This window comes from Pseudomonas sp. AIG (genome assembly GCF_977020205.1).
Map to the genome: position 1 here is coordinate 1 of NZ_CDROCK010000050.1, position 54,751 is coordinate 54,751.

Consider the following 54,751-nt stretch of genomic DNA (forward strand, 5'->3'; position numbering starts at 1 on the left):
TTTCGACTGCGCCGGAAGTGGGGCGAATTATAGACATCTGAAATCTGCCGTCAACACCTATTTTCATAATTCTGTCACATCGGTCAAAAACCCCCGAAAACACGAAGGCCGACCCCGAGGGGTCGGCCTTCGTTACATCGCCCTTCTACTTACAAGCTAGGGAACGCGAACTGCGAAGCCTCATGGCTCGCACGTTGCGGCCAGCGCTGGGTGATTGCCTTGCGACGGGTATAGAAGCGCACACCATCTGGACCGTAAGCGTGCAGGTCGCCGAACAGCGAACGCTTCCAGCCACCAAAGCTGTGGTAAGCCACCGGCACCGGCAGCGGCACGTTGACGCCAACCATGCCGACTTCAATCTCGTCGCAGAACAGACGCGCCGCTTCACCGTCACGGGTGAAGATGCAGGTGCCGTTGCCGTATTCGTGATCGTTGATCAGTTGCATGGCCTCTTCCAGGCTGTTCACGCGAACAATGCACAGTACCGGGCCGAATATCTCTTCTTTATAGATGCGCATCTCCGGGGTGACGTTGTCGAACAGGCAGCCACCGAGGAAGAAGCCTTCTTCGTGACCGGCCACGCTGAAACCACGACCGTCGACCACCAGGGTCGCCCCCGCTGCCACGCCGTCATCCACGTAACCGCTGACCTTGTCGCGCGCCTGACCGGTTACCAGTGGACCCATGTCCAGACCACACGAAGTGCCGGCACCGATTTTCAGCGCTTTGATCTGTGGAACCAGTTTCGCCACCAGCGCATCCGCCACCTGGTCGCCAACACACACGGCAACCGAGATCGCCATGCAGCGCTCACCGCACGAACCGTAGGCCGCGCCCATCAGTGCGCTGACCGCGTTATCCAGATCAGCATCCGGCATCAGCACTGCGTGGTTCTTCGCGCCACCCAGTGCCTGAACGCGTTTGCCGCGCTTGGTGCCTTCGGCGTAGATGTACTCGGCAATCGGCGTCGAACCAACGAAACTCAGCGCTTTGACTTCCGGCGCTTCAATCAGCGCATCCACCGCTATCTTGTCACCGTGCACCACGCTCATCACGCCTTTCGGCAAGCCGGCTTCCAGCAACAGTTGAGCAATCAGCAGTGTCGAGCTTGGATCGCGCTCGGACGGTTTGAGGATGAAGCAGTTGCCGCAGACGATCGCCAACGGGTACATCCACAGCGGCACCATGGCCGGGAAGTTGAACGGGGTGATCCCGGCAACGATGCCCAGCGGCTGGAAGTCCGACCATGCGTCGATGTTCGGGCCGACGTTGCGGCTGTACTCGCCCTTGAGGATTTCCGGGGCCGCGCAGGCGAACTCGACGTTCTCGATGCCGCGCTTCAGTTCACCGGCAGCGTCTTCCAGAGTCTTGCCGTGCTCTTCGCTGATCAGTTGCGAGATGCGTGCTTCGTTCTGCTCCAGCAGTTGCTTGAAGCGGAACATCACCTGCGCACGTTTGGCCGGTGGCGTGTTGCGCCAGGCCGGGAACGCAGCCTTGGCGGCATCGATGGCTTTCTGGATGGTTGCCTGGCTGGCCAGTGGCAGCTTGTGGATAGCCTGACCGGTGGACGGGTTGAACACATCAACTGCGCGACCGTTCTCGGTCACCAGTTCGCCATTGATCAAATGCGGGATAACGCTCATCGAAAACTCCTGAATTCTTGTGCGCAGACGCCCGCAAGAGGCGCCTGCTATTTGCATAGCTATATAGAAGGAAAAATCAGTCGAGCTTGTTCAGCACTTCGCCGACCGCGTCGAACAGACGATCGAGGTCTTGCGGCTTGCTGTTGAAGGTTGGGCCGAACTGCAGGGTGTCGCCGCCGAAGCGTACATAGAACCCGGCTTTCCACAGGGCCATGCCCGCTTCGAACGGACGCACGATGGCGTCACCGTCACGCGGGGCAATCTGAATGGCGCCGGCCAGGCCGAAGTTACGGATGTCGATAACGTTCTTCGAACCCTTCAGCCCGTGCAGTGCGTTCTCGAAATGCGGCGCGACTTCCGCGACGCTCTGCACCAGATTCTCTTTTTGCAGCAGGTCGAGTGCTGCCAGGCCAGCGGCGCACGCCACCGGGTGTGCCGAGTAGGTGTAACCGTGCGGGAATTCCACGGCGTATTCCGGAGTCGGCTGATTCATGAAGGTCTGGTAAATCTCGGAACTGGCAATCACCGCACCCATCGGGATCGCGCCGTTGGTGACTTGCTTGGCGATGCACATCAGGTCCGGGGTGACGCCAAAGGTGTCGGCGCCGAACATGTTGCCGGTACGGCCGAAACCGGTGATCACTTCGTCGAACACCAGCAGGATGCTGTGCTGATCGCAGATCTCGCGCAGACGCTTCAGGTAACCCTGCGGCGGCACCAGTACGCCAGCGGAACCGGCCATAGGCTCAACGAATACGGCGGCAATGTTCGAAGCATCGTGCAATTCGATCAGCTTCAGCAGTTCATCGGCCAAAGCGATACCGCCCTGCTCCGGCATGCCACGGGAGAACGCATTGCTCGCCAGCAGCGTGTGCGGCAGGTGATCGACGTCCATCATCGCCTGACCGAACAGCTTGCGGTTGCCGTTGACGCCGCCGAGGCTAGTGCCGGCGATGTTCACGCCGTGGTAACCACGGGCACGGCCGATCATTTTGGTTTTGGTCGCCTGACCTTTCAGGCGCCAGTAGGCACGCACCATTTTCACCGCGGTGTCGGCGCACTCGGAACCCGAGTCAGTGAAGAACACGTGATTGAGGTTGCCCGGGGTCAGCTCGGTGATTTTCTCGGCCAGTTGGAAAGACAGCGGGTGGCCGTACTGGAAGCCCGGCGAGTAATCGAGGGTGCCCAACTGTTTGGAGACCGCTTCCTGAATTTCCTTGCGGGTGTGGCCAGCGCCGCAGGTCCACAGACCGGACAGCGAGTCGTATACCCGGCGGCCCTTGTCGTCGATCAGCCAGCTGCCTTCGGCGCCAACGATCAGACGCGGGTCGCGCTGGAAGTTACGGTTGGCGGTGTACGGCATCCAGTGCGCGTCCAGCTTCAGTTGGCTGGCCAGTGGCGACTGAGCGTTTTCAGGCATGTTCATCGGGCAAAACCTCGCAGGGCATAAGCGTCAGGGAGATAAAAAGCGTTGTTGCAGCTAAATTGCCACGGCGATAAAGTCGGTGAAATTCAACTCTTCTAACCTTCAGTTAGAACTTTGCTAAACAATGAGAACAATAAGATGAGCAGCCGTCGCCCCGATCCGCTGGCCCAGGTCAGTGACTTTGATATTCGCCTGCTGCGGATTTTTCGCAGCGTGGTGGAGTGCGGTGGCTTCTCGGCAGCGGAAACCGTGCTCGGCATCGGTCGCTCGGCGATCAGTCAACAGATGAGCGATCTGGAGCAGCGTCTCGGTTTGCGTTTGTGTCAACGCGGTCGCGCAGGGTTTTCGCTGACCGAAGAAGGTCGCGAGGTGTATCAGTCGGCGCTACAACTGTTAAGTGCGCTGGAAAGTTTTCGCACTGAGGTCAACGGTCTGCACCAGCATTTGCGCGGTGAGCTGATCATCGGCCTGACCGACAACCTCGTCACCCTGCCCCACATGCGCATCACCCACGCCCTCGCTCAGTTGAAGGAACGCGGGCCGGATGTGCAGATCCAGATCCGCATGATTGCGCCGAATGAAGTCGAGCAAGGCGTGCTCGATGGGCGTCTGCATGTCGGCGTGGTGCCGCAGGCCAGTGCGTTGTCGGGACTGGAATATCAGCCGCTGTACAGCGAGCGTTCGCTGCTTTATTGCGCGGTGGGCCATCCGTTGTTTTATGTCGATGACAAGCAACTGGATGACGAACGCCTGAACAGTCAGGACGCGATTGCGCCGACGTTTCGTCTGCCGGCGGATATTCAGGCGCATTACCAGGCGCTCAATTGCACCGCCAGTGCCTCGGACCGTGAGGGCATGGCGTTTCTGATTTTGACCGGGCGTTACATTGGATATCTGCCGGATCACTACGCCAGTCTCTGGGTGCAGCAAGGTCGCTTGCGTGCTTTAAAAGCAGGAACGCGGTTTTACGACTTGAGTCTGGCATCGGTCACGCGCAAGGGGCGGCGCCCTCATTTGGTGCTGGAGAGCTTTCTGGAGAGTTTGGCGGCGACGCGTTGAAGGCAAGATCAAAAGATCGCAGCCTGCGGCAGCTCCTACATTTGCGGGTTATTTGCCGATAAAGCTGAGCAAGTGGACAGGTTTTTGCAGAGGGGGAATTACTTCGTTCCTTTGATAAGAAGCCCTAAGCCATGCAGCCAGATTCCGCACCGTCCAGCGACCTGATCTACGGCCTCAACGACCGCCCCAAACCACTCGCCGCGACACTCGCGGCACTACAACACGTGCTCGCCAGTTTCGTCGGCATCATCACCCCGCCGCTGGTGATCGGCTCGGCACTCGGGCTGACTGCGCATCTGCCCTATCTGATCAGCATGGCACTGATGGTTTCCGGTGTCGGCACCTTCATTCAGGCCCGACGGCCGTTCGGCATCGGCGCGGGGATGATCTGTTTGCAAGGCACCAGTTTCGCCTTTCTCGGTGCGGTGCTGTCGGCCGGATTTCTGGTCAAGCAACGCGGCGGCAGCCCGGAAGACATTCTGGCGATGATCTTTGGTGTGTGTTTTTTCGGCGCGATCGTGCAGATCGTCCTCAGCCGTTTCATCGGTCAACTGCGTCGCGTGGTCACGCCGCTGGTGACCGGGATCGTTATCACCCTGATCGGCATCAGCCTGATCAAAGTCGGCATTACTGATCTGGGTGGCGGTTTCAATGCGCCGGACTTCGGTGCGCCAGGCAATCTGGCGTTGGGCGTGTTCGTGCTGCTGACGATCATTTTGCTCAACCGCTCGAATACACCGTGGGTACGTTTGTCGGCGATCATCATCGGACTGGTGCTGGGCAGTCTGGCCGCATGGTTCAGTGGGAAACTGGTGCCGCAGCCGCTGCCCGACTTGCCGCTGGTGAGTTTTCCTACGCCGTTCAAGTTTGGCTTCAGCTTCGACTGGACGGCTTTCCTGCCGGTCGCGCTGATTTATCTGATCAGCACCATCGAAACTGTCGGTGACCTCACCGCCAACTGCATGCTCGCTCGTCAACCGATCAGCGGCCCTTCTTATATAAGCCGCCTGCGCGGTGGCGTGCTCGGTGATGGCGTGAGCTGCATGATCGCCGCGACCTTCAGCGCTTTCCCCAACACCACATTTGCGCAGAACAACGGTGTGATCCAGTTGACCGGCGTCGCCAGCCGCTACGTCGGCCTGTACATCGGCGCGATCCTGTTTTGCCTCGGCCTGTTCCCGATGATTGGCGCGGTGCTGCAACAGATTCCGAAACCGGTACTCGGTGGCGCGACCCTGGTGATGTTCGGTGCGGTGGCCGCTGCCGGCGTGCGCATCCTCGCGCAGTCACCACTGGATCGGCGCAGCATGTTGATCATCGCCACTTCGTTCGGCGTCGGCCTGGGCATTGCCGCGCAGCCGAACCTGCTGCACTTGTTGCCGAAACTGGTGCAGAACCTGTTCGATTCGGCGATCACCAGCGGCGGCCTGACCGCAATCGTCCTGTGCCTGCTGCTGCCGGAGTCGAAAACCGAGGCCGCTGAAGCGCACGCATCGCTGAACAAGATCGAACAGGCATAACGGTTTTATCGCGCAAAGACTTGTCGGATGCCTGTGGGTGCGCTATCAACGCAACTGGTTGCACCCACAGACAAACCCGGAAGTGCCTATGACCTTTGAAGTCCCAGCCCATGGCGGCAAACCCGCCAGCCGCATTCGTCAGAAAAACGAAGAGACCATCCTCAAAGCCGCCGAAGACGAGTTCGCCCGTCACGGGTACAAAGGCACCAGCATGAACACCATCGCGCAGAATGCCGGGTTGCCCAAGGCGAACCTGCATTACTACTTCACCAACAAGCTTGGGTTGTACGTGGCGGTGCTGAGCAACATCATCGAGTTGTGGGACAGCACCTTCAACACCCTCACCGCCGAAGACGATCCGGCCGAAGCGCTGACCCGTTACATCCGCGCCAAGATGGAATTCTCCCGTCGCCAGCCACAGGCCTCGCGGATCTTTGCGATGGAAGTGATCAGCGGCGGCGAATGCCTCAGCGAATATTTCAATCAGGATTATCGCGCCTGGTTCACTGGCCGCGCGGCAGTGTTTCAGGCGTGGATCGATGCGGGCAAAATGGACCCGGTAGACCCGGTGCACTTGATCTTCCTGCTGTGGGGCAGCACTCAGCATTACGCCGATTTCGCCACGCAGATCTGTCGCGTCAGCGGTCGCAGCAAGCTGACCAAGCAAGACATGGAAGACGCCGGCAACAACCTGATCCGCATCATTCTCAAAGGCTGCGGCCTCACTCCTTCTCTATAAGACGCTTATGCCTTTCACCCTCAGCGGTTTTTGCGAGTACCGCGAAGAGATTCGCAAAAGCCGCTTTATCACCTTCGCCACGCCAATCGGCAGCCCTGCCGAGGCGCAGGCGTTTTTAGAACAGCACAGCGACTTCAATGCCTCGCACAATTGCTGGGCGTGGAAGCTCGGCGATCAATACCGCAGCAATGACGATGGCGAACCGGGCGGCACGGCGGGTCGGCCGATTCTGGCGGCGATTGAGGCGCAGGATTGCGATCAGGTCGCCGTATTGGTGATCCGTTGGTACGGCGGCATTCAACTCGGCACCGGCGGTTTGGCCCGGGCGTATGGCGGTGGGGCGAACAAGTGTTTGCAGACGGCGGCGAAGGTTGAATTGATCAGCCGGGTGCCGTTGAGTTGCGCTTGCGGATTTGCCGAGTTGGCGTTGGTGAAGTTACGGGTGGCCGATCTGGGTGGATTGGTTATGGAGGAAAACTTCACCGCTAACGGCGTCGAATTGCAGCTGGCGGTGGGCGAAGCGCAAATCGATGTCTTGCAAACTCAACTAGCCGATTTGAGCCGTGGGCGGATTTTGCTTCAACGATAAAAGATCAAAAGATCGCAGCGTTCCGCAGCTCTTACAGGGGAATGCATTTCAAATGTAGGCGCTGCCGAAGGCTGCGATCTTTTGGGGCGAAACCGAATTTCCTTATTCCAAGGAGTTGCCCACATCTGCTGTGCACCCGACTGTGGATAACCTGAGCACATAACGCTGTAACCCTTCTGTCACGTGGCTTTGCGCGGTTTGTTCACTTTTCGTTCAATTCACCCGACGAAATGTAAATTTCAAACAGAAACAATCAGTTAGCTTCGTTTATCACCTTTAGAAGAAAGCATCACAGTGCTTATGCCCGGCTATCTGGCTTGCACACAATAACTGTGGAGCAACCTGTGGATAACCCGTTCATGACCGCCGCAGTCGCAGGATCTGCCTAGCTCCCACCGGTTTGCTCGTTTTTTGATCAGTTGCTAACGGGCAAAACTGGAGCCCGATCAACGGCTTTGCGCTGAATTGGTGCTGTGCCCGCGCTCGATTTGCGGCGGGATGCTCTGGGCCAGGCACCCGCAACCGCAGCCCGCTCGGGTTCCTGACTCAATGGCCAGGAAATTGCTTTATCCACAGGCACAACTCCAAGCCAGTCGAGCCTGTCATGCCAATCGCTCCTCCCCTCCCGCGCCTGCAATTGCGCCATATCAGCAAACGCTACCCCGGCTGTCTGGCCAATGACACCATTGACCTGAGCATCGCGCCGGGGGAAATCCATGCCCTGCTCGGAGAGAACGGCGCGGGCAAAAGCACACTGATGAAGATCATCTACGGCGTCACCCAGGCCGATTCGGGCGAGATGCTCTGGCAGGGGCAACGGGTCAATATCCGCAACCCGGCACAGGCGCGGCAGTTGGGCATCGGCATGGTGTTCCAGCATTTCTCCCTGTTCGAAACCCTCAGCGTGGCGCAGAACATTGCGCTGGCGATGGGCGCTGCGGCCGGCACACCGAAACAACTGGAGCCAAAAATTCGCGAAGTGTCGTGCCGCTACGGCATGGCGCTGGAGCCAGAGCGACTTGTCCACAGCCTGTCGATCGGCGAGCGACAACGGGTGGAAATCATTCGCTGCCTGATGCAGGACATTCGTCTGCTGATCCTCGATGAGCCAACTTCGGTACTGACGCCGCAGGAGGCCGATGAATTGTTCATCACCCTGCGCCGTCTCGCCGCCGAGGGTTGCAGCATTCTGTTTATCAGCCACAAACTCGGCGAGGTTCGGGCGTTGTGTCACAGCGCGACAGTTCTGCGCGGCGGGCGAGTCGCCGGTCATTGCCGGCCGGCTGAATGTTCGGATCAGCAGTTGGCGCAGTTGATGGTCGGCGAAGCGGCGGCATTGATTGGCGATTATCCGAAAGTCAGCGGCGGCGCCGCGTTTTTGCAGGTGAAGGGTTTGAGCTGGCACAACCCGGATCCGTTTGGTTGCTCGCTGACTGACATCGATGTACAGGTGCGCAGCGGTGAAATCGTCGGCATCGCCGGAGTTGCCGGCAATGGCCAGGACGAGTTGCTCGCCTTACTCAGTGGCGAACAAACCTTGCCTCGGGCGGAAGCTGCAACCATTCGATTCGCTGAGCAACACGTCGCCGATTTACGCCCGGACGCGCGACGCAAATTGGGCTTGGCGTTCGTGCCCGCTGAGCGTCTCGGTCATGGCGCGGTGCCGGAACTGAGTCTGTCGGACAACGCGCTGCTGACTGCTTTCCAACAAGGCTTGGTCAGCCATGGTTTGATCGACCGCGGCAAAGTCGAAGCCCTTGCCCAACAGATCATTCAGCGCTTCGGCGTGAAAACCCCGGGCACGCAAACCGCCGCGCGTAGTTTGTCCGGCGGTAACCTGCAGAAATTCATCCTCGGCCGGGAGATCCTCCAGCAACCGAAACTGCTGATCGCTGCGCACCCGACCTGGGGTGTCGACGTCGGCGCCGCCGCGACCATCCACCGTGCGTTGATCGCGTTGCGCGATGCCGGCGCGGCGATTCTGGTGATTTCCGAAGACCTCGACGAACTGTTCCAGATCAGCGACCGCCTCGGCGCCTTGTGTGGCGGACGCCTGTCGGCGCTGCACAACACCACCGATACGCAACTCAGCGACGTCGGTGGCTGGATGGCCGGCCAGTTCGACAACCCACCTTCCGCCGCCACGGTTTAACGGAGTTTTCCACATGCTGCTTTCCCTCGAACCCCGTGGCCAGCAATCGCGTTTGATGCTGTGGTGCTCGCCGTTATTGGCGGCGGCGCTGACGCTCGGCTGCGGCTCGCTGCTGTTTATCGCCCTCGGTCACGACCCGCTACAAACCTTGCACACGCTCCTGATTTCACCGGTCAGCGATTTGTATGGCGTCTCTGAATTGCTGGTCAAGGCACTGCCGATTCTGCTTTGCGCGCTGGGCCTGGCAGTGGCGTATCAGGCGCGAATCTGGAACATCGGCGCTGAAGGGCAATTGCTCCTCGGCGCGCTCGCCGGCAGTGCCCTGGCGGTGAATATCATCGACCTGCAAAGCCGTTGGGCGCTGGTGTTGATTCTGCTCACCGGCACCCTCGCCGGCGCCGCGTGGGCCGGACTCACCGCGTGGCTGCGCACGCGCTTCAATGCCAACGAAATCCTTACCAGCATCATGCTCAACTACATCGCCCTGAACCTGCTGTTGTTCTGTGTGCATGGTCCGCTGAAGGATCCCGCCGGGTTCAACTTTCCCGAATCGGCGATGTTCGGCGACGCCAGTCGTTTACCGCTGTTGATGGAAGATGGCCGCGTGCACGCCGGGGTGTATTTCGCCCTGCTCGCGCTGGTCGCGGTGTGGGTGTTTTTGCAGAAAAGCTTCGTCGGTTTCCAGATCAAAGTGCTTGGGCTGGACAAGCGTGCGGCGGGGTTTGTCGGCTTTCGCGAGAAGCGTTTGATCTGGTTGGCGCTGTTGATCAGCGGCGGTTTGGCCGGGCTTGCCGGTGTCTGCGAAGTCACCGGGCCGATTGGCCAATTGGTGCCGCAGGTGTCGCCGGGGTATGGCTATGCAGCGATTACCGTGGCGTTTCTTGGGCGTCTGAATCCGATCGGGATTCTGTTTTCAAGTCTGTTGATGGCGCTGCTGTACATCGGCGGCGAGAGCGCACAAATGACGATGAATCTGCCGCAGGCGATCACCCAGTTGTTCCAGGGAATGATGCTGTTTTTCCTGCTCGCCTGTGACGTGCTGATCCTCTATCGGCCACGCCTGAACCTGCGCTGGGTGAAGCGCACCTCGACCACCGCCGTAACTGCCGGAGCGCTGTGATGGATATCGATCTGTTGAGCAATATTTTCTACGCCATGGTGCGTTGCGGCACGCCGCTGTTGCTGGTGGCGCTGGGTGAGCTGATCTGCGAGAAGAGCGGTGTGCTCAATCTTGGGCAGGAAGGAATGATGCTGTTTGGCGCGGTGATCGGTTTTATCGTCGCGCTGAACAGCGGCAACCTGTGGTTGGGCGTGCTGCTGGCGATGCTGGCCGGGATGTTGCTGTCATCGCTGTTTGCCTTGGTGGCGCTGGTGTTCAATGCCAATCAGGTGGCGACCGGGTTGGCCCTGACGATTTTTGGTGTCGGGCTGTCGACGTTTGTCGGTGCGGCTTGGGTGGGTAAACCGCTGGCCGGTTTTGAGCCGTTGGCGATTCCTTACCTGAGTGAGATTCCGCTGATCGGGCGGATGTTATTCGCGCAGGATTTGCTGGTGTATCTGTCGTTCGCGCTGTTTGCGCTGGTGGCGTGGGTGATCATCAAAAGTCGTGTCGGGTTGATCATTCAGGCGGTCGGCGAGAACCCGGATGCGGCCAGTGCGATGGGCTTACCAGTGTTGACCGTGCGTACGTTGGCGGTGCTGTTTGGCGGGGCGATGGCCGGGTTGGCCGGGGCTTATCTGTCGTTGGCGTACACGCCGATGTGGGCGGAAAACATGACCGCCGGGCGTGGCTGGATTGCGCTGGCGCTGGTGGTGTTTGCCAGTTGGCGGGTGTGGCGGTTGTTGCTTGGGGCTTATTTGTTTGGGCTCGCCAGCATTCTGCATTTGGTGGCTCAGGGGTTGGGGCTGGCGATTCCGTCGAGTTTGCTGGCGATGCTGCCGTATGTGGCGACGATTGTGGTGTTGGTGTTGTTGTCGCGGGATGCGTTGCGTACAAGATTGTATGCACCGGTTTCGTTGGGGCAGCCTTGGCAAGCGGGGCATTAGTTATTGTTTGGGCGGGCCTCTTCGCGAGCAGGCTCGCTCCCACATTTTCCGTGCCCGACCCAGGGGTGTGAGGTGACACCCATCCCCTGTGGGAGCGAGCCTGCTCGCGAAGACTTACTCACAGGCAACACCTGAGCAACGCCCCACGCCAGTTCAAAAACCAGGAAAACAACCAGAATCGAACTGGCGCCATGCAGCAAGGCATACCCCTGCCAAGCCGCAAACAAAAATCTGGCCACCGCGTCATACCGACCATAAAGCGCCTGCGGATCACGAATCCGCAGCACCGCCCACACGCACACCACCGAACCCAACAAATTCGCCATCAACAGATGCACAGGCTGAAACGCCGGCAGTTCGCCGGGTAAACTCAGCGCGGTCAAAAAACCATGCAAAGCGGCAAAACTCCAAGGCGTGGCAAACGCTGCCGTGACGATCAAGTCATACCAGGCACTGCCGCGCACCACGTTGCGATACTGCGTTGAAGTCCACATCGTCCTTGCTCCAGAAATTCAGGGAGCAAGCACGGTAAAGCCTGGAGTATGCTCCAGGGTCAATACCTCTTTTGAGAGCCAGCATGCGCATCGGTGAATTAGCCCAGGCCAGCGCCGTCAGCCGTGACACCCTGCGTTTCTATGAGCAACGCGGGCTAATTGCGGCGCAACGCAGTGCCAACGGTTATCGCGACTATCCGCCGGAAATGCTGCAACTGGTGCTCTACATCAAAACCGCGCAGCGCCTGGGATTTACCCTCGGCGAGATCGGCGACAGCGTTGCCGCATTGTGGAATGCGCCAGACCCGGACAACGCCGTGGCGCAGTTGCTGCGCGACAAACTGCAACTGATCGAAACCCGCATGCGCGAACTCGACGCGCTGCGACAGGAGTTGCAACTTCGGCTCGGTCAGGCCTGTCCATTGAATCCATGATCCTCATTCATCAAGGAAGCCCATCATGTCTGCAAAAAACGCACTGATCATCGGCGCCTCCCGGGGCCTTGGCCTCGGTCTGGTGAAAACCCTGCTGGCCGACGGCTGGCAAGTCACCGCCACCGTGCGCAATCCGCAAAACGCCGAGGCGCTGCAAGCGCTGGGCAAGGTGCGAATCGAAAAGCTCGACATGGATGACCAGCAAGCGGTCATCGCTCTGAGCCAACAGCTCAAGGGCGAAACGTTTGACCTGCTGTTCGTCAACGCCGGGGTCAAAGGTCCGACGGATCAGACCCCGGGCGGCGCGACTCTGGCTGAAGTCGGTCAGCTGTTTTTCACCAACGCGGTGGCGCCGATCAATCTGGCACAGCGCTTTGTCGGGCAGATTCGTGACGGCAGCGGCGTATTGGCGTTCATGAGTTCCGGGCTGGGCAGTGTGACCGTGCCGGATGCGCCGGAGTTGGCGTTGTACAAAGCGAGTAAAGCAGCGCTGAACTCGATGACCAACAGTTTTGTCACGCAATTGGGTGAGCAGAAGATGACGGTGTTGTCGCTGCATCCGGGCTGGGTGAAGACCGACATGGGCGGCGAAGGGGCTGACCTTGACGTTGAAACCAGCACCCGTGGGCTGGTTGATCAAGTGAATGCTTACACCGGCAAGGGCGGGCATCACTTCATCAACTACAAGGGTGAAACGATTCCCTGGTAAGTACACAAATCCCCTGTAGGAGTGAGCCTGCTCGCGATAGCGGTGTGTCAGTCGAAACATTTTTACCTGACCGACCGCTATCGCGAGCAGGCTCACTCCTACAAGGGACGGTGTTGTCCTGTCGGGTTGGGCTTGCCCGATGTGGCAATTTGTTTGAAACTGCGCACCTCGTCCCCGCGGCGACCCTGGATCAGCAGACAGGGCATCACTGAGCTGGCAACCCTGAACCCATTTTCAGAGGAGCCGGCAACATGCCCGCGACCCGTACCTGGTTAAAAAACCCCCTCGCCATTTTCACCTCCAACGCGCTCGATGCCCGTGGCGGTCTTGTCGTGCAAGACGGTGTCATCGTCGAAGTGCTTGCCGCTGGCCAGCAGCCGTCGGCGCCGTGCAATGCAGTGTTCGATGCCCGCGAGCATGTGATCCTGCCGGGCCTGATCAACACCCACCACCACTTCTATCAAACCCTGACTCGTGCCTGGGCGCCGGTAGTCAATCAGCCGTTGTTCCCGTGGCTGAAAACCCTGTACCCGGTGTGGGCGCGTCTGACACCTGAGAAACTCGCGCTCGCGACCAAAGTTGCCTTGGCCGAGCTGCTGCTGTCGGGTTGCACCACCGCGGCTGACCATCACTACCTGTTCCCGGACGGCCTGGAAAACGCCATCGACGTGCAAGTCGAAACCGTTCGCGAACTGGGCATGCGCGCCATGCTCACCCGCGGTTCGATGAGTCTCGGCGAGAAGGACGGCGGTCTGCCGCCGCAGCAGACCGTGCAGGAAGGTCAGGTGATTCTCGATGACAGTCAGCGCCTGATTCACGAGTACCACGAGCGCGGCGATGGCGCGCAGATCCAGATCGCCCTGGCACCGTGCTCGCCGTTCTCGGTGACCCCGGAAATCATGTCCGCGAGTGCTGATCTGGCGAACAAGCTCGACGTGCGCCTGCACACGCATCTGGCCGAAACCCTCGACGAAGAAGATTTCTGCCTGCAGCGTTTCGGCCTGCGCACCGTCGATTATCTCGACAGCGTCGGCTGGCTCGGCCCGCGCACCTGGCTGGCGCACGGCATTCATTTCAACCCGGATGAAATCGCTCGTCTCGGCGAAGCGGGGACCGGCATCTGCCATTGCCCGAGTTCGAACATGCGTCTGGCCTCTGGCATCTGCCCGAGTATCGATCTGACCGATGCCGGAGCGTTGTTTGGTCTGGGCGTGGATGGTTCGGCGTCCAACGATGCCTCGAACATGATTCTCGAAGCGCGTCAGGCGCTGTACATCCAGCGTCTGCGTTACGGCGCCGAGAAGATCACCCCGGAGCGCGTGCTGGGCTGGGCGACCAAGGGCTCGGCGAGCTTGCTGGGCCGTACCGACATTGGTGAGATTGCGGTGGGCAAGCAGGCGGACCTGGCGTTGTTCAAGCTCGATGAACTGCGTTTCTCGGGCAGCCACGATCCGATTTCGGCGCTGCTGTTGTGCGGCGCGGATCGTGCGGATCGGGTGATGATTGGTGGCAAGTGGCGTGTGGTGGATGGCCAGGTTGAAGGGCTCGACTTGAAAGGCCTGATCGCCGATCACAGCCAGGCGGCTCGCCAACTGATCGCCGGTACCTGATCCCCCTCCCCATATGATCGTTCCCACGCTCTGCGTGGGAACGCATCTCGGGACGCTCCGCGTCCCAGCAGCGGACGCAGAGCGTCCATGGCGGCGTTCCCACGCGGAGCGTGGGAACGATCAATCATCAGAGACCGAGCAGGGACAACATGATGAACGTCGCGAACAGCACGAAGTGAGTCATGCCTTCGATGGCATTGGTCTCGCCGTCATTGAGGTTGATCGCACTAACGATCAACGTCAGGAAAATCATCACCGTCTGCACCGGCGTCATCGCCATCTGAAACGGTTGGCCGGTGTACAGCGCCATCGCCTCCATCACTGGCACCGTCAAGATCACCGTCGACAGTGACGCACCCATCGCAATGTTCACCACCGACTGCATACGGTTGGCCAACGCCGCACGCAACGCCGTCAAAATCTCCGGCGCCGCCGAGATCGCCGCCACCAGAATCGCCGTGATCACCGGCGGTGCACCCGTGCCTTCCAGGCCCAGATCGAGGGTCTTCGACATCACCTCTGCCAATGCGCCGATCACCACAATGCCAAACACCAGAATGCCGATCGACAGGCCGATGCTCGGCGCTTTCGCCTGCGCGTCCTGCGGTTCTTTCTTGCGGCGTTTGTCCGGGTAGCTGTAGCTGAAAAAATAACTGTGCGGGCCGACCTGCATGCGCAGAAACAGCGCGTAAAGCACCACCATTGCACCGATGGTGAACGCTGAATAAATCTTCCAGTTGGCCTCGGGAATAAACTCCGGCACCACCATCGACACGCCCATGGCGGTGAGGATCATCACACTGTAGCTGCGCGCCGAATCGTCGTTGTACGACTGCTCGCCGTGCTTGATCCCGCCCATCAGCGCGGCGAGGCCGAGGATGCCGTTGATGTCGAGCATCACGGCCGAATAGATCGTGTCGCGCACCAACGTGGGCGACGCTTCGTTGCTCATCATGATCGCAAGGATCACCACTTCGACCAGCACGGCCGCGAGCGTAAGGATCATCGTGCCGTAAGGGTCGCCAACCTTTTCGGCGAGCAATTCGGCGTGATGGGCGACGCGCATCGAGGCGGCGACGATGAAAGCGATCAGCACCAGGCCGGCAGTCAGCGCGACGATCTGGCCGCTGTGCAGCATCCAGTGTTCGAGCGGATAGGCGACGCACGCGGCGATGACGGCCAGGAGCAGAAAGCTTTCTTGCTTGAGGATTGTGAACATGGCGGGCCTTTTTGCCGAAGAGTGCGAATGAGCTACTGACTGCGGGGCGGCGCTAACGTTTCGTTACACCTTAGCGCACCAAGCGATGGCGGGACTTTTGCCTGATGCACTTTTATCGGCCTTGCCGGCCCCTTCGCGAGCAAGCTCGCTCCCACATGGGAATGCGTCCACCTGTGGGAGCGAGCTTGCTCGCGAAGGCCGCACCGCGGTTTCGAATGAGTTTGTTGTCCTGTTGGTCAGCAATTTGCATTGGCCCTGACCACACACAACAAAATGGAGCTCCAATTCATGCAAATACGTCCGCTGCACAAACTGCTGTGCGCCGCCCTCGGTTTCGGGATCAGTCTGAGCGCCAGCGCTGCCGATCCGCTGAAGGTCGGTTTCGTCTACATCGGCCCGATCGGTGACCACGGCTGGACGTATCAGCATGAGCAGGGGCGCAAGGCACTCGCAGAAAAACTAGGTACGCAGATCACCACCAACTACGTCGAGAACGTTGCTGAAGGCGCCGACGCCGAGCGGGTGATTCGCAACATGGCCAAGGACAACTACGACCTGATTTTCACCACCTCCTTCGGCTACATGAACCCGACACTGAAGGTCGCCAAGCAATTTCCCAAGGTGACCTTCGAACACGCCACCGGCTACAAGCAAGACAAGAACCTCGGCACCTATCTGGCGCGCACTTACGAGGGTCGCTACGTCGGCGGTTTCCTCGCGGCGAAGATGACCAAGACCAAGAAGATCGGCTATGTCGCCTCGTTTCCGATCCCCGAAGTGATCCGTGACATCAACGCGATTCAACTGGCCCTGAACAAATACAACCCCGGCACCGAGATCAAAGTGGTGTGGGTCAACTCGTGGTTCGATCCGGGCAAGGAAGCCGATGCCGCCAACGCGCTGATCGATCAGGGCGTCGACGTGGTGTTCCAGCACACCGACAGCCCGGCGCCGATTCAGGCGGCTGAACGCCGTGGCGTGTATGCGGTGGGTTACGCCTCGGACATGGCGCACTTCGGGCCGAAAGCGGTGCTGACTTCGATCGTCAACGACTGGGCGCCGCACTATATTCAGGCGACGCAAAGCGTGATCGACCACACATGGAAACCTCAGGATTACTGGGGCGGGCTGAAGGAAGGCACAGTTGAACTGCCGATCAGCGACCTGGTGCCGGCGCCGGTGAAAGCCGAGGCCGAGCAGATCATCGCCGACATCAAGAGCGGCGCGTTGCAGCCGTTTACCGGGCCGATCAAGGATCAGGCCGGCGTCGAAAAAATCCCGGCGGGCGTGAGTGCGACCAATGCGGAACTGGCGTCGATGAACTATTACGTGGAAGGCATGAAGGCCGAGATGCCGAAGTAATCCCCCTGACCCCGATCGTTCCCACGCTCTGCGTGGGAATGCCGCCCGGGACGCTCCGCGTCCCTGCCAGAAGCGGACGCAGAGCGTCCATTGAGGCATTCCCACGCGGAGCGTGGGAACGATCTCCCGTACTTTTCAAGGATTGTGTATGGATCAGCTTCCGATCATCGACATCAGCCCGCTCTATTCCGACGACGAAAACGCCTGGCCTGCGGTGGCCGAGCAGATCGATCTGGCATGCCGCGAATGGGGTTTCTTCTACATCAAGGGTCACCCGATTTCCGCGCAGCGTATCGACGAGGTCCTCAATCAGACCCAACGTTTCTTCGCCCTGCCCACCGCCGAAAAACTCAAGATCGACATCACCCAGACCCGTCACCATCGCGGTTATGGCGCCATCGCCACCGAGCAACTCGACCCGAGCAAGCCCAGCGACCTCAAAGAAACCTTCGACATGGGCCTGCACCTGCCGGCCAACCATCCCGACGTGCTCGCCGAAAAACCGTTGCGCGGGCCGAACCGGCATCCAGCGCAAACCGGATGGGCCGAGTTGATGGAGCAGCACTACCTCGACATGCAGGCCCTCGCGCTAACCTTGTTGCGGGCGATGACCCTCGCGCTGAACATCGAACGCGATTTCTTCGACAGCCGTTTCAACGACCCCGTCAGCGTGCTGCGCATGATCCATTACCCACCGCGCCACACCGCCAGCTCCGCCGAGCAGCAAGGCGCCGGCGCGCATACCGATTACGGCTGCATCACCCTGCTCTATCAGGACAGCGCCGGCGGTCTGCAAGTGAAGAACGTCAAAGGCGAATGGATCGACGCGCCACCGATCGACGGCACTTTCGTGGTCAACCTCGGCGACATGATGGCGCGCTGGAGCAACGACCGTTATCGCTCGACCCCGCACCGGGTGATCAGCCCGCTCGGGGTGGATCGTTACTCGATGCCGTTCTTCGCCGAGCCACACCCGGACACGCGCATCGAATGCCTGCCCGGTTGTCAGGACGCACAACACCCAGCGAAATATCCGACGACCACCTGCGCCGAATTCCTGCTGTCGCGCTTCGCCGATACCTACGCCTATCGCCGTGAGCAGGAAGCCGTTTGATGGATCGCTTGGTCAGGTTTTGCCAATTGTTTCGGCGAGCATCTGTAGAATGCCGTCATTGCACCTGATGAGAAAAGAATATGTACGACTGGCTCAACGCCTTGCCCAAGGCTGAACTGCACCTGCACCTGGAAGGCTCGCTGGAGCCCGAGCTGCTGTTCGCCCTAGCCGAGCGCAACAAGATCGCCCTGCCGTGGAACGACGTGGAAACCCTGCGCAAGGCTTACGCCTTCAACAACCTGCAGGAATTCCTCGACCTGTATTACCAGGGCGCCGATGTGCTGCGCACCTCGCAGGATTTCTACGACCTGACCTGGGCCTACCTGCTGCGCTGCAAAGCGCAGAACGTGATTCACACCGAACCGTTCTTCGACCCGCAGACCCACACCGACCGCGGCATTCCGTTCGAAGTAGTGCTCAACGGCATCGCGGCGGCATTGAAGGATGGCGAGCAGCAACTGGGTATCACCAGCGGTTTGATCCTCAGCTTCCTGCGCCACCTCAGCGAAGAAGAAGCCGAGAAAACCCTCGATCAGGCGCTACCATTCCGTGACGCGTTTGTCGCGGTCGGTCTCGACAGTTCCGAGATGGGTCACCCGCCGAGCAAGTTCCAGCGTGTGTTTGATCGTGCCCGTCACGAAGGCTTCCTGACCGTTGCCCACGCTGGCGAAGAAGGCCCGCCGGAGTACATCTGGGAAGCCATCGACCTGCTGAAAATCCAGCGCATCGACCATGGCGTGCGCGCCATCGAAGATGAGCGCCTGATGCAGCGGATCATCGACGAGCAGATCCCGCTAACCGTGTGCCCGCTGTCGAACACCAAGCTCTGCGTGTTCGATCACATGTCGCAGCACAACATTCTCGACATGCTCGAGCGTGGCGTGAAGGTCACGGTGAACTCGGATGACCCGGCGTACTTCGGTGGTTACGTGACCGAGAACTTCTACGCGCTGCATGAACATTTGGGCATGACCCAGGATCAGGCCAAGCGCCTGGCGCAGAACAGCCTGGATGCGCGTCTGGTAAAGCCATAAGCAACACCGAAGTACCCATGTGGGAGCGAGCCTGCTCGCGATAGCGGAGTGTCAGCCACAGATGTGTTAGCTGACAGAACGCAATCGCGAGCAGGCTCACTCCTACATTGGATAGGTGTTAGCCGATGGATTGGGTTTCAGTCAGCTCCTCCAGAGTTTTACCCCGCGTCTCCATCCCGAACAGCCACACCACCCCCGCCGCAATCGCAAAGCACGCCGCGCCCAGCGCAAACACCCCGCCCTGCCCGGTAATCGGGAACACCAGCCCGGTCACCAATGGCCCGAGCAGCGAACCCACGCGGCCAATCGCCGAGGCAAACCCCGAACCGGTCGCCCGCGCCGACGTCGGATACAACTCCGGCGTGTAGGTGTAGAGCACCGCCCACATGCCGAACAGGAAAAACTGCATCAACAATCCGGTGCTGATCAATAGCGCCACGTTGCCGCCAAATACTGCACTTTGCCCATAGAGAAACGCCATCACCCCGCCGCCGAGCAACGTGACGATGCACACCGGTTTACGTCCCCAGCGCTCGACCAGCCACGCCGCCATCAGAAACCCGGGAATCCCGCCCAGCGAAATCAGCACCGTGTAATACACCGACTGGGTCACGGCGAATCCAGATTGTTGCAGCAACGCGCTCAGCCACGACGTCAGCCCATAAAAGCCAAGCAGCGCAAAAAACCACAGACTCCAGAGCATCGTCGTGCGCTGGCGATATTGCGGCGACCAGATCTGCTTGAGCGCCGCAAAGAAGTTGCCCGGCGGCGTCACCGTGCGCGGCAAACGAATCGGTTCCGGCAGCGCCGCGCCGCCCAGCGAGGTGCGCACCCGCGCCTCGATGCCGTTCAAAACCTTGTCCGCAGCGTCATTGCGCCCGGCCTGTTCCAGCCAGCGCGGTGACTCGGGAATGAAAAAGCGGACCGCCAGAACAAATACTGCCGGCACGGCCAACACCAGAAAGATGTCGCGCCAGCCAATCAGCGGCAGCAGAAAGTAAGACAGTACGCCGGCCGCCACGAAACCGAGCGGCCAGAAGCCATCCATCAACGCGATGTAACGCCCGCGTCGCTGGGCCGGAATCAGCTCGGACAGCATCGACTGGGCGATCGGAAACTCCATGCCCATGCCAATACCCAGCAAAATGCGGAACAGCGTCAGCGTCTCGACCGTTTGCGCCGTCGAGCACAGATAACTGGCCACGCCCCACAAGACGATGCTCCCCTGAAACACCGGTTTGCGCCCGAAGCGATCGGCGAGCATGCCGGACAGCGACGCCCCCAGCACCATGCCGAAGAAACTCGAACTGGCGAGCAGCCCCGCTTGCGCACTGCTCAGACCGAACTCGGCTTTGATCGAGCCGAGCAGGAACGTCATCATCGCCAGGTCCATGGAGTCGAAGAAAAACGCCAGGGCAATGATGATGAAAATGATCCGGTGATAACCGCTGATGGGCAGTCGTTCCAAACGTTCTGCCGCGCTGTAGCCGTGAGTGTCCATGCCGCTTTCCCCCATCCAGAATGTCCCCGGATCGAGTGTGCGCGATAGCGACACGGCGTTCGTGCTGGTTGCGACCTGTTCGCAGCCGTGGACGACGCCAGAAGTGCTGGCGCAGTTTCGGGCGTCGAATGCGCAGTGCTCTACAACGCCATTTCCAGCTCGGTTTCTCTGGCGAAGCGGTGCAATTCCCGTTGGCCGGTGGCCGTCAATTGCAAGGCCCGGGAGTCGTTGGGCAGCGTCAGCCAACCGGACTGCATGAACAACTGCAGCAACGCCGCGCCGAGTGAGCCGCCCATGTGCGGACGACGTTCGCTCCAGTCCGGGCAAGCGCACGCCACTTGTACGTTGCGATGGGCCAGCGCCTGAATGAACACGCCGCGCCCGGCCAATAATTTCGCACCCTTGTGGGTCACCACGACACGTTGTTCAAGCTGCTCGATCCAGCCGGCATCGAGCAGCCGCTGATAAAGATCCGCCGCCAGCGTACCGCCCAGGTGGTCATCGCAAAAACGCGCACGCAACAACGAGGACGGTGCGGTTTGCGGTTTAGCCATGGGCGTGGTGCGTTTGAATACCTCGGGAATTTCCCTTGGCGCACTGGCGATGGTAGCGCTGGCCAGCGCTTCTATCGCGGTCCCGACCTCCGGTGCCGAGAGACGGAAAAAGCGTTTGCGACCACGGACTTCGACCTTCAACAGACCACCCGTGGAAAGCCGCGCCAGATGCGCGCTGGCCGACGACGGCGACAGCCCTGCCAGTAGCGCAAGCTCCTCGGTTTGCCGGGCCGAGCCATCCATCAACGCCCACATCATCGCGCTGCGCTTGGGGTCGGCCAGCAACGTGGCGATCTGGCTGATGCAAGGTGCATGTTCCATGTGTTCACTCCCTGTTGAATCGTATCGTCTACTGCTCGGAGACATCTTGGCCGGTAATGAGTCATCGGCCAAGACGCGAAAATCGCCATGAACCGGGGCAAGGCAGGCCACTGACGCAGCCTGCTCCGGCACAGAACCCGCAGCAGTTGTGCGACCGTCACTCGAATACTGGCGACGCGGTGCGAGGGTCTCCGGGCCGGGGTGTCGGTGCTGGCATGAGGCGGGCGCTAGTATAAGCGGGTTAGCCCGCGCGTCCCGCGCCGGGGCCTGCGCAGGTGGTGATTGTTCCTGACAGAAATTTCTCTATTTACCTGCGACTAATGCTCAACTTCCGAAAAAACGGGAAATCGACTACTCAAATCAGCGCATCGGCTGGCGAGCATTTCCCTCAGAAGGTTCACCGGCTTACTCAACTGTGCGCGATGGGCGCACAGCAAATTCAGCGGTGCGCGCTCACAAAGCAGCTCTGGCAGCAGCACTTTGAGCCTGCCGGCGAGCACATCGGCGCCTACGTCCAGCCACGATTTGTAAGCAATCCCGGCGCCGGCCACCGCCCACAGACGCACGACGTCGGCGTCATCGCTGAAACGGTCACCACTGACGGTCAGGCCGACTTCACGTTTGCCGTCGTGAAAACTCCAATGGTCATGAACCCGGCTGCCAAGCATGTACAGCAGGCAGTTGTGCTGGGCCAATTGCTCGAGCTGACGCGGCTCGCCGTGCCGGGCCAGATACGCCGGCGAGGCGCACAGCACACGACGGTTGTGCGGGGCGATGGGCAACGCGACCAGGCTCGAGTCTTCCGGCTCGCCATAGCGCAAGGCGATGTCCACCGGCTGGCGGAACAGATCGGCGATGCGGTCGCCCAGTAGCAAGCGCACCGTCAGCTTCGGGTGTTCGCGCTGGAATTCGTCGAGCCATGGCAGCAACAGATTGCGGCCGAAGTCCGAAGGTGCCGACAACTGCAAGACCCCGCTGACCTGATCCTGCCCGCTGGCCAGCAAGCGCCGGCCTTCATCGAGGTTGCTCAGTGCCGCTCGCGCATATTCAAGGAAGCCTTCGCCCTCGGCCGTCAGGCGCAAGCTGCGGGTTGAACGGGCCAGCAAGCGCGCGCCTAGCTGCTTTTCGATCCGCTTCAACGCCGCACTGGCGACGGCTGCAGACATGTCCATCACCCGCGCGGCCGCCGACAGACTGCCCAGGTCCGCTGCCCGGACAAACAACTGCAAGTCGTCAAAACGCAACATGCTCAGCCTCGATTATCAAAAAAATATTGAAAGAGACTGCTCTTTTAGCCGGTTTTATCTCGTAGAGAAATAGCCAATCATCGCTTCCATCGCATTCATCCCGCTTCTCTGGAGCCGAGCATGTCCCAGCCATTCACCGCCATCGCCACCCTGGTCGCCAAACCGGGCCAACAGGATCTTCTTGAACAGGGACTGCGCGCCCTGGTGGCACCGAGTCGCGCCGAAGACGGTTGCAGCCAGTACGACTTGCACCGCGATCTCGCCGACCCGCAGGTGTTTTATGTGATCGAACACTGGGCCAGCGAAGCGATTCTCGAGGCGCACAACGCCAGCGCGCATTTCCAGCATTTCCAGGCCAGCGCCGGCCACGCCATCGAACACTTCCAGCTCAAGCGCCTCGGCGCGATTGCCTGATCTTCTTCTATTAACTGTACGGAGCCATTCATGAAAGCCATTGCCTATTACGCTTCCTTGCCGATCAGCGACGCCAAATCCCTGCAAGACATTGAACTGCCAGAACCGGTCGCCGGCCCGCGCGACCTTCTGGTGGAAGTCAAAGCCATCTCGGTCAACCCGGTCGACACCAAAGTGCGCCAGAACGTGGCACCGGAAAACGGCGCGGCGAAAGTGCTGGGCTGGGACGTTGCCGGTGTGGTCAAAGCCGTCGGCAGCGAGGTGACGTTGTTCAAGGCCGGCGATAAAGTCTTCTACGCCGGCTCCATCGCTCGGGCTGGTGGCAACAGTGAACTGCACGTGGTGGATGAGCGCATTGTCGGCCATATGCCGAAATCCCTTGGCTTTGCTGAAGCCGCCGCACTGCCGCTGACCGCGATCACCGCGTGGGAGTTGTTGTTCGAACGCCTGCAGATCCGCGAAGGCAAAGCCGATGAAGGCCAGAGTCTGCTGATCGTTGGCGCGGCCGGTGGTGTGGGTTCGATTCTCACTCAGTTGGCCAAGCAATTGACCGGGCTGCAAGTGATCGGCACCGCGTCCCGCCAGCAAACCCGCGACTGGGTCAAAGAACTGGGCGCCGACCTGGTCATCGATCACAGCCAGCCGCTGAGCGAAGAGCTCAAGCGCGCCGGGATCGACAGCGTGACTCACGTCGCCAGTCTGACCCAGACCGATCAGCATCTGGATCAACTGGTCGAGGCGCTGGCGCCGCAAGGCCAACTGGCGCTGATCGACGATCCGAAGTCGCTGGACGTGAGCAAACTCAAGCGCAAGAGCCTGTCGCTGCACTGGGAGTTCATGTACACCCGCTCGCTGTTCGAAACGCCGGACATGATCGAACAGCACAAACTGCTCAACCGCGTGGCGGAGCTGATTGACGCAGGCACATTGAAAACGACCGTGGGCGAGCATTTCGGCACGATCAATGCGGCGAACCTGCGTCGCGCCCATGAACTGCTGGAAAGTGGCAAAGCCAAGGGGAAAATTGTTTTAGAAGGTTTCTAAAAAACCGCACAGCGCAGCCTTCGCCAGACCTAGAGCGGTCGGCGGGGCTGCGCCGTTTTTTGCCGTCAGTCCGATGCTTGACCCTTGTCACAATTGCGATCGTATTCAAGTCTACAATCGAAGCCTCTGCGATACATCTTTTACGCAAGGGAGGTCAGCAATGAAGATCCTGATAAAAGAAGTGGCAAAGTCTCAATGGCAGGTTCGTCTGGACCAACACGCGGTGACATTCCGCAGTGAAGCCGAAGCACTGGCCTTCACCCGCACCCTCGAAGCGCGACTCTGCGCGCCCCATCAGATTCCCGACCGCAGCCAGCAGCGCGCCGCCGGCTGAGGCTTGCTTATGCCTCGGCCTGAGCTTGCGCCAGCGCCCGGGCATTCTGCAGGCGGCGGGTGAGCAGCGCCACGCACACCACCAGCAAACCGCACAGGCTGATGACGATTGCCATCGGCACGGCGCTGCCGTCGTGCAACACCCCGACCAGTGCCGAAGCCCCGGCGGCGACGCTGAATTGCATGCAGCCGAGCAGCGCCGAGGCACTGCCGGCGCGCGCGCCCTGGCCGTTCATCGCGCAAGCGGCGGCGTTGGGGCTGATGCAGCCCAGGCTTGATACGCAGATGAACAGTGGGATCAGCAGCGGCCACAGGGACGCGGTATGCATCGCGCTGACCGCGAGCAGCGTCAACCCGGCGCCGAAATAAACCCACACCGCCCGCGACAGCAGGAACGCCGGACCGCGCTTGGCCAACATCCGCGCGTTGACCTGCGCCACCAGAATGAACCCCGCCGCATTGGTGCCGAACAGCCAGCCGAAATGCTCGGCCGGCACGCCATAGAGTTTGATGAAGATGAACGGCGAGCCGGCGATATAAGCAAACATCCCGGCGATGGCGATGCCGCCGGTCAGGGCATGACCGAGATAAACCCGATCCTTGAGCAAACGCCCGTACTGACGCAGTGCGCCGGACAACGGCTGACGCGGCATGTGCGCCGGCATACTTTCCGGCAGCCCCAGCGCTACCGCGAGACCGGCCAGTGCACTGAACCCGGTCAGCACCAGGAAAATCGACTGCCAGCCGGTGGTGTTGACCAGCAGACCGCCGAGCATCGGCGCCAGAATCGGTGCCAGGCCCATCACCAGCATCAATTGCGAGAAGACTTTCGCCGAGCCCACCGCGTCGCACTTGTCGCTGACCACCGCCCGGGAAATCACCATTCCGGCACAGCCGCCCAATGCCTGGACGAAACGTGCACCGATCAACCATTCCAGATTTGGCGCATAAGCGCAGGCCAGTGATGCCAGGGTGAACAGCGTGAGCCCCACGAGCAACGGGATGCGTCGGCCGAAGCGATCCGCTACCGGGCCGTATGCCAGTTGGCCGATGGACAGACCGGCAAAGTACGCCGCCAGCGTCATCTGCACGTGCTTCTCGTCGGTGCCGAACGCCAGCGCCATCGAGGGAAAGGCAGGTAAATAGAAGTCGATCGCCAAGGGCCCGAAGGCGGTCAAGGCACCGAGTATCAGAATGGTACGGAAGTTCATCAGGCATCCAGGTTGGCAAGTTGGCAAGTCGGCAAGTCGGCAAGTCGGCAGCCCGACAGTCTAGCCGCGCCCGGACGCCTTGAACATTCCGATAGCTCGCTAACTATAAAACTTCAGACGAGTTTCACTGCGTAGCCTTCTTCGCTGATGACTTCCATCACTTGTTCGGCACTCAGCGCACTTTCGACGCCGACTTCTTTCGCGGCCAGATCAACCCGCACGCTGGCCGCCGGATCCTTGGCCTGAACCGCGTTGGTGATGGCTTTGACGCAGTGACCGCAGGACATGCCTTGAACGTTGAACACTTGCATGGAATGACTCCTTTGAGTGAGGTTGCCGGCAGTTTCGAGCTTGCCACGATGGCAAGGTCAAGTTCTTCAATGAACTGCCGGGCTGGCATTCGGCGCCGCGCTCGGCCAAGCTGCGTACATCAATGACTCGATTCAGGAGATTCAGCCATGCGCTGGTCAGCTTTCAGCCTGTTTGGCTTTCTCAGTCTCTTTGCCGCGCTGCCCTCGGCCAACGCGACCGGCGAGGACTACGCCGTTCTGATCATCTCGCGTGAGCGCCTGGAAGTGCCGACGTCCTGTGAGATCGGCGTGTACATCCAGGATCAGTTTGCCGGGCGACTGCTTCAGGAGCAGTCCACCTCGTTCAACCTGCAACACGGTACGTTTTCCATTCGCCTGAAACTGGAGCCGGGCCAAGTGCCGGGTTGTCAACCAGGCATGCTGGCGCCACCCGCGCAGGAAATCTCGCTCAAGGCCGGCGATGTCGTGAAGTACCGGATCGCGACATCTGCCAAAGGTTTGTACCTGCGCCCCGCCGCCCTCGAATACTGAGTACATCAAACCTGTGGGGGCGAGCCTGCTCGCGAAAGCGGTGTGTCATTCAGCGCTGAAGCTGAATGGGACGGCCCCCTTCGCGAGCAGGCTCGCTCCCACAGTTGGTTTTGCGGCGCGTCAAAGATTGGCGCTTGACCTTGCCCGCATGGCAAGGTTGATCCTTGTGGGCATCTACTACAGGGAGTACGACCGATGTCCGATTCCATCACCTTCGACCTGCCGATTGCCGGCATGACCTGCGCCAGTTGCGCCGGACGTGTCGAGCGGGCCTTGAGCAAAGTCAGCGGCGCCAGTGCCGTCAGCGTCAATCTCGCCACCGAGCAGGCCCGCGTGCAGGCGCCCGGCGACAGCTTGCCGGCGTTGATGGATGCGGTCGAACGTGCCGGGTACCGCGTCCCGCAGCAAACCATCGAACTGAACATTGAGGGCATGACCTGCGCGTCGTGCGTCGGTCGCGTCGAGCGTGCGCTGAACAAAGTCCCCGGGGTGAAAAGCGTCAGCGTCAACCTCGCCAACGAACGTGCGCACCTCGAATTGCTCGGTCAGGTCGACCCACAATGCCTGATCGAAGCCGTCAGCAAGGCCGGTTATTCGGCCAGCATCTGGCAAGCCGAACACCCACAAACCGATAACCAACAACAGCGACTGAAACATGAACGCTGGGCGCTGATCTGCGCGATCGCCCTCGCCCTGCCGCTGGTAGCGCCGATGTTGCTGCAACCGTTCGGCATCCACTGGATGCTTCCGGCCTGGGCGCAATTCGCCCTCGCCACGCCGGTGCAATTCATTTTCGGTGCACGTTTCTACGTCGCCGCGTGGAAAGCCGTGCGTGCCGGCGCCGGCAATATGGACTTGCTGGTCGCCCTTGGCACCAGCGCCGGCTATGGCTTGAGCCTGTACGAATGGGCCACCGCTGCCGGACGCATGCCGCATCTGTACTTCGAAGCCTCGGCAGTGGTCATTGCCTTGGTGCTGCTCGGTAAATATCTCGAGAGCCGCGCCAAACGCCAGACCGCCAGCGCCATCCGCGCCCTCGAGGCGTTGCGTCCAGAGCGAGCAATTCAAGTGATCGATGGCCGCGAGCAGGACGTCGCCATCAGCGCCCTGCGCCTGGGCGATCGGGTGCTGGTCAAACCCGGCGAGCGCTTTCCGGTCGACGGCGAAGTCATCGAAGGCCAGAGTCATGCCGATGAAGCACTGATCAGCGGCGAAAGCCTGCCGGTGCCGAAACAACCTGGGGACAAGGTCACCGGCGGCGCGATTAATGGCGAGGGTCGCTTGCTGGTGCGCACCCAGGCGCTGGGTACCGAAACCGTGCTGGCGCGGATTATTCGTCTGGTAGAAGACGCCCAGGCCGCCAAGGCACCGATCCAGAAACTGGTGGATAAAGTCAGCCAGATCTTCGTGCCAACGGTGTTGCTGATTGCGTTGGCAACACTGATCGGCTGGTGGCTCTACGGCGCGCCAATCGAAACCGCGCTGATCAATGCCGTCGCGGTGCTCGTTATCGCCTGTCCGTGTGCACTGGGCCTTGCCACGCCGACCGCGATCATGGCCGGCACCGGTGTCGCCGCACGCCACGGCATTCTGATCAAGGACGCCGAAGCGCTGGAACGCGCCCATGAAGTCAGCAGCGTGGTCTTCGACAAGACCGGCACGCTGACCTCCGGCACGCCACGCATCGCCCACTTCAGCGCCATCGACGGTGACGAAAACAACCTGCTGACACTGGCCGGCGCGCTGCAACGCGGCAGTGAACATCCGCTGGCCAAAGCGGTGCTGGATGCAGCCGCCGAACGAGGCCTGAACGTGCCGGATGTCAGCGACAGCCAATCGCTGACCGGTCGCGGCATTGCCGGCAATCTTGAAGGCCGGCGTCTGGCGCTGGGTAATCGGCGGATGCTCGAAGACAGTGGTTTGAGCGCGGGCGACCTGAGCGAGTCTGCCCAGGCATGGGAGGCCGAGGGTCGCACCCTGTCGTGGTTAATCGAACAAGGTCCTGAAGCGAAAGTGCTCGGTTTGTTCGCCTTCGGTGACACCTTGAAACCCGGCGCACTGGAAGCGGTGCAACAACTCGCCGCCCGCGATATCCACAGCCATCTACTGACCGGCGACAATCGCGGCAGCGCTCGCGTCGTCGCCGAGGCTTTGGGCATCAGCAATGTCCACGCTGAAGTGCTGCCGGCGGACAAAGCCGCGACCGTCACTGAGCTGAAAAAAACCGGCGTAGTCGCCATGGTCGGTGACGGCATCAACGATGCCCCGGCCCTCGCCGCTGCCGACATCGGCATCGCCATGGGCGGCGGCACCGATGTGGCCATGCACGCGGCGGGCATCACCCTGATGCGCGGCGATCCACGGCTGGTGCCGGCGGCGCTGGAGATCAGTCGCAAGACCTATGCGAAGATCCGCCAAAACCTGTTCTGGGCCTTCGCCTATAACCTGATCGGCATTCCGCTGGCGGCGTTCGGTTTCCTTAATCCGGTGCTGGCCGGTGCGGCGATGGCATTGTCTAGCGTCAGCGTGGTGAGCAATGCGCTACTGTTGAAAACCTGGAAACCCAAGGACCTGGAGGAACACCGATGAACATCGGCCAAGCGGCCAGACACAGCGGCCTGAGCGCAAAAATGATCCGTTATTACGAGTCGATCGGTTTGCTCAAAGCGGCCCATCGCACCGACAGCGGTTACCGGGTCTACGGCGACGATGACCTGCACACGCTGGCCTTCATCAAGCGCTCACGGGATCTGGGGTTTTCCCTGGAAGAGGTCGGCAAACTGCTGACCCTCTGGCAGGATCGCCAGCGCGCCAGCGCCGATGTGAAGGCCTTGGCGCGACAGCACATCGACGAGTTGAATCAGAAGATTCGTGAACTTGGCGAGTTGCGCGACACCCTCCAAGACCTCGTCGAGCACTGCAACGGCGACCACCGCCCCGACTGCCCGATCCTCAAGGAACTGGCGTCGGGCTGCTGCGCGCAACCCGCCCGCGCTTGAGGGCAAGCACTTTCACCGTCAGCAATGTGCCGAGGGGAATGCCGTGGAACAGCATGACCACGGCACCCGGGGTCCACCACCCATAGAACGGCGCAGCGATGAGCATGCCGATGCCGAACCCGGTCATTTGCAGCAAGGTCAGAAAACTGAAGACCGGCAGGCGCAAATGCTCGGGTTCGCGTTGCAGTCGCGACATCAATCCGACTTCGGAAAAACCGTCACCCAGGCCCGCCGGCAATGAAAACAGCAGCAGACCGTAGAGGCTGTGTTGCTGGAACATCAGGATAAAGCCGCAGGACATCAGCGCCACGCCGAAGAAAAACCGTCGCTCTAGATGAGTGTTGTCCGAGCCTTTGAGACGGCTGGCGATTCGCGCCCCCAGCAGTTTGCCGCTGGCCCACACGGCGAGCATCAGCCCCAGCGTAGTGCTCGCCGACTCCGGCGTGAGCAGTCTGGAAATGATCGGAAAGCCGACGTTGTGCGCGGCGCTGCCCAGGGTGTCGGCCATCGTCACCGCCAGCATGGCGGCAATCACCGGCGTAGAGCGCAAGCCCTGCTTGAGGGCAGACCATTCGCCGCGTTCGGTTTCCTCGTTGGCTGTTGCAGGTTCGAAACGCAGCGGTACGATCAACAACGCTGCCAGCACATAGGTCAGCGCATTCAGTGCGAATACCGTTTCAAAACCAAAACCCGCCACCAGCAAACCTGAAACCAGACTGCCACCGACCATTGCGGCGGATGACGCCGAGGTGATCCAGGCGTTGGCCTTGAGCAATTGCTCGGCGGGGATCAGACGCGGCAACTGGCTGTTGAGGCCGATGGCGAACATCGAGTTGCCCAAGCCCAGACCGAAGGCGATCACCGGCAACAACAAGGCCTGCAGGCTGACGGGCACGATCAACAACAGTCCGAGCACGCTGGCGCGCAGCAGGTCGAACGCAATCAGCGGTGCGCGCCCGCTCCAGCGGCGATAAAACCGGGTGCCGATCAGACTGGCAAAGATCCCTCCGCCCACGCGACTGGCGAGGAAAACCCCGACGCTCATGGCACTGTTGCTCAGCAGATAGACGTAGGTGGCCAGCGCGACCATGTTGAGGAAGGCGCCGAAATCGGAGATCAGGCGGGCGGTGACGATCAGGTGGGTGTTGCGTGGGGTGGTCACATTCAGTCCTTGAGTGTGGTTGGAGCGGTGGACAGTAGACTTGAATTTGCGGGGATCCGAAAGAGCCCTCACCCTAGCCCTCTCCCAGGGGGAGAGGGGACTGATTGGGGGATGCTTCAGAGGTTCGCGGACCTGAAATTTCTTTACTGAATCCAGACAGGTCCAATTGCTGACCCCATCCAATCCATAATCGACCCGGTGTTTCAGGTCGATGTATGACGCAAGACACCTCGGTCGGCCCCCTCTCCCTCTGGGCGGTCCGACGTTTCGGGAGGGCTGGGGTGAGGGTGCTTCTGGTTCAAACAAAAAAACCCGGCCGAAGCCGGGTTTCTCATCAAGCAATCACTGCATCCACGGTGGCGGCGGTGGTTCGTCGGATTTGCCTTTCGGCTCGTCGTCCGCCGCACGGATGGCCTGCTTGCGTTCCTCGTCGAGGCGCGCCGCTTCGATCTCGCGCAACACCCCGCCCACATCGGCCAGGTCTTCCGGATCATCGAACTCACCGGTCAGCACGCTGTTCGGGTGCAAGGTGCCGGCTTCGTACAGCGCCCACATTTCTTTCGCGTACTTGGTCAGTTTCAACTCCGGCGCAAAGCGACCGAAGTACGAAGCCATGTTGCCGACATCGCGCTCCAGCATGCTGAACGCGTGGTTGTTGCCGGCAGCGTCAACCGCTTGCGGCAGGTCGATGATGACCGGGCCGGTCGGTGTCAGCAGCACGTTGAACTCAGAGAGGTCACCGTGCACCAGACCGGTACACAACATCAGCACGATCTGCGAAATCAGGAACGCGTGATACTCGCGCGCCTGATCCGGTTCCAGCACCACGTCGTTCAGACGCGGCGCGGCGTCGCCGAACTCGTCGGCCACCAGTTCCATCAACAGCACGCCGTCGAGGAAGTCGTACGGTTTGGGCACCCGCACGCCGGCACCGGCCAGACGGAACAGTGCCGCCACCTCAGCGTTCTGCCAGGCATCTTCGGTCTCTTTGCGACCGAACTTGGAGCCCTTCGCCATCGCCCGAGCCTGTCGGCTGTTGCGGACCTTGCGGCCTTCCTGATACTCGGCCGCCTGGCGGAAACTGCGTTTGTTCGCCTCCTTGTAGACCTTTGCGCAACGTAACTGATTGCCGCAGCGCACCACATAAACAGCTGCTTCTTTACCACTCATCAGTGGGCGCAGCACTTCGTCGACCAGACCGTCCTCGATCAGGGGTTCAATGCGTTTTGGAGTCTTCATCAGCTTTTATTGTGGGTCCTTTATTACCAAACACGCGAATGTCACTCGTTATACGGCAATCCTCGCATCACGGGGAGGGGTTACCGACCTGTGAACGTTGAGAATGCACACACTGTGCCGGATTAAACAGGGCCAACTTTGCGTTCGCGCATCGACCGTCGGCAATCATAGCCGAGCCGGTTGTACTTGTTGGTACATGTCTTCAAGGGCATTTGCGACAGAATCTGACATTCGACCGATGACCCTTCGGAAGTTTTTTGCAAAGGCGCCTCAATTTCCCTGTTTTGCAGCCGAAGCCCTCAATGACAGAGGGATTTGTCCGACAATCGTTCCAAAACAATCAGCGATGCTGCACTCAGGGAAACGGGTGATCCACAACGTTTTCGGCTGCCAATAAACCACAAGTCATCTGCACTGCGTGGGCCTACAAGAAAATCTGGAGCGCGGATGAACATCAAACAGAAATTGACGTGGGCGTTTGCAATCATCGCCTGCTTGCCGGTGGTGCTGGTCGCGACCCTGGTGGTGATGAACTTGCGCAGCGATGCCCGGGACAACTTTGTCGACAGCAGCGGTCGCGAGATTCGTCAGGTCAGCAATGCCATGCAGCTGTTTTTTGACGGCATCAGTCAGAACGTCGATTACCTGGCGTCGCAGCCGCTGATCAAAAACACCGACGACAGCCTCAAGACCTACATGAGCGCCAACGCCGAATCCATCCCGCAGGGCGAGATGGACAAAAAGGTCTTCGCGTTCCTTCAGGATCTGGGCAACGCCCACCCGGCGTACGCCTATGCCATCGTCGGCACCGCCGCCGGCGGTTACGTGTCGTGGCCGGACGACCCCAAGCTCAATAACTACGATCCGCGTCAGCGTCCCTGGTACAAGGCCGCCCAGGCCAAACCGGGCAAACCGTTCCGTACCGCCGCCTATTACTGGGCACAGGACGATGCGACCTACGTCAGCACGGTGCGCACCATCGATAACAAACTCGGCAGCAACGGCGGCGTGGTCAGCATCGACGTAACGCTCAAGCAGCTCACCGAGATCGTCAAACAGATCAAGCTGGGCGAAACCGGCTACCTGATGCTCCTGGAAAACAGCGGCACGGTGCTGGTCGATCCAAAGCAGCCGGAACACAACTTCAAGCCGCTGGACAGCCTCGGCGAAGGCTATGCGCAACTGGCCAAGGCCGGCAAAGGCCTGGTCGAAGTCGAGCTTAATGGCGAGCGCTACATGGCCAACGTCTGGCCGTCGGAGCAATTGGGCTGGACCTTCGTCGGCCTGATCAAGCAGAGCGACGTGATGAGCTCGGCCACGCAACTGACCTGGCTGATCGCGATCATCGCCGCCGTGCTGGCCGTGCTGTTCGCCGTGGTTGGCGCCAGTTTCGCTACCCTCATCGTGCGGCCGATCCGCAGCGTCGCCAGTGGTCTGGAAGGCATTGCGCAGGGCGAAGGCGACCTGACCAAAAACCTCGATATCCGGGGCAACGATGAAACCGCGCAACTGGCCAACTGGTTCAATCAGTTCCTCACCGCGATCCGCAGCCTGATCCAGCACATCGGCGGCGCGGCCGGGAAAATCCTCGCGACCTCGCAGAGTTCGACCCGCGTCTCGAGCGACATGGCCGAAGCGGCCGGGCGCCAGCGTGAAGCCGTCGACATGGTCTCGACCGCATTCCACGAAATGGTCGCCACTGCCAACGAAGTCGCGCGCTCGTGCAGTCAGGCGGCAGACTCGGCCGACAGCGGCCAGCGTCAGGCTCGTCAAGGCCAGCAGCAGATCGATGCGGCGGTGAACAGCGTCGACCAACTGAGCCAGGAGCTGGAGCAATCGGCGCAGTCGATGCAGCAACTGGAGCGCGACAGCAACGATATCCAGTCGATCCTCGGCACCATCCGTTCCATCGCCGAGCAGACCAACCTGCTGGCGCTCAATGCCGCCATCGAAGCGGCCCGCGCCGGTGAGCAAGGCCGCGGCTTTGCCGTGGTCGCCGATGAGGTGCGTGCGCTGGCTAAACGCACGGCGGATTCGACGGCAGAGATTGATGGCCTGCTCGGCAATCTGGCCAAACGTACCAGTCAGGTCACGCAGCAGATGCACGCCAGCCTGCAGGTTTCGCAGCAGTCGGTGACGCGCATTGGCGAGGCCCGCGAGAGTTTCGGGCAGATCCGCGAGTCGGTGGACGTGATCCGCGACATGAACACGCAAATTGCTACCGCCGCTGAAGAACAGCATCAGGTGGCTGAGGACATCAACCGGCACATCAGCCAGATTCATGGGGATGCGCAGTTGGTGGCAGAACTGGCCAACTCGGCGCGTCTGGACTCGCAGAGCCTGGCGGGGTTGTCGAATGAGCTGGATGGGTTGGTCAGACGGTTTCGTACCTGAACCCAAAAGCCCCTCACCCCAGCCCTCTCCCGGAGGGAGAGGGGGCTGACCGAGGTGTCTGACGGTATGCATCGACCTGAAATACCGCGTCGATTATGGATTCTGTAAAGCAGGATCAGGAAGGCGTAACTCTGCAGCATCCCCCAATCGGTCCCCTCTCCCTTTGGGTGAGGGGCTCTTTTAGCGTTAGCGTTCGATGATGGCGGTGACGCCTTGGCCCCCGGCGGCGCAAATCGAGATCAGCCCCCGGCCCTTCCCCGCCGCGTCCAGCAACTTCGCCAGGTTCGCCACGATACGCCCGCCAGTCGCAGCAAACGGGTGCCCGGCCGCCAGCGAACTGCCCTTCACATTGAGCCGGCTACGATCGATCGAACCCAACGGCGCGTCAAGGCCCAGCCGGGTTTTGCAGTATTCGGGATCTTCCCAGGCCTTCAGCGTGCACAGCACTTGCGCTGCGAACGCTTCGTGAATTTCGTAGTAATCAAAATCCTGCAGGGTCAGCCCGTTGCGCGCCAGCAATCGTGGCACCGCATACACCGGCGCCATCAACAGGCCTTCCGCACCGTTGACGAAATCCACCGCCGCCGCTTCGCCGTCGCGCAGATAAGCGAGGATCGGCAAACCGCGTTCCTTCGCCCACTCCTCGCTGCCGAGCAGCACCACAGACGCACCATCGGTCAGCGGCGTGGAGTTGCCCGCCGTCAGCGTGCCCTTCGCGCTTTTTTCGAACGCCGGTTTCAGCGTTGCGAGCTTTTCCAGGGTCAGGTCCGGGCGCAAATTGTTGTCGCGAGTCAGGCCCAGGAACGGCGTCATCAGGTCGTTGTGCCAGCCTTCGCTGTAGGACGCGGCGAGTTTGTGGTGGCTTTCGAGGGCCAGTTGATCCTGATCCTCACGCGGGATCTGCCAGGTCTGCGCCATCAGCTCACAGTGCTGGCCCATCGACAGGCCCGTGCGCGGTTCGCCGTTTCGTGGAAACTCCGGGATCAGGTGTTGCGGCCGCAGTTGCAGAAAGGTTTTCAGCTTGTCGCCGGTGGTCTTGGCGCGGTTGGCTTGCAGGAGAATTTTGCGCAGGCCTTCGCTGACACTGATCGGCGCGTCCGAGGTGGTGTCGACGCCGCCAGCAATGCCGCTCTCGATCTGACCGAGGGCAATCTTGTTCGCCACCAGGATCGCCGCCTCCAGGCCGGTGCCGCAGGCTTGCTGAATGTCATAGGCGGGCGTCGCCGGTGACAGGCGCGAGCCGAGCACACACTCACGGGTCAGGTTCATATCTCGTGACAATTTCAGCACCGCGCCCGCCACCACTTCACCAATGCGCTGGCCGTGCAGGTTGTAGCGTTCGATCAGGCCTTCGAGAGCGGCGGGGAGCATCGCCTGATTGCTGGCCGTGGCGTACGGCCCGGTGGAACGGGCGGAAGGGGTACGGTTACCGCCGATGATCGCGACGCGGCGCAGCTGACTCATGAATGACTCCTTAGAAAATTTCGGGTTGAAACAATCCCTGTGGGAGCGAGCTTGCTCGCGAAGAGCGCGGCACATTCACCAATTTTTCTGACTGATACGACGCCTTCGCGAGCAAGCTCGCTCCCACAGGGTCCGCGCATATCTGCAAGACCTGCTAAACCTCAGTGTCTAGCGTAGGCCTTATTGCGTGGATCGAACGATTGATTGCCATCGACAGTCCACACTTTGAACCCCAACTTCTGGAGAGCGTTCCATGTCTGACCGCTATATCGACTTCGCCAATTCGTCCATCGGCCATCGTCTGGTCGGGGCGCTGGGCCTGCCGTCGCCGGTGCGACTGGAACGCTGGCAGGCCGGACGCCTGCGGCCGGTGGACGGTGCGCTGCTGATCGGCGGCGGGCCGCTGGCCGAGCGCGTCAGTGCCTTCGCCAACCGTTTGACCGACGGCATCTACCGCTACGGCGAGCAACCGGCGAGCGCCACCGAATGGATTCCCGGCCACGGCCCGAAACTCAAAGCCGTGGTGTTCGACGCCAGCGAACTGCTGCACACCGACCAGCTCAAACAGCTGCGCGAATTCTTCCAGCCATTGATGAAGAACCTTGAGCACAGCGCGCACCTGGTGATTCTTGGCCGTGCGCCGGAAACCCTGACGGATCCGTTTGCCGCCAGTGCGCAGCGAGCGCTGGAAGGGTTTTCCCGTTCGCTGGCCAAGGAGCTGCGCAGCGGCGGCACGCTGCAACTGATCTACGTCGGCGAAGGTGCTGAAGATCAACTGGAAGGTCCGCTGCGGTTTTTCCTCTCGCCGAAAAGCGCGTTCGTCTCCGGACAAGTCATTCGCCTGACGGCTTGCGCGACGCCAGTCACCGACTGGACGCGGCCCTTGGCCGGGCGCAAGGCGTTGGTCACCGGAGCGGCACGGGGCATCGGCGCGTCCATTGCCGAAACGCTGGCCCGCGATGGCGCCGAGGTGATCCTGCTCGATGTTCCCCCGGCCAAGACCGATCTTGAAGCCCTCGCCGCGCGTCTCGGCGGGCGCGCCATCACTCTCGACATCTGCGCCGAAGACGCCGCCACGCAACTGATCGAACAGCTGCCCGACGGCCTCGACATTCTGGTGCACAACGCCGGCATCACCCGCGACAAGACGTTGGCCAACATGACACCGGAATTCTGGGACGCGGTGCTGGCGGTCAACCTCAACGCCCCGCAAGTGTTGACCAAAGCGCTGCTCGACAGCGGCACGCTGCACGATGATGCACGGGTGATTCTGCTGGCCTCGATCAGCGGCATCGCCGGCAACCGCGGGCAAACCAACTACGCCGCGAGCAAGGCCGGACTGATCGGTCTGGCGCAGGCCTGGGCACCCACGCTGTTGGCTCGCGGCATCAGCATCAATGCCGTCGCGCCCGGTTTCATCGAAACGCAGATGACCGCGCACATTCCGTTCGGCCTGCGCGAGGCCGGGCGGCGCATGAGTTCGCTCGGTCAGGGCGGCTGGCCGCAGGACGTTGCCGAAGCGGTCGCGTGGCTGGCACAACCGGGGACCGGCGCATTCACCGGGCAGGCGCTGCGGGTCTGTGGACAAAGTGTTCTGGGGGCTTAGGCATGAGCATCGAATGGCACACGCTGGATCGCGAACCGAGTCTGCCCGGGCTGTACGCACGGGCGGCGACGCGACGGAAAATCACCGGCACGCAATTGCCCGACAGCGGCTTGCGCTGCTGGGTCGATGTCGATGGCAAACGCTTGGCGGCCTATCGCAAGGTCTGCGGATTCGTCGATGACGGTTTGCTGCCTCCAACGTACCCACACATCCTCGCCTTTGCCTTGCAGATGCAATTGCTCACCGCCAAAGAGTTTCCGTTTCCCCTGTTGGGGCTGATTCATTTGAGCAACCGCATTCGCGTGCTACGCCCGATGGGCGGGATCAGTCGGGCGCAGGTGAGCGTGCGCTTGACGAATCTGCAAGCGCATCCCAAAGGTGCGACGTTCGATCTGCTGACCACTCTGGATGATCAACTTGGGCCGTTGTGGGAAGCCGAAAGCCAAATGCTCTGTCGCGGTGTCAAGCTTGAGGGCGAAGCTGTCGAGCACATCTGGGAACCCTCGCAATCGCTGGTGGAAGTGGCGCGCTGGAGCGCTCCGGCCGACATTGGTCGGCAATACGCCAAAGTGTCCGGAGACTACAACCCGATTCACTTGAGCGCGGCGAGTGCCAAGCTGTTTGGTTTCCCGACAGCCATCGCCCATGGTCTGTGGAACAAGGCGCGAACGCTCGCGGCGCTGAGCGATCATTTGCCCAAGGCCAATCTCGAAATCGCGGTGCACTTTCGCAAACCGGTGCGCTTGCCCAGTGAGGTGACATTACTCGCGAGTGCGGCGGGGTCCGGTGGTGAGTTGCGTCTGGTCGGTGTGAACGAGCTGGAACACATGGTCGGGCAGTGGCAACCGATTGCCTGAGCACTCGGAACACCGTTAATTGTGTGTATATCACTTAAGTTTTTCCCGCCCTCTTCCCCTTCGCCGAAAAATCCCGGGCCTTGATTATCAAGGCCTTTTTTTGTCCGGCTATATCCTGGGTATTAGTCCTTAGGCGTTGAACTTCACCTTATATATAAAGGCGTTAATACCAACTTGAGAATGGTCTGAAACCTGCCCCTGGACTGAGATTGAGCACAACGGGCGAAGGCATCACCGGCAACAGACCGGCGAGCCATCGAATACAACGTACGTTGTGACAGGTGCAAGGAATCTCAATCATGAAAACTCAAGACGTGTGGTGCAAATCAGCAATCGCTCTGGCATTGATTCTCTCCCTTGGCCTCGCCGGTTGCAGCAGCGGCGGTGGCGGCCATCACAGCAGTTCCGGCAGTTCTGCGGCGGACGGTAGCGCCGGCACTGGTGGCACCTCGGGTACTGGCGGTACGGGGGGCACCGGTGATACTGCGGGCACTGGTGGCACTGGCGGCACCGGCAACACAGGTGGTACTGGCGGAACCGGCGGTACAGGTGGCACCGATCCGACCAATCCAACCAACCCGACAGATCCGACTGATCCAACCAATCCGACTAATCCAACCACTACACCGCTGGTGACCACCACCCTGGTGCAGGATGTCGGTAAGACCGTCGCGGGTGTCGGCGATGGCGTTGGCCAGATCGGCGACTCGCTGAGCACCGTACCGGTGGTCGGTGGTGTGGTGCAGAGTGCGGCCAACACCGCAGGCAATGTTGTCAGCACCTTGGGTGATGGCGTCGCCAATGGCATCGGCAAACTGCCCACCGACCCTAAAGGCCTGACCACCACCGTCGCTTCGGTCGGCGGCGTGGTCACCGATGTCGGCAACGGCGTTTCCGATCTCAGCGGCAAACTGGCGACCGCCACCGGCAGCGTTCCGGTGGTAGGCGGAGTGGTCACCAAAGTCGCGCCGCTGCTCGATGGTGTCGGTGAGAAAGTCACCATGCTCGGCAATACCCTCGACACCACGCTCACCAACGGCCCGACCAGCCAACTGACCAACCAACTCGGCGCCAGTCTGGTGCCAGTCATCGCCATGGTCGAAAGCACAACGGACAAGGTCGGTGATGCCACCGGGCTCGGCGATCCACTCAAAGGCGTGATCTCGCAAGTCGGCGGCGCAGTGAACACCCTGGGCGGCAAGGTCACCGATGCGGGTAACGGCAATGCCCTGACCAACACACTCGGCGGCGCGTTGAGCGATACCGGCACCGCAGTCGGCAAGGCCGGTGGTCTGGTGTCTAACGGCACTGGTTCGGGTACCGGTGGAGTGGGTGGTGGCTTGGGCGGCGGCCTCGGCGGCACCGGGTTGTTGCAAACCGTTGGCGGTGCCGTGGTCAACGTCGGCGCAGGCCTGAATGCCGGGAATACCAATGGCGTCGTCAGCGCCGGTGGCGTTACCGCTGTCGGCCTGGGCAACACCGTCGCGTCGCTCAACACCGTGCTGGGCGGATCGGGCACCCCGATCACCGCGACAACTTCACCTCTGGCCACGGTGGGCGCCACCTTGGGCAATGGCCTGAACCCGGTCACCAGCGCCGTTACCAACGTGACTCAACAAGTCGGTGCGGCGACAGGTCTCGGATCACCCGTCGCAGGTCTCACCGGTCAGGTCGGCGGTGCTGTCAGCAATATTGGTGGCGCGATTGCCGCGACCAACAACCCGGTCACCACCGCAGTCGGTGGTCTGGTCAGCAACGTCGGCGGCACCGTCGCCACCGTCGGCGGCCTGGTTAACGGCGGCACCAGCGGGGGTACCACCAGTGGCGGTCTGGGCGGTGTACTCGGTGGTCTGACTGGCACCCTGGGAGGCAACAAACGCTAAATTGCACCTGGCCGATTCGACGGCCTCACCTACAGCGCCTACGCTTGGTTGAGGGCGGAAGATTCCCACGAGTCTTCCGCCTTTTTTCTTAGGAAAATTCAGCCCAGTGCCGTGATCTGACCATGGAGTGTCCTATGCGCGTAATGGCATCCCTGCTGTTCCTCAGTCTCAGTTCCGCCGCCCTCGCCGACACCCTGCCCAGTTTTCTCAACAGCAACGAAACCATCCGCAACCTGCCCGTGCCGAACCTGCCAGCCGACGCGTACCGCCCCAGCGCCGCGCCCGTGCAGGTGCCCGATGCCGGAGCAGCCGCCGCGCAACCGCTGTTGATGGACACCAAAATCAATCTGCAAACCGTGCAGATCGAAGGCGGAACCCTTTACCCGCTCAACGAACTCGCTGAAATCTACAAACCGCTGATCGGTCATGAGACCCGACTCGCCGATCTGATCGAAGCCACCCGCAACATCACCCGGCGTTATCAGCAGGACGGTTACCTGCTGTCGTACGCGTTCTTGCCGCAGCAAAACTTCAATGACGGCGTAGCGCGCGTGGTCCTGGTGGAAGGTTACGTACGGGATATCCAGATGCAGGGCGATGTTGGCCGGGTCAAAGGACTCATCGACAAACTGGCGGCGAAAATCCAGGCCGAACGGCCGCTGACCCGTAAGACTTTCGAGCGTTACACCACACTGATGACCCGCATCCCCGGGGTGACAATCCAGGCCCAGGTGCCACCGCCCGGCACCACCGATGGCGCCACCACTTTGGTCGCCCAGGCCAGTCGCAAACCGTTCACCAGCACCCTGAGCACCACTGAAGACAACCGCAACGGCACCCAGGCTTTGCTCGGCGTCAGCAGTAACTCGCAGACTTCAATGGGCGAGCAACTGAGCCTCAGCGGCTTGTTCCCGCCGGGTGACGACCACGAACATTACTACCGCCTCGACTACAACCAGTTCCTCAATGACGAGGGCGCGCAACTGGCCTTGTCCGCCTCACGCTACCGCGCCGACCCCGGCACCAACGTCGTGCTCGACAACGGCCTGCAGCTCAAACCGCACCGCGAAAACGATCGCTACTCGATCGGTTTCACGTTGCCGCTGATTGCCGCCTCCAACGAACTGCTGACCGCCGGCTCAAGGCTTTACGCGGTCAACGACAAGACTCGCTACAACGTGGTCGGCTTTCCGCTGAGCGTCGAAGAGCGCACCGACATCCGCGCCCTCGCCTTCGAGAGTGACTGGCGCAAGGCTGATGCGCGCCAGCTGCGAATCCTCAGCGGCGGCGTATACCAAGGCCTCGACAGCATGGGCGCGAAAACCAACAACGACGCCATCGACCTCGATTTCTTCCGCGTGCGGCTGTCCGGCGTACAGAGCGACAAGTTCTTCGATAACTGGCAAGGCGTGCTGTCGGCTGCGTTGTACTGGAGCGACGACACCCTGCCCGACAGCGAGCGCGCGGTATTCGGCGGGCAGAATTTCGGTCGCGGTTATCCCGACGATCAGGCGTCTGGCGACAAGGGCTGGGGCGTGGCGTACGAGGTCAACTACAGCTTCAACCGCGACGGCAACTGGGTGCGCGTCCTGCAACCGTATGTCGTGCTCGACCGCTCGCGCAGCTGGTTCAACGAATTGCCGGTGCGGGCCAACAACCTGTCATCGACGGCGATCGGGCTGCGGTTTGGCGATGCCAAGTACTACAACATTGCGCTGGAGGCGGCGAAGGCCATGTCGGATGAAGCACTGGATACGTTCAATCGCAAGCCTCGGTACAGCATTAGTTTCAGCTATCAGTTGTAGGACCGGGATTGCACTCCGCGCCTGAGTCAAAACAACTGTCGGAGCGAGCCTGTTCGCGAAGGCGCTGGATCAGCCAACCGTTCTGTTGACTGACACACCGTCTTCGCGAGCAGGCTCGCTCCCACAGGTTTTACGTGATGCGGATCAGAACGCGTAACGCACCTTCGCGGTAAAGCCGTCGGCATTGAAACCGCTGGCCGTTACGTAGTTGTACGAACCGCCGACACTCCACGCGCCCATCCGGTAGTTGGCGCTTAGGCCCAATTCATAGCTGTCGCGCACGGGTGTGGTGCCACGGCTGGTGAATGAGTCGCCGCCGAGTACGAACGATGAGGAGGTCGCCACCTTGTCGCCAATCACGTCATGCCAGGCCATGACTTTCGCTTCAGGTTCCAGTCTGCCGGTGCCGAGCGCAAAATCCGCGGCCAGGCGCGCACCGAAGCCCATCTCACCGACTTCGTAGCGCTGGCTGCCGACATTCAATGCTGCCGAACTGCCCTTCTCGCGATACGACTCCATGCCGACGTTGGCGTAACGCGCACCAACCTGCGGCTCCAGCACCACACCCGGGGTCAGGCGCAGGGTATAACCGGCCAAGGCACTGACGCCGAATACATCGCTGTCGTAATCGCCTTTGGCGCGGGTGCCGGCGATGTAGCGTTTGGATTCGTTGTCGTTCCAGCCGTACATCAGCGAAGCGTCGACGAACCAGTTGTCATGCGTCCAGTTGCTGTAGACCGTCAGCGCGTGGCCGGTCACTTTGGTTTTGCTGCCGAGATCGGATTTCACGTCGGTGTCGAGGTAGCTGTAAGCCAGACCGATCGATGTGTCGGCGTTCAACTGACCGTCGGCGCCGACGGCAATCCCGTGGCTGTCGGCGTCATAACCGGCGACACCGCGACGGGCATCCTGATCGGCATCGCTGCTGATGGCTTGCAGCCAGACGCCTTTTTCCGGGGCGACGGTGGTCGTACGTGCACGATTGGCGCGGTCGTTGATCACGTCGGAAACCAGCGTCTGGCTGTTGGCGGCGGCGTGCAGCACGCCACGGCTGACGTCCGGGCCGAGTGTCTCGGCCAGCCGCGCCATTTGCGTGTCGGTGTCGGCATTGGCGAACGCCTGGAACACCGGATCCTGCTCACCAAGACGTGACATCAGCGAGGCCGACAGTCCGACCAGCGCAGAAGCAGCGTTTTGGCTGCCGCCGGCATCGAGGGTATTTTGCGTCAACACATCTTGCGACTTGGTGCTGACCAGCGCCTTAACGTCGTTACCTTCAACGCCATAGCTTTTGACTTCGAGCAATGCCGAAGACGACTCAACCGTAAGGTTTTCGCCGCCGATCAGATTGCCCGAACGGATCAACGTGTAACGGTTGCCACCGGCGGCCGTGCGAAAATCGCTGGAGCGCGCCTGCAATTGCACATGACCGCCCGGCGCGATCTCGGTGGTGCCGGTGACGGTCAGAATCGCCCGGTTGATGTCGGTGTCATTGCCGACCGACATCGCAATCACCGAGTCCGCTTCTTCCATGTCCAGATCGCCGACGATCGTGGTGTGCGCCCGCGCCAGGGTCAGAGTGCCTTCTTGTACCGTGACGTAACCGGACTTGATCGTCGCACCATCGAAGTTGACCTCGCCATCAATCGACACCCCGGAAAGGCCCAGCAAGTCGCCTTTGACATCGCCGTTATTCCAGTAAAAGTAACTCAGGCCATCGTCCACTTGAATGGCCGCCGTACCGCCCTCGATCATGCCGTATGACTGAACAATGTTGAGCGGACCTTGTCCTGCGGGCTGGTTGTACACATGAATGCCGATGCTCTCCCCGTATACGTTGCCGTAGTTGTAGAGACCGTATTGGCTCGCATTCGATGCAGACACAAGCTGCACCCCGTTCAACACCAAAGCTTCGGCGCCACTGCCGGTGGCCCTGAGCGTCGACCGGCTCACGACGGCGGCGGACAGTGCGGTGTTTTCCAGATAAAGGCCACGGGCGTTGGTGCCGCTGACGACGATGGGGCCGGAGTTGATCACACCGCGGCCAAACGAAGTGTCGATCAGCGCAACCCCGGTGGCGTTATTGCCGCTCACCGTGATTGGACCTGAGTTCATGAAGGTGCCACGAACCGGAGTGTCCTTCAGCGCGATACCCGTCGATTCACCGCTGGCAGCCAGGCCATTGACCGTGACCGAACCCTCGTTGCTGAAGTTGTAGCCGAGCTGCGCCCACGACACGCCCGCCGCTGGCGCTATGTCGATCCCGACACCGTGGGTGGCGCCATCGATGGTGATCCTGGCCTTGTTGACGATTTCGCTATTGACCGACAAACCGGTGAACCGCGCCGCGCTGGTCATCGCCGACGAAGAGCTTTCCACAACATTCGCCGTGCCCACGAGATTCAGAAAATCGTACGTCTGCTTGACGCTGACCAATGGCCCCGTGCCCAGATCGTAATTGAGCGTGACAGCGCCGACACCCGGAGCCTGAACAACGGCAGCCGCCACAGAAAGCGCCAGCAAAGAGCGGCGCAGACAAGAAGTATTCAAACGAGATTCCCTTCCAAAACATGAAAAACAGTTTCAGCAGGGTTCACGTATTCATTCAGGCATCCCTACCGGCCCGCCAGGTGTCCTGGCTCGGGCGCGGGGAATGTACACGAGCCATCACTTTGACACCATCAAAAAGTCAAAGAAATGACGTCAAATATTCAAAGAAACCGACCAACTGTCAGTCCGCAATCGCGAGCAGGCTCACTCCCACAGAAAAACAAACGCAAGAACAGCGCAAATCGCACATCCCTTCTGCTCCTCACCACTCAACAGGATGAGCGTTAGCTCGGCTGCAGCTCTTGATCTGCTGGCCCCTTCGGCAGGCTGAGTGGAGGGATTGATCCGGGGGTAGGCGCGCAGCGCCGTTCGACGAAGTCGAACACATCGAAAGGAGGTGCAGCGAAGCAAACCGGAAGCGATGCCCCGGGATCGATCCCGGAACGAAGGAACCCCGAGCCCCAGCGAGGGGCCGAACGCCGGGGCCCAGCCTTTTGGTTACTTTTTGGCGTCTGAAAAAGTGACCCGCTGTAAGAGCGGAACCGCCAGCCGCAACACCCGCAGCAACGGATATTCACCAAAAACACCCAAAGCACGGTCGGCCCAAAGGCCGCCGAGTTCAACCTCAGCCAACCTGAACCTTAGGCTTGGGAAACAGATTATCCAAAGTCTCCAACAACCTGACGTGATAAATCGGCTTGCGAAACAGATCCAGCACCTGCAACCGCAACATGTCGCTGACATCCTCCATATCCGCATGCCCCGACGTCACAATCACCGGCAAATGCTGCCGAGAAGTATGCTCACGCAAGCGCTTGATCAACGACATCCCGGACTCCTCCGGCATACGCAAATCAGTAATCACCAACGCGATATCCGGATACCGCGTCAGATGATGCAACGCCAGCTTCACCGACGTCGCCGTATGGCAAGTAAACCCTTCACCCTCCAGCAACTCTGCCAGCTCCAGCAACGCGTCCTCTTCATCGTCAACCAGAAGCAACTGTTGGCGCGGCAGCGAGGAAGCAGTCATGGGCAATCCCTGAAAACTGAAAGTGAACCCGAGTGTAGCGCGGCATCAACCAGGCAGCAGTTTCATTCAACTCAGGGCGGCGGTGCGGGGGCCGTCACGGCAGTGCCGCCCAGTGCCACCAGCAAATTGTTGAACATCACCAGTACCCTGGCGCCAACGGGGGTGACGAACACGATGACCACCACCGCCACCATCGCCACGACAATCGCATACTCGATTGCCGACGCGGCTTCAGTACTGGCAAAGAAGCCGCGGACACGCACTTTCAAATAATCAAAGAGCATCGCCATTCTCCTTGCCAGTCAGGGCCTGGTTACCGCTGTGCCACCCAGCCCGGTCAGAATATTGTTGAAGTAAGCCAACACGCGGTTACCCAGCGGCGTGACGAAAGCCACCACGACCACGGCAACCATCGCCACCACGATCGCATATTCGATCGCCGACGCGGCTTCTTCGTTTTTGACCAGCAAACGGACTCTGGCCATCAAATAATCGAGGATCATCCGACACATACGACTACTCCTTTGCGCCTGTGGCGCCCATGTCACGCTGCTGCGGTAAAAACCACCGTGCCATTTGAGCATTGTCAACAAAGCCCCACCCAACAACTGTAAGAACGGATTAATCACAAAGGATTAATCACATCGCGAAGTTGCCGATGGCTGCTGTTAATTGGCCAAGACTCATACTTTAGTGGGTTATTTTCCTGTCACTAATGGCGTTTTGGCTCGAATCAGCTAGCGTGGAAATAGCGAAATAGTTGCATGTTCATAGCTGCCAGATTGGGAACTTCTCTCGTTAGCAAGTGCAGTGGGTAGTGCAGCAGGAAAGGGAGAGCCGTCATGAACAGTCGCGTCACCATGGGCCTTGCAGCCATCCTTATGCTTGGAGCGATCTTTGTCGGTTACTGGGGGCTGGTGCTCAGTCGTCAACCGGCACCCGTCGCCGAAGCGCCCGTTGCCCCAGCCGTCACCGTTGAAAAAACTGTCGCGATCGCCGAAGACCAGACCCGCCAACCGGTGCTGGTGTTGCTGCACGACGTGCCGCCCTTCACCGCGCTGACCGCTGCCGATGTCGCGGTGGAAAAACTGCGCAGTGCACCGGCCGGCAGCTTGAGCAACGTCGACCAGGCCGTCGGCCGTACGCCGTGGCGGCAGCTCAGCGCCGGCACTTGGCTGAACGATGAAAGCTTCACTGCCGGCGGCTCACTGGCACGCATGATTCACAGTGATGAACGCGCCCTCACCGTGGCCGTCGACGAAGTGATCGGCGCGGCCGGGCAACTGATCCCCGGCGATTACGTCGATGTGCTGCTGTATCTGCGCCAGGACACCAGCAACCTCGAACAGTCGGCGCAGATCGTCGTCCCGGCCATGCGCGTGCTCGGGGTTGGCGATCAATATGGACTGACCAACGACGGCCAACCGGCCTCGCCGGCCCTGAGCGCCGAGGAAAAACTCAAACAGGATCAACGCCGCATCGCCGCGCGCACCGTGGTGCTGGCGGTGCCGGAACAACTGCTCAGCCGACTGATGCTGGCAACGCAAGTCGGCACCTTGCGTCTGGCCGTACGCAGCAGCGAAGAACAACGCCTGGCCAAATACTGGGCCGGCGAAACTCAGGCGCCGGCACATCTGAACACTGCCAACAGCCAACTCTTCCAGTTCACCCAACTGGCCTTGGGCACCGGGCCGAAAGCGCCTTCCAGCGGTGGTTCCGGCGCAGCCCCGAAGCCTGCCGTGGAAATCATTCGCGGCAATCAGATCACCCAACAAAACCCATGACAGCGCAAGGATCCAAGGGCATGCAGAGTCGTTTCAGGCCGACATTCAAACCCATGTTGTGCGCCCTGTTACTGATGGGACTGTCGATGGACGCCGCGTTGGCGGCGGTCGGCAATTGCTCGGCACTCGGGCGCATGCCGCCAGTGATCGAAATCGGCGAAGGCTTTCAGCAGGACGTGCAATCGCCAGTGGCGATCACTCGTCTGGCCATTGGCGACCCGAAAATCGCCGACGTGCACGCCAACGGCAGCTCGTCCTTTCTGCTCACCGGTGTTGCACCCGGCGCCACCAGCCTGATGGTCTGGACGTCGTGTTCGAGCGAGCCGCGCCAGAGCATGGTCTTTGTTCAGGGCGCCGCCACTGCCGCCATGACCGGCACCCTGCCCTCGGATGACCCGAACCTGCCGTCCCAGGTGCAGACCGATATCCGGTTCGTCGAAGTCAGCCGCACCAAACTCAAGGAAGCCACCGCTTCACTGATCGGTACGCGTGGCAATTTCCTCTTCGGTTCGCCCGGCACCCTGCCGCCGATTGACGGGGTGCCGCAGCCCCGCCTGCCGGTGGACAACTCGCTGTTCAACTTCTCGTGGATCGGCGGCAAGACCATGGCGATCATCAACGCGCTGGAAACCAGCGGCTTTGCCTACACCCTCGCGCGGCCGAGTCTGGTCGCGCTGAACGGCCAGAGCGCAAGCTTTCTCGCCGGTGGTGAAATACCGATTCCGGTGCCCAGTTCCGGCAGCGACAGCGTCTCGATCGAATACAAGGAGTTCGGCATCCGCCTGACCCTGACGCCGACCATCATCGGCCGTGATCGCATCGCGTTGAAGGTCGCCCCGGAAGTTAGCGAACTCGACTTCAGCAATGCTGTACAAATCGCCGGCACCACCGTGCCGGCCCTGACCATCCGCCGCACCGACACCAGCGTGTCGCTGGGCGATGGCGAAAGCTTCGTCATCAGCGGCCTGATCAGCACCACCAACAGCTCGCAAGTGAACAAGTTTCCCGGCCTCGGCGATATCCCGGTGCTCGGCGCCTTTTTCAAAGGCTCGCAGATCAAACGCGAAGAGCGCGAATTGCTGATGATCGTCACTCCGCATCTGGTGCAGCCATTGGCCGCCGATGCCCAACTGCCGTCGTTGCCCGGCGAGAAACTGCGCAATTACGACCCGAATTTCTACCGCATGTTCTTCCTGGAAAACGGCAACTTCGACAAGCGCAGCGGGTTATCGCAATGAGCCAGAGCCTGAGCCAGACCTTTCTTGCCATCACCCGCAACAGCACCGATCTGGAGTGGCTGCAAGGCGCGCTCGCGCCGCTCGGTCAGGTGGTCAGCGCCGGTGGCGGCAGCCTCGACGAACTGCTGGCGCTGGTCGACGTCACCTTTGCCAGCCTGGTGTTCGTCGGCCTTGATCGCGAGCATGTGGTCGCCCAGAGCGCGCTGATCGAAGGCGCGCTGGAGGCCAAACCAATGCTGGCAATCGTCGCCCTCGGCGACGGCATGGACAATCAACTGGTGCTCAATGCCATGCGCGCCGGTGCGCGCGATTTTGTCGCCTACGGATCGCGCTCCAGTGAAGTCGCCGGGCTGGTGCGGCGCTTGAGCAAACGCCTGCCACCCGTGGCGCAGAACACGCAACTGGGTGGCCTCACGGTCATGTATGGCGTGCAGAGCAGTTCGGACGGCGCATTGCTCGCTAACCACATGGCATTGGTGGTGCAAAAGAGCGGTCAGCAGACCTTGTTGCTTGATCTCGGTTTGCCGCGCGGTGACAGCCTCGCCCTGCTCGGGCTGGAGAGCTCGTTCCACTTCGGCGATGCCTTGCGCCACTTGCGAAGGCTCGACGCCACGCTGATCGACAGCGCCTTCACCAGCGCCGAAGCCGGCCTGCGTATTCTTGCTTATGCCAGCAACGATGAGCCGCTGGAGAGCACCAGCGCCGCCGAGCTGTACATGTTGCTCAGCGCCTTGCGCCAGCACTTTCAGCACATCGTGGTGAACCTCACCGGGCAGACCGACAGCGAAGCCTTGCGCACCTTCGTCAGCCATTGCGACAAGTTGCTCTGGTACACCGACCAGAACGTGCTCAACTGCCGACGCAACCTCGCAGTGCTCAATCTGTGGCGGGAAAAAGGCATGAAACTCGACCACGGGCGCCTGCTGATCGACCGCTACCTGAGCAACGTCGCGCCCAACTCGGAAACCCTCGGCAAGACCTTCAATCTGGAAGTGATCGCCACACTGGCCCTCACCCCGGAAGTGCGCCTTAACGCCAAAAACCAGGGCGTCAGCCTATTCGAACTGGCCCCGCGCGAAAAGCTCACGCAGAGCCTGCGCGCGCTCGGCGAACGTCTGGCGAAACGCTCCGAAGGCCTGGCCAAGCCTAAAGTCACTTGGTTCGACCGCTTGCGAGGCACCTCATGAGCGCAGAAAAACTCTTCGGTGCGGCGCCCCGCAGTGGCGTCGGCAACAGCGATCACGAAGGCCTGAAACTGGTCCTGCATCGCTACATCATCGACGCCTTGGAAGAGTCCGGGAAAAACCTGCTGGAAGGTTCACGCCAACAACTCGCGCAATTTGTCACCGACAAAGTCGCCGAATACATCGCGCGTTTGCACCTGGCGATTTCTCGCTACGAAATGGAGCGGCTGGCCGAAGAGATCGTCGACGAACTCACCGGTTTCGGCCCGCTGGAGGTGTTGCTGCGCGATCAGTCAGTGACCGAAATTCTGGTCAACGGGCCGCACCGGGTGTTCATCGAACGCGACGGTGTGCTGCACCAGAGTGACCTGCGGTTTATCGATGCGCATCACGTCGAACGGGTGATGCAGCGCATCCTCGCGCCGCTCGGCCGGCGCCTTGACGAGTCTTCGCCGATGGTCGATGCACGCCTGCCGGATGGCAGCCGGGTCAACGCGATCATTCCGCCGATTGCTCTCGACGGGCCGTGCCTGTCGATCCGCAAATTTCGCAAGGACATGCTCAAGAGCACCGACCTGATGGCCATGCAAACCATCGACCTGCCGATCTTCGAGTTTTTCCAGGATGCCGTCGGCAAGCGCTGCAACATCCTCATCAGCGGCGGCACCGGCACCGGCAAAACCACGCTACTGAATATTCTCAGCCAGTTGATCAATCCGCACGAACGTCTGGTGACCATCGAAGACGTCGCCGAATTGCAGCTCGGGCACCCGCACGTGGTGCGCTTGGAAACCCGGCCGCCGAACGCCGAAGGCCACGGTGAAGTGAAGGCCAGCGACCTGATTCGCAACGCTTTGCGGATGCGCCCCGACCGGATCATTCTCGGCGAGATTCGCGGTGTCGAAGTGGTCGACGTACTCACGGCGATGAACACCGGTCACGACGGTTCGATGAGCACCGTGCACGCCAACAACGCCCAGGATGCCCTGCTGCGTCTGGAGACACTGGTCGGCCTGACGGGTCGCTCCATCGCCGAGCGCACCCTGCGCCAGATGATCTGCGCCGCCCTCGACGTGATCATCCAGCTGACGCGCATGCCTGACGGGCGCCGCTGCGTCAGTGAGGTGGTGGAAGTGGTCGGTATTCGCGAAGACGTCTACGTCACCAACACCCTGTTCCGCCTCGACCGCCGCACAGGCTTTGGTTTCCTGCGCGAAGCGATCAACCCGGCCGGCGACAAGCTGCGCCACGAGGCGCATCTGGGCTGACGCAAGGAGCTGCGAGCATGCTGGGACCGATCATTCTCATCGTTATCTGCCTGATGTTGCTCGGGCTGTCGATTCGCCTGTTCCTGCAAGGTTTGCGCAAGACTGCCACGGAAAAAGTCCTCAACCGACTCGCCGCCGGACAACCGCAACTGGCGCCTGAAAAACCTGTGTGGGTTGGACTGGAACGGATGTTTCTGCGCGCCGGGCTGGGCCGTCCGACCGAACGTTTCGGCCTGTGGCTGAGCCTGTGGGCGCTCGCGATGGCGCTGGGTTATTTCCTCGCCGACTGGGTTGGCCTGCTGCTGATGGTCGTTGTTCCGCCACTGGTGCTGCGACTGTATATCGCCTTCCTTTACCAGCGCCGAATCAAACGCATGATCGAGCAACTGCCGCAATTACTTGATCACACCGTACGCAGCCTGAAGTCCGGGCGCACCCTGAGCGACGCGGTCATGGGCGGCATTGAAGCCAGCGAAGATCCGTTGAAAAAAGCCATGGGCCGGGTCCAGCGCAACGTGCAACTGGGGGTGAACTTGCCGGATGCCGTCAGCGACTTTGCCGAACTGTACGAACAGGACGAACTGCGCATGTTCGCCCTCGGCCTGAAGGTCAATCATCGCTACGGCGGCAACGCCAGCGAGCTGCTGGAGAACCTGATCAAACTGATCCGCGAACGTGACCAAGGCGCGCGGCAACTGCGCGCCCTCACCGGCGAAACCCGCATGACCGCGTGGGTGCTCGGCGCGCTGCCATTGTTGCTGGTGAGTTACTTCATGCTAACCAACCCCGGCTACATGCTCGGCATGTGGAACGACGCGAGCGGGCAGCACATGCTGATCAGCGCCGCCGTGTTGCAAGTGTTTGGAAGCCTGGCGCTGTGGCGCATGTTGCGGAGCGTCTGACATGGTCTACCTCGCCGCTCTCATGTTGCTGCTCGGCGCCCTGCTACTCGTGGTCAATCACTTGCTGACCGAACGGCGTCGAGTGCGTCAGGTCAATCAGCGCTTGCAAGGGCATCTGGTGCGTGAAAACCGCTTCGGCAGCTGGCTGCGCGCACTGGGCGGCAGTAAGTTCGGACAACGCTCGGTGAGCATCGACAGCGAAACCCAGACCCTGCTCAACCGCATCGGCTGGCGCCGCGCCAACGAGCGGGCGCTGTACGCCGCCTGCCAGATCGGCACGCCGCTGCTGACATTGGGTTTGGCGATTTTTCTGCAAGAGGTGTTTTTCCCGCAGGCTGACAACCGCTGGATCGTGCCGATGCTCGCCGCCGGCGGCGGCTACCTGCTGCCCAAACGCTTGCTAGCCTATGCGGCGGCACGCCGGCAGAAAACCATCGCCGTGGAGGTGTCGACGTTCATTCCGCTGCTGCGCATCCTGTTCGAATCCGGCATGGCCGTTGAACAAGCCCTGCGTGTACTCAGCATCGAAGCGCAAAAATTGTTGCCGGAACTGACCAGCGAACTGCGCCTGATTCTGACTCGTGTCGACTCCGGTCTGGAGCTCGGCCAGGAGTTGAACAAAGCCGCGGTGATGCTCGCCGTGGACGAATTCAGTGACACCTGCGTGATCCTGCAGCAACTGATTCAACAGGGCGGCGGCGCGATGAAATCGCTGCTGGCGCTCAAGCAACTGCTGGACGACCGGCGCCTGACGCGCCTGCAGGAATACATCTCGAAAATGTCGGCGAAGATGTCGGTGGTGATGATGCTGTTTCTGTTTCCGGCATTGTTGATCGTACTCGCCGGCCCGGGCTTCACCGCGATTGCCCGGGCATTTGCAAACTGACCTTGCTCATGGAGAGCGTTTGATGAAAGTACTGATAGTCATGGTAACTCTGTTGCTGCTCGGCGGTTGCGCCACCGACGGCCAGGCACCTTGGACAACACTGCTGGCACCGAGCAGTTGCAGCAAAATGACCCAGGAGCAGGAACTGGCCCTGAACCTCGCGGACGACCTGGCCAACGACGGCAAACTGCACGCCAGCCTGGCCAACCTGCAAAGCCTGCCGGACAACATCAGCGAAGTGCGCCTGCGCAAGGCCAAGGTCTATCGTCTGCTCGGCCGCAGCGAAGCCGAGCCGCTGTACCGCGGCCTGCTCGGCGGCTGCCTGACCGCCGAAGCCGAACACGGTCTCGGCCAGCTCTACGCTGCTCGCGGCGACAACGGCCAAGCCCAGGCTCACCTGCAACGCGCCGCCCGCTTGGCCCCCACCGACGAAAAAATCCGCAACGACCTCGGCGTGGTCTACCTCAACCAGCTGCGCCTGAACGACGCTCGTTTCGAGTTCCTCACCGCCATCGAACTCAAGCAGAACAACCAACTGGCAACGCTGAACATGGTCACCCTGCTGCTGTATCAGAACGACTGGCCACAAGCCGCCGAAATCGTCAGCCGCGCCAAACTGACCCCGCAACAATTCACCGAAGCCCAGGAACGCGCAGAAAAACTCAAAACCCCGGTCAAGGCCAAACCGGCCACCAGCAACCAAGTGGCCGCCGTCGCCGACCCGTTGCCGTCATCGCTCAAGTAAGGAGACAGCCATGCATCCCTTCAAAGGTCTGTGCTACTTGACCCTGCTCAGCCTGCCTCTCAGCGCCGCCGCCATCGACGCTGGCCCCGCCTCGGCGCAACAACAGGAAACCGAAGGCTGGCTGGTCCTGCAAAGCCGCAACAAAGCCGCATCGCCCAAGCCACAAACGGCGACCGCGACCGAACGGGATCTGGCGATGCAGCGCTGGTTGAAGAAGTACAAATATGAGATTCCGGATTTTTATGATCCAGATGCGGGTGGGAAGATCGAGAGCAAGAATTAGTGAGGCGCTGACCTTGCGAGCGCTTTCGCGAGCAGGCTCGCTCCCACAGGTAGATTGCATTTCAAAATGTGGGAGCGAGCCTGCTCGCGAAGAACGATGACGCAGTGTGGCTGCCAGATCAGGTCTGCGGATCTACCCGATCCAATGCCCGGTTTACTGCCAGCTCGGCCAGCATGACGATCTGCTGAATCGCCAGCGCCGTATTGCGTTCCGGCCGGGCCAACTGATCGGCAAAGTTACCCGCCAGCGTGTTGGCCGAAGCCAGGGATTCGCAGGCGTGGGCGAGCAGGCTTTCGGTATCGATTTTCGGGTGGATGAGGAACATCGTGGCGGATTGGTGGGGTTTCGCGGGTTCTGGGCAGAGGTAGAAATCGAGGGCGCGTTTGATGGCTTCGCGGTTTTTGGCGAGGTTGTCGACGCGGATGGCTTCTTCGAGCGGGGTGATGGGTTCGATGGGTGGGTCGGGGATCAGTTTGTCCATTGAAACAACTCCAAAGTCTTTGCCGCCACCCACTGCCATTCTCACGGGGCAATAGGTGGCAGCTATATGCGGGGTGAGAATACCGGTTATGGACACCCGGCCAGACCGAAGTCTGCCCGCACACAGCCGCCATGACACATTGCAGACAGCAGACAAGCTGGCGGCGATTATGCGTGCACAAAGACTTGATGACCATAAATTGCCGGGTTCTCACACCCGATCACTGAGTGTTCAGCGACAGCCAGAGACTAGAGAGCGCACGTCCGACGGACAACCTGAAAACAGTGTAGGAAGGTTCCGGTTATCTGCCACAAAATTAAACAGCCAAAAGCCAACCCTCACCCTAGCCCTCTCCCGGAGGGAGAGGGGAC

At 60.8% G+C, this 54,751-nt stretch carries 49 protein-coding genes and 1 pseudogene; 33 read left to right on the forward strand and 17 right to left on the reverse strand.

What is annotated here, in order from left to right; genetic code table 11:
• Positions 1-149: 149 nt before the first annotated feature.
• Both ACWR1S_RS24130 and ACWR1S_RS24135 read right to left on the reverse strand, forming a co-directional pair.
• Positions 150-1,643: a CoA-acylating methylmalonate-semialdehyde dehydrogenase gene (locus ACWR1S_RS24130; RefSeq protein ID WP_454565246.1), complete on the reverse strand. Its 1,494-nt coding sequence runs from the start codon at positions 1,641-1,643 to the stop codon at positions 150-152.
• A 76-nt stretch (positions 1,644-1,719) separates the two neighbouring features.
• Positions 1,720-3,069 carry an aspartate aminotransferase family protein gene (locus ACWR1S_RS24135; protein ID WP_150652463.1) on the reverse strand — a complete coding sequence of 450 codons (1,350 nt, stop codon included), beginning with the start codon at positions 3,067-3,069 and terminating at the stop codon, positions 1,720-1,722.
• 138 nt (positions 3,070-3,207) lie between these two features.
• Between ACWR1S_RS24135 and ACWR1S_RS24140 the strand changes: the two genes are divergently transcribed.
• From ACWR1S_RS24140 to ACWR1S_RS24170, 7 genes are all read left to right on the forward strand, one after another.
• Complete coding sequence (locus tag ACWR1S_RS24140) at positions 3,208-4,128, forward strand: LysR family transcriptional regulator (protein ID WP_053116962.1); 921 nt, start codon at positions 3,208-3,210, stop codon at positions 4,126-4,128.
• Between the two features lie 131 nt (positions 4,129-4,259).
• The gene (locus tag ACWR1S_RS24145; RefSeq protein ID WP_454565247.1) at positions 4,260-5,648 is read left to right on the forward strand and encodes a uracil-xanthine permease family protein; all 1,389 of its coding nucleotides are present in this window, start codon (positions 4,260-4,262) and stop codon (positions 5,646-5,648) included.
• Positions 5,649-5,736: 88 nt separating this feature from the next.
• Positions 5,737-6,387 carry a TetR/AcrR family transcriptional regulator gene (locus ACWR1S_RS24150; protein ID WP_077570884.1) on the forward strand — a complete coding sequence of 217 codons (651 nt, stop codon included), beginning with the start codon at positions 5,737-5,739 and terminating at the stop codon, positions 6,385-6,387.
• Positions 6,388-6,394: 7 nt separating this feature from the next.
• A complete protein-coding gene (locus tag ACWR1S_RS24155; RefSeq protein ID WP_454565248.1) occupies positions 6,395-6,976 on the forward strand; it encodes an IMPACT family protein in 582 nt (193 codons plus the stop codon).
• Between the two features lie 604 nt (positions 6,977-7,580).
• Positions 7,581-9,128 (forward strand): ABC transporter ATP-binding protein, encoded by a 1,548-nt coding sequence (locus ACWR1S_RS24160; RefSeq protein WP_454565249.1) that lies wholly within the window; start codon positions 7,581-7,583, stop codon positions 9,126-9,128.
• Between the two features lie 13 nt (positions 9,129-9,141).
• Positions 9,142-10,248, forward strand: a complete 1,107-nt coding sequence (locus tag ACWR1S_RS24165; protein WP_454565250.1) for an ABC transporter permease — start codon at positions 9,142-9,144, stop codon at positions 10,246-10,248.
• A complete protein-coding gene (locus tag ACWR1S_RS24170; RefSeq protein ID WP_064118442.1) occupies positions 10,248-11,174 on the forward strand; it encodes an ABC transporter permease in 927 nt (308 codons plus the stop codon). Before ACWR1S_RS24165 ends, ACWR1S_RS24170 begins: the two co-directional genes overlap by 1 nt.
• On the opposite strand, the gene ACWR1S_RS24175 is transcribed toward ACWR1S_RS24170, so the two are convergent.
• A complete protein-coding gene (locus ACWR1S_RS24175) occupies positions 11,171-11,668 on the reverse strand; it encodes a hypothetical protein (protein WP_454565251.1) in 498 nt (165 codons plus the stop codon). The genes ACWR1S_RS24170 and ACWR1S_RS24175 overlap by 4 nt on opposite strands.
• A gap of 83 nt (positions 11,669-11,751) precedes the next feature.
• Between ACWR1S_RS24175 and ACWR1S_RS24180 the strand changes: the two genes are divergently transcribed.
• From ACWR1S_RS24180 to ACWR1S_RS24190, 3 genes are all read left to right on the forward strand, one after another.
• Positions 11,752-12,102, forward strand: a complete 351-nt coding sequence (locus ACWR1S_RS24180) for a MerR family transcriptional regulator (protein ID WP_454565252.1) — start codon at positions 11,752-11,754, stop codon at positions 12,100-12,102.
• A gap of 22 nt (positions 12,103-12,124) precedes the next feature.
• Positions 12,125-12,811 carry an SDR family oxidoreductase gene (locus ACWR1S_RS24185; protein WP_454565277.1) on the forward strand — a complete coding sequence of 229 codons (687 nt, stop codon included), beginning with the start codon at positions 12,125-12,127 and terminating at the stop codon, positions 12,809-12,811.
• 251 nt (positions 12,812-13,062) lie between these two features.
• Complete coding sequence (locus ACWR1S_RS24190; protein WP_454565253.1) at positions 13,063-14,421, forward strand: 8-oxoguanine deaminase; 1,359 nt, start codon at positions 13,063-13,065, stop codon at positions 14,419-14,421.
• 127 nt (positions 14,422-14,548) lie between these two features.
• On the opposite strand, the gene ACWR1S_RS24195 is transcribed toward ACWR1S_RS24190, so the two are convergent.
• Positions 14,549-15,640 carry a calcium:proton antiporter gene (locus ACWR1S_RS24195; RefSeq protein ID WP_064387750.1) on the reverse strand — a complete coding sequence of 364 codons (1,092 nt, stop codon included), beginning with the start codon at positions 15,638-15,640 and terminating at the stop codon, positions 14,549-14,551.
• A 288-nt stretch (positions 15,641-15,928) separates the two neighbouring features.
• On the opposite strand from ACWR1S_RS24195, the gene ACWR1S_RS24200 reads away from it, so the two are divergent.
• The 3 genes from ACWR1S_RS24200 (at position 15,929) to ACWR1S_RS24210 (ending at position 19,150) form a co-directional block, all read left to right on the forward strand.
• Positions 15,929-17,002 (forward strand): BMP family ABC transporter substrate-binding protein, encoded by a 1,074-nt coding sequence (locus tag ACWR1S_RS24200; RefSeq protein ID WP_454565254.1) that lies wholly within the window; start codon positions 15,929-15,931, stop codon positions 17,000-17,002.
• Positions 17,003-17,150: 148 nt separating this feature from the next.
• Entirely contained in the window at positions 17,151-18,116 is a 966-nt protein-coding gene (locus ACWR1S_RS24205) for a 2-oxoglutarate and iron-dependent oxygenase domain-containing protein (protein WP_454565255.1), read from the forward strand.
• An 80-nt stretch (positions 18,117-18,196) separates the two neighbouring features.
• Positions 18,197-19,150 (forward strand): adenosine deaminase, encoded by a 954-nt coding sequence (locus ACWR1S_RS24210; RefSeq protein WP_008082147.1) that lies wholly within the window; start codon positions 18,197-18,199, stop codon positions 19,148-19,150.
• 118 nt (positions 19,151-19,268) lie between these two features.
• Here ACWR1S_RS24210 and ACWR1S_RS24215 read toward each other — a convergent pair whose 3' ends face one another.
• The 3 genes from ACWR1S_RS24215 to ACWR1S_RS24225 form a co-directional block, all read right to left on the reverse strand.
• Entirely contained in the window at positions 19,269-20,651 is a 1,383-nt protein-coding gene (locus ACWR1S_RS24215) for an MFS transporter (protein WP_454565256.1), read from the reverse strand.
• A 140-nt stretch (positions 20,652-20,791) separates the two neighbouring features.
• Complete coding sequence (locus tag ACWR1S_RS24220; protein ID WP_454565257.1) at positions 20,792-21,526, reverse strand: ArsR/SmtB family transcription factor; 735 nt, start codon at positions 21,524-21,526, stop codon at positions 20,792-20,794.
• 317 nt (positions 21,527-21,843) lie between these two features.
• Entirely contained in the window at positions 21,844-22,773 is a 930-nt protein-coding gene (locus ACWR1S_RS24225) for a LysR family transcriptional regulator (protein WP_454565258.1), read from the reverse strand.
• Between the two features lie 120 nt (positions 22,774-22,893).
• Between ACWR1S_RS24225 and ACWR1S_RS24230 the strand changes: the two genes are divergently transcribed.
• From ACWR1S_RS24230 to ACWR1S_RS24240, 3 genes are all read left to right on the forward strand, one after another.
• Positions 22,894-23,187, forward strand: a complete 294-nt coding sequence (locus tag ACWR1S_RS24230) for a putative quinol monooxygenase (RefSeq protein WP_454565259.1) — start codon at positions 22,894-22,896, stop codon at positions 23,185-23,187.
• Positions 23,188-23,217: 30 nt separating this feature from the next.
• A complete protein-coding gene (locus ACWR1S_RS24235; RefSeq protein ID WP_454565260.1) occupies positions 23,218-24,231 on the forward strand; it encodes a zinc-binding alcohol dehydrogenase family protein in 1,014 nt (337 codons plus the stop codon).
• Positions 24,232-24,391: 160 nt separating this feature from the next.
• Positions 24,392-24,565, forward strand: coding sequence for a hypothetical protein (locus ACWR1S_RS24240; RefSeq protein ID WP_007914687.1), 174 nt, complete (start codon positions 24,392-24,394; stop codon positions 24,563-24,565).
• 7 nt (positions 24,566-24,572) lie between these two features.
• On the opposite strand, the gene ACWR1S_RS24245 is transcribed toward ACWR1S_RS24240, so the two are convergent.
• A complete protein-coding gene (locus ACWR1S_RS24245) occupies positions 24,573-25,775 on the reverse strand; it encodes a multidrug effflux MFS transporter (RefSeq protein ID WP_454565261.1) in 1,203 nt (400 codons plus the stop codon).
• Positions 25,776-25,888: 113 nt separating this feature from the next.
• The gene (locus ACWR1S_RS24250) at positions 25,889-26,086 is read right to left on the reverse strand and encodes a cation transporter (RefSeq protein WP_331694247.1); all 198 of its coding nucleotides are present in this window, start codon (positions 26,084-26,086) and stop codon (positions 25,889-25,891) included.
• A 147-nt stretch (positions 26,087-26,233) separates the two neighbouring features.
• Here ACWR1S_RS24250 and ACWR1S_RS24255 point away from each other — a divergent pair, with 147 nt between their 5' ends.
• From ACWR1S_RS24255 to cueR, 3 genes are all read left to right on the forward strand, one after another.
• Positions 26,234-26,617, forward strand: a complete 384-nt coding sequence (locus ACWR1S_RS24255; RefSeq protein WP_242208408.1) for a hypothetical protein — start codon at positions 26,234-26,236, stop codon at positions 26,615-26,617.
• Between the two features lie 195 nt (positions 26,618-26,812).
• Positions 26,813-29,206: a heavy metal translocating P-type ATPase gene (locus ACWR1S_RS24260; protein WP_454565262.1), complete on the forward strand. Its 2,394-nt coding sequence runs from the start codon at positions 26,813-26,815 to the stop codon at positions 29,204-29,206.
• The gene (gene cueR / locus ACWR1S_RS24265; RefSeq protein WP_025111722.1) at positions 29,203-29,616 is read left to right on the forward strand and encodes a Cu(I)-responsive transcriptional regulator; all 414 of its coding nucleotides are present in this window, start codon (positions 29,203-29,205) and stop codon (positions 29,614-29,616) included. Before ACWR1S_RS24260 ends, cueR begins: the two co-directional genes overlap by 4 nt.
• Here the strand turns inward: cueR and ACWR1S_RS24270 are convergent.
• Together ACWR1S_RS24270 and ACWR1S_RS24275 are read right to left on the reverse strand one after the other, a co-directional pair.
• Positions 29,570-30,778, reverse strand: coding sequence for an MFS transporter (locus ACWR1S_RS24270; RefSeq protein ID WP_454565263.1), 1,209 nt, complete (start codon positions 30,776-30,778; stop codon positions 29,570-29,572). The two genes, cueR and ACWR1S_RS24270, sit on opposite strands and share 47 nt — an antisense overlap.
• A 342-nt stretch (positions 30,779-31,120) precedes the next feature.
• Entirely contained in the window at positions 31,121-32,017 is an 897-nt protein-coding gene (locus ACWR1S_RS24275; protein ID WP_007914672.1) for a PA4780 family RIO1-like protein kinase, read from the reverse strand.
• A gap of 528 nt (positions 32,018-32,545) precedes the next feature.
• Between ACWR1S_RS24275 and ACWR1S_RS24280 the strand changes: the two are divergent.
• Both ACWR1S_RS24280 and ACWR1S_RS24285 read left to right on the forward strand, forming a co-directional pair.
• A pseudogene (locus ACWR1S_RS24280) lies at positions 32,546-33,553 on the forward strand (cache domain-containing protein); the annotation flags it as partial.
• Positions 33,554-33,682: 129 nt separating this feature from the next.
• A complete protein-coding gene (locus ACWR1S_RS24285) occupies positions 33,683-34,411 on the forward strand; it encodes a methyl-accepting chemotaxis protein (protein WP_371857759.1) in 729 nt (242 codons plus the stop codon).
• Positions 34,412-34,597: 186 nt separating this feature from the next.
• Here ACWR1S_RS24285 and ACWR1S_RS24290 read toward each other — a convergent pair whose 3' ends face one another.
• Complete coding sequence (locus ACWR1S_RS24290; RefSeq protein WP_454565264.1) at positions 34,598-35,875, reverse strand: acetyl-CoA C-acetyltransferase; 1,278 nt, start codon at positions 35,873-35,875, stop codon at positions 34,598-34,600.
• A 253-nt stretch (positions 35,876-36,128) separates the two neighbouring features.
• On the opposite strand from ACWR1S_RS24290, the gene ACWR1S_RS24295 reads away from it, so the two are divergent.
• From ACWR1S_RS24295 to ACWR1S_RS24310, 4 genes are all read left to right on the forward strand, one after another.
• Complete coding sequence (locus ACWR1S_RS24295; protein ID WP_454565265.1) at positions 36,129-37,481, forward strand: 3-oxoacyl-ACP reductase; 1,353 nt, start codon at positions 36,129-36,131, stop codon at positions 37,479-37,481.
• Between the two features lie 2 nt (positions 37,482-37,483).
• The gene (locus tag ACWR1S_RS24300; RefSeq protein WP_454565266.1) at positions 37,484-38,338 is read left to right on the forward strand and encodes a MaoC family dehydratase; all 855 of its coding nucleotides are present in this window, start codon (positions 37,484-37,486) and stop codon (positions 38,336-38,338) included.
• Positions 38,339-38,637: 299 nt separating this feature from the next.
• The gene (locus tag ACWR1S_RS24305) at positions 38,638-40,221 is read left to right on the forward strand and encodes a collagen-like triple helix repeat-containing protein (protein ID WP_454565267.1); all 1,584 of its coding nucleotides are present in this window, start codon (positions 38,638-38,640) and stop codon (positions 40,219-40,221) included.
• Positions 40,222-40,355: 134 nt separating this feature from the next.
• A complete protein-coding gene (locus ACWR1S_RS24310; protein WP_454565268.1) occupies positions 40,356-42,026 on the forward strand; it encodes a ShlB/FhaC/HecB family hemolysin secretion/activation protein in 1,671 nt (556 codons plus the stop codon).
• 144 nt (positions 42,027-42,170) lie between these two features.
• On the opposite strand, the gene ACWR1S_RS24315 is transcribed toward ACWR1S_RS24310, so the two are convergent.
• From ACWR1S_RS24315 to ACWR1S_RS24330, 4 genes are all read right to left on the reverse strand, one after another.
• Positions 42,171-44,576: an autotransporter outer membrane beta-barrel domain-containing protein gene (locus ACWR1S_RS24315; protein WP_454565269.1), complete on the reverse strand. Its 2,406-nt coding sequence runs from the start codon at positions 44,574-44,576 to the stop codon at positions 42,171-42,173.
• A 625-nt stretch (positions 44,577-45,201) separates the two neighbouring features.
• On the reverse strand, positions 45,202-45,609 hold the full coding sequence (locus ACWR1S_RS24320; RefSeq protein WP_127925706.1) for a response regulator: 408 nt from the start codon (positions 45,607-45,609) through the stop codon (positions 45,202-45,204).
• 71 nt (positions 45,610-45,680) lie between these two features.
• The gene (locus tag ACWR1S_RS24325; protein WP_150750022.1) at positions 45,681-45,893 is read right to left on the reverse strand and encodes a Flp family type IVb pilin; all 213 of its coding nucleotides are present in this window, start codon (positions 45,891-45,893) and stop codon (positions 45,681-45,683) included.
• A gap of 18 nt (positions 45,894-45,911) precedes the next feature.
• Entirely contained in the window at positions 45,912-46,121 is a 210-nt protein-coding gene (locus ACWR1S_RS24330) for a Flp family type IVb pilin (protein WP_007914649.1), read from the reverse strand.
• Between the two features lie 330 nt (positions 46,122-46,451).
• Here ACWR1S_RS24330 and cpaB point away from each other — a divergent pair, with 330 nt between their 5' ends.
• Genes cpaB through ACWR1S_RS24370 form a run of 8 tightly spaced genes read left to right on the forward strand, consistent with a single transcriptional unit; the run spans position 46,452 to position 53,899 of the window.
• A complete protein-coding gene (cpaB, locus tag ACWR1S_RS24335) occupies positions 46,452-47,393 on the forward strand; it encodes a Flp pilus assembly protein CpaB (protein WP_454565270.1) in 942 nt (313 codons plus the stop codon).
• Positions 47,394-47,413: 20 nt separating this feature from the next.
• Positions 47,414-48,631, forward strand: coding sequence for a type II and III secretion system protein family protein (locus ACWR1S_RS24340; protein ID WP_194935546.1), 1,218 nt, complete (start codon positions 47,414-47,416; stop codon positions 48,629-48,631).
• Positions 48,628-49,818, forward strand: coding sequence for an AAA family ATPase (locus ACWR1S_RS24345; RefSeq protein ID WP_454565271.1), 1,191 nt, complete (start codon positions 48,628-48,630; stop codon positions 49,816-49,818). The genes ACWR1S_RS24340 and ACWR1S_RS24345 overlap by 4 nt, the downstream gene beginning before the upstream one ends.
• Complete coding sequence (locus tag ACWR1S_RS24350; RefSeq protein WP_454565272.1) at positions 49,815-51,083, forward strand: CpaF family protein; 1,269 nt, start codon at positions 49,815-49,817, stop codon at positions 51,081-51,083. Before ACWR1S_RS24345 ends, ACWR1S_RS24350 begins: the two co-directional genes overlap by 4 nt.
• Positions 51,084-51,100: 17 nt before the next feature.
• Positions 51,101-51,985, forward strand: a complete 885-nt coding sequence (locus ACWR1S_RS24355) for a type II secretion system F family protein (protein ID WP_454565273.1) — start codon at positions 51,101-51,103, stop codon at positions 51,983-51,985.
• Position 51,986: 1 nt separating this feature from the next.
• The gene (locus tag ACWR1S_RS24360; protein ID WP_454565274.1) at positions 51,987-52,871 is read left to right on the forward strand and encodes a type II secretion system F family protein; all 885 of its coding nucleotides are present in this window, start codon (positions 51,987-51,989) and stop codon (positions 52,869-52,871) included.
• A gap of 22 nt (positions 52,872-52,893) precedes the next feature.
• On the forward strand, positions 52,894-53,616 hold the full coding sequence (locus ACWR1S_RS24365; RefSeq protein ID WP_454565275.1) for a hypothetical protein: 723 nt from the start codon (positions 52,894-52,896) through the stop codon (positions 53,614-53,616).
• 10 nt (positions 53,617-53,626) lie between these two features.
• Positions 53,627-53,899, forward strand: coding sequence for a DUF3613 domain-containing protein (locus ACWR1S_RS24370; RefSeq protein WP_034154790.1), 273 nt, complete (start codon positions 53,627-53,629; stop codon positions 53,897-53,899).
• Between the two features lie 118 nt (positions 53,900-54,017).
• On the opposite strand, the gene ACWR1S_RS24375 is transcribed toward ACWR1S_RS24370, so the two are convergent.
• Entirely contained in the window at positions 54,018-54,380 is a 363-nt protein-coding gene (locus ACWR1S_RS24375; protein WP_454565276.1) for a DUF6124 family protein, read from the reverse strand.
• Positions 54,381-54,751: the final 371 nt, after the last annotated feature.

Bases quoted from the DNA above. Each gene is read 5' to 3' on its own strand.
- ACWR1S_RS24130 (WP_454565246.1), bottom strand. From the start codon at position 1,643: ATGAGCGTTATCCCGCATTTGATCAATGGCGAACTGGTGACCGAGAAC.
- ACWR1S_RS24135 (WP_150652463.1), bottom strand. From the start codon at position 3,069: ATGAACATGCCTGAAAACGCTCAGTCGCCACTGGCCAGCCAACTGAAG.
- ACWR1S_RS24140 (WP_053116962.1), top strand. From the start codon at position 3,208: ATGAGCAGCCGTCGCCCCGATCCGCTGGCCCAGGTCAGTGACTTTGAT.
- ACWR1S_RS24145 (WP_454565247.1), top strand. From the start codon at position 4,260: ATGCAGCCAGATTCCGCACCGTCCAGCGACCTGATCTACGGCCTCAAC.
- ACWR1S_RS24150 (WP_077570884.1), top strand. From the start codon at position 5,737: ATGACCTTTGAAGTCCCAGCCCATGGCGGCAAACCCGCCAGCCGCATT.
- ACWR1S_RS24155 (WP_454565248.1), top strand. From the start codon at position 6,395: ATGCCTTTCACCCTCAGCGGTTTTTGCGAGTACCGCGAAGAGATTCGC.
- ACWR1S_RS24160 (WP_454565249.1), top strand. From the start codon at position 7,581: ATGCCAATCGCTCCTCCCCTCCCGCGCCTGCAATTGCGCCATATCAGC.
- ACWR1S_RS24165 (WP_454565250.1), top strand. From the start codon at position 9,142: ATGCTGCTTTCCCTCGAACCCCGTGGCCAGCAATCGCGTTTGATGCTG.
- ACWR1S_RS24170 (WP_064118442.1), top strand. From the start codon at position 10,248: ATGGATATCGATCTGTTGAGCAATATTTTCTACGCCATGGTGCGTTGC.
- ACWR1S_RS24175 (WP_454565251.1), bottom strand. From the start codon at position 11,668: ATGTGGACTTCAACGCAGTATCGCAACGTGGTGCGCGGCAGTGCCTGG.
- ACWR1S_RS24180 (WP_454565252.1), top strand. From the start codon at position 11,752: ATGCGCATCGGTGAATTAGCCCAGGCCAGCGCCGTCAGCCGTGACACC.
- ACWR1S_RS24190 (WP_454565253.1), top strand. From the start codon at position 13,063: ATGCCCGCGACCCGTACCTGGTTAAAAAACCCCCTCGCCATTTTCACC.
- ACWR1S_RS24195 (WP_064387750.1), bottom strand. From the start codon at position 15,640: ATGTTCACAATCCTCAAGCAAGAAAGCTTTCTGCTCCTGGCCGTCATC.
- ACWR1S_RS24200 (WP_454565254.1), top strand. From the start codon at position 15,929: ATGCAAATACGTCCGCTGCACAAACTGCTGTGCGCCGCCCTCGGTTTC.
- ACWR1S_RS24205 (WP_454565255.1), top strand. From the start codon at position 17,151: ATGGATCAGCTTCCGATCATCGACATCAGCCCGCTCTATTCCGACGAC.
- ACWR1S_RS24210 (WP_008082147.1), top strand. From the start codon at position 18,197: ATGTACGACTGGCTCAACGCCTTGCCCAAGGCTGAACTGCACCTGCAC.
- ACWR1S_RS24215 (WP_454565256.1), bottom strand. From the start codon at position 20,651: ATGGACACTCACGGCTACAGCGCGGCAGAACGTTTGGAACGACTGCCC.
- ACWR1S_RS24220 (WP_454565257.1), bottom strand. From the start codon at position 21,526: ATGGAACATGCACCTTGCATCAGCCAGATCGCCACGTTGCTGGCCGAC.
- ACWR1S_RS24225 (WP_454565258.1), bottom strand. From the start codon at position 22,773: ATGTTGCGTTTTGACGACTTGCAGTTGTTTGTCCGGGCAGCGGACCTG.
- ACWR1S_RS24230 (WP_454565259.1), top strand. From the start codon at position 22,894: ATGTCCCAGCCATTCACCGCCATCGCCACCCTGGTCGCCAAACCGGGC.
- ACWR1S_RS24235 (WP_454565260.1), top strand. From the start codon at position 23,218: ATGAAAGCCATTGCCTATTACGCTTCCTTGCCGATCAGCGACGCCAAA.
- ACWR1S_RS24240 (WP_007914687.1), top strand. From the start codon at position 24,392: ATGAAGATCCTGATAAAAGAAGTGGCAAAGTCTCAATGGCAGGTTCGT.
- ACWR1S_RS24245 (WP_454565261.1), bottom strand. From the start codon at position 25,775: ATGAACTTCCGTACCATTCTGATACTCGGTGCCTTGACCGCCTTCGGG.
- ACWR1S_RS24250 (WP_331694247.1), bottom strand. From the start codon at position 26,086: ATGCAAGTGTTCAACGTTCAAGGCATGTCCTGCGGTCACTGCGTCAAA.
- ACWR1S_RS24255 (WP_242208408.1), top strand. From the start codon at position 26,234: ATGCGCTGGTCAGCTTTCAGCCTGTTTGGCTTTCTCAGTCTCTTTGCC.
- ACWR1S_RS24260 (WP_454565262.1), top strand. From the start codon at position 26,813: ATGTCCGATTCCATCACCTTCGACCTGCCGATTGCCGGCATGACCTGC.
- cueR (WP_025111722.1), top strand. From the start codon at position 29,203: ATGAACATCGGCCAAGCGGCCAGACACAGCGGCCTGAGCGCAAAAATG.
- ACWR1S_RS24275 (WP_007914672.1), bottom strand. From the start codon at position 32,017: ATGAAGACTCCAAAACGCATTGAACCCCTGATCGAGGACGGTCTGGTC.
- ACWR1S_RS24285 (WP_371857759.1), top strand. From the start codon at position 33,683: ATGGTCTCGACCGCATTCCACGAAATGGTCGCCACTGCCAACGAAGTC.
- ACWR1S_RS24290 (WP_454565264.1), bottom strand. From the start codon at position 35,875: ATGAGTCAGCTGCGCCGCGTCGCGATCATCGGCGGTAACCGTACCCCT.
- ACWR1S_RS24295 (WP_454565265.1), top strand. From the start codon at position 36,129: ATGTCTGACCGCTATATCGACTTCGCCAATTCGTCCATCGGCCATCGT.
- ACWR1S_RS24300 (WP_454565266.1), top strand. From the start codon at position 37,484: ATGAGCATCGAATGGCACACGCTGGATCGCGAACCGAGTCTGCCCGGG.
- ACWR1S_RS24305 (WP_454565267.1), top strand. From the start codon at position 38,638: ATGAAAACTCAAGACGTGTGGTGCAAATCAGCAATCGCTCTGGCATTG.
- ACWR1S_RS24310 (WP_454565268.1), top strand. From the start codon at position 40,356: ATGCGCGTAATGGCATCCCTGCTGTTCCTCAGTCTCAGTTCCGCCGCC.
- ACWR1S_RS24320 (WP_127925706.1), bottom strand. From the start codon at position 45,609: ATGACTGCTTCCTCGCTGCCGCGCCAACAGTTGCTTCTGGTTGACGAT.
- ACWR1S_RS24325 (WP_150750022.1), bottom strand. From the start codon at position 45,893: ATGCTCTTTGATTATTTGAAAGTGCGTGTCCGCGGCTTCTTTGCCAGT.
- ACWR1S_RS24330 (WP_007914649.1), bottom strand. From the start codon at position 46,121: ATGTGTCGGATGATCCTCGATTATTTGATGGCCAGAGTCCGTTTGCTG.
- cpaB (WP_454565270.1), top strand. From the start codon at position 46,452: ATGAACAGTCGCGTCACCATGGGCCTTGCAGCCATCCTTATGCTTGGA.
- ACWR1S_RS24340 (WP_194935546.1), top strand. From the start codon at position 47,414: ATGCAGAGTCGTTTCAGGCCGACATTCAAACCCATGTTGTGCGCCCTG.
- ACWR1S_RS24345 (WP_454565271.1), top strand. From the start codon at position 48,628: ATGAGCCAGAGCCTGAGCCAGACCTTTCTTGCCATCACCCGCAACAGC.
- ACWR1S_RS24350 (WP_454565272.1), top strand. From the start codon at position 49,815: ATGAGCGCAGAAAAACTCTTCGGTGCGGCGCCCCGCAGTGGCGTCGGC.
- ACWR1S_RS24355 (WP_454565273.1), top strand. From the start codon at position 51,101: ATGCTGGGACCGATCATTCTCATCGTTATCTGCCTGATGTTGCTCGGG.
- ACWR1S_RS24360 (WP_454565274.1), top strand. From the start codon at position 51,987: ATGGTCTACCTCGCCGCTCTCATGTTGCTGCTCGGCGCCCTGCTACTC.
- ACWR1S_RS24365 (WP_454565275.1), top strand. From the start codon at position 52,894: ATGAAAGTACTGATAGTCATGGTAACTCTGTTGCTGCTCGGCGGTTGC.
- ACWR1S_RS24370 (WP_034154790.1), top strand. From the start codon at position 53,627: ATGCATCCCTTCAAAGGTCTGTGCTACTTGACCCTGCTCAGCCTGCCT.
- ACWR1S_RS24375 (WP_454565276.1), bottom strand. From the start codon at position 54,380: ATGGACAAACTGATCCCCGACCCACCCATCGAACCCATCACCCCGCTC.